General features: G+C 54.1%; 55 protein-coding genes and 6 tRNA genes (2 of these 61 running past the window's edge). 19 read left to right on the top strand and 42 right to left on the bottom strand.

Annotation, left to right across the window (positions count from 1 at the left end; genetic code table 11):
- Both gcvH and gcvT read right to left on the bottom strand, forming a co-directional pair.
- Window positions 1–261, bottom strand: the 5' portion of a protein-coding gene (gene gcvH / locus OB87_RS17665; RefSeq protein WP_033570710.1) for a glycine cleavage system protein GcvH. The gene continues 147 nt to the left of window position 1, outside the view; the window shows 261 of its 408 coding nt (coding positions 1–261); its start codon is at window positions 259–261; the stop codon falls past the left edge of the window.
- A 31-nt stretch (window positions 262–292) separates the two neighbouring features.
- Complete coding sequence (gene gcvT / locus OB87_RS17660; RefSeq protein WP_033570709.1) at window positions 293–1,393, bottom strand: glycine cleavage system aminomethyltransferase GcvT; 1,101 nt, start codon at window positions 1,391–1,393, stop codon at window positions 293–295.
- A gap of 662 nt (window positions 1,394–2,055) precedes the next feature.
- Here gcvT and fucO point away from each other — a divergent pair.
- Complete coding sequence (fucO, locus tag OB87_RS17655) at window positions 2,056–3,207, top strand: lactaldehyde reductase (protein WP_033570708.1); 1,152 nt, start codon at window positions 2,056–2,058, stop codon at window positions 3,205–3,207.
- Between the two features lie 304 nt (window positions 3,208–3,511).
- Here fucO and alsS read toward each other — a convergent pair whose 3' ends face one another.
- Window positions 3,512–5,191 carry an acetolactate synthase AlsS gene (alsS, locus tag OB87_RS17645; RefSeq protein ID WP_033570706.1) on the bottom strand — a complete coding sequence of 560 codons (1,680 nt, stop codon included), beginning with the start codon at window positions 5,189–5,191 and terminating at the stop codon, window positions 3,512–3,514.
- Between the two features lie 55 nt (window positions 5,192–5,246).
- Window positions 5,247–6,029 carry an acetolactate decarboxylase gene (gene budA / locus OB87_RS17640; protein WP_033570705.1) on the bottom strand — a complete coding sequence of 261 codons (783 nt, stop codon included), beginning with the start codon at window positions 6,027–6,029 and terminating at the stop codon, window positions 5,247–5,249.
- A 117-nt stretch (window positions 6,030–6,146) separates the two neighbouring features.
- Between budA and OB87_RS17635 the strand changes: the two genes are divergently transcribed.
- Both OB87_RS17635 and OB87_RS17630 read left to right on the top strand, forming a co-directional pair.
- Window positions 6,147–7,040 (top strand): LysR family transcriptional regulator, encoded by an 894-nt coding sequence (locus OB87_RS17635; protein WP_033570704.1) that lies wholly within the window; start codon window positions 6,147–6,149, stop codon window positions 7,038–7,040.
- A gap of 128 nt (window positions 7,041–7,168) precedes the next feature.
- Window positions 7,169–7,453: a DUF1435 domain-containing protein gene (locus tag OB87_RS17630; protein WP_033570703.1), complete on the top strand. Its 285-nt coding sequence runs from the start codon at window positions 7,169–7,171 to the stop codon at window positions 7,451–7,453.
- A gap of 115 nt (window positions 7,454–7,568) precedes the next feature.
- On the opposite strand, the gene OB87_RS17625 is transcribed toward OB87_RS17630, so the two are convergent.
- The 4 genes from OB87_RS17625 to OB87_RS17610 form a co-directional block, all read right to left on the bottom strand.
- Window positions 7,569–7,654: transfer RNA gene (locus OB87_RS17625), tRNA-Leu, on the bottom strand.
- Window positions 7,655–7,719: 65 nt separating this feature from the next.
- Window positions 7,720–7,805 (bottom strand) — tRNA-Leu (locus tag OB87_RS17620).
- 32 nt (window positions 7,806–7,837) lie between these two features.
- Window positions 7,838–7,923, bottom strand: a tRNA-Leu gene (locus OB87_RS17615).
- 116 nt (window positions 7,924–8,039) lie between these two features.
- The gene (locus OB87_RS17610) at window positions 8,040–8,942 is read right to left on the bottom strand and encodes a LysR family transcriptional regulator (RefSeq protein ID WP_033570702.1); all 903 of its coding nucleotides are present in this window, start codon (window positions 8,940–8,942) and stop codon (window positions 8,040–8,042) included.
- A gap of 112 nt (window positions 8,943–9,054) precedes the next feature.
- Between OB87_RS17610 and OB87_RS17605 the strand changes: the two genes are divergently transcribed.
- Window positions 9,055–10,050, top strand: a complete 996-nt coding sequence (locus OB87_RS17605) for an aldo/keto reductase (protein ID WP_033570701.1) — start codon at window positions 9,055–9,057, stop codon at window positions 10,048–10,050.
- A gap of 37 nt (window positions 10,051–10,087) precedes the next feature.
- Here the strand turns inward: OB87_RS17605 and rsmC are convergent, their stop codons facing one another.
- The gene (rsmC, locus tag OB87_RS17600) at window positions 10,088–11,116 is read right to left on the bottom strand and encodes a 16S rRNA (guanine(1207)-N(2))-methyltransferase RsmC (protein WP_033570700.1); all 1,029 of its coding nucleotides are present in this window, start codon (window positions 11,114–11,116) and stop codon (window positions 10,088–10,090) included.
- Window positions 11,117–11,290: 174 nt separating this feature from the next.
- Here rsmC and OB87_RS17595 point away from each other — a divergent pair, with 174 nt between their 5' ends.
- Window positions 11,291–11,710 carry a DNA polymerase III subunit psi gene (locus OB87_RS17595; protein WP_033570699.1) on the top strand — a complete coding sequence of 140 codons (420 nt, stop codon included), beginning with the start codon at window positions 11,291–11,293 and terminating at the stop codon, window positions 11,708–11,710.
- Entirely contained in the window at window positions 11,679–12,122 is a 444-nt protein-coding gene (gene rimI / locus OB87_RS17590; RefSeq protein ID WP_033570698.1) for a ribosomal protein S18-alanine N-acetyltransferase, read from the top strand. The genes OB87_RS17595 and rimI overlap by 32 nt, the downstream gene beginning before the upstream one ends.
- 81 nt (window positions 12,123–12,203) lie before the next feature.
- Here the strand turns inward: rimI and deoD are convergent, their stop codons facing one another.
- From deoD to deoC, 4 genes are all read right to left on the bottom strand, one after another.
- On the bottom strand, window positions 12,204–12,929 hold the full coding sequence (deoD, locus tag OB87_RS17585) for a purine-nucleoside phosphorylase (protein WP_033570697.1): 726 nt from the start codon (window positions 12,927–12,929) through the stop codon (window positions 12,204–12,206).
- A 118-nt stretch (window positions 12,930–13,047) separates the two neighbouring features.
- A complete protein-coding gene (deoB, locus tag OB87_RS17580) occupies window positions 13,048–14,271 on the bottom strand; it encodes a phosphopentomutase (protein WP_033570696.1) in 1,224 nt (407 codons plus the stop codon).
- 82 nt (window positions 14,272–14,353) lie between these two features.
- The gene (gene deoA, locus OB87_RS17575; RefSeq protein WP_033570747.1) at window positions 14,354–15,685 is read right to left on the bottom strand and encodes a thymidine phosphorylase; all 1,332 of its coding nucleotides are present in this window, start codon (window positions 15,683–15,685) and stop codon (window positions 14,354–14,356) included.
- Window positions 15,686–15,747: 62 nt separating this feature from the next.
- On the bottom strand, window positions 15,748–16,527 hold the full coding sequence (deoC, locus tag OB87_RS17570) for a deoxyribose-phosphate aldolase (protein WP_033570695.1): 780 nt from the start codon (window positions 16,525–16,527) through the stop codon (window positions 15,748–15,750).
- A gap of 228 nt (window positions 16,528–16,755) precedes the next feature.
- Between deoC and OB87_RS17565 the strand changes: the two genes are divergently transcribed.
- The gene (locus tag OB87_RS17565; RefSeq protein WP_033570694.1) at window positions 16,756–17,058 is read left to right on the top strand and encodes a GIY-YIG nuclease family protein; all 303 of its coding nucleotides are present in this window, start codon (window positions 16,756–16,758) and stop codon (window positions 17,056–17,058) included.
- On the opposite strand, the gene OB87_RS17560 is transcribed toward OB87_RS17565, so the two are convergent.
- Together OB87_RS17560 and ubiT are read right to left on the bottom strand one after the other, a co-directional pair.
- Window positions 17,045–17,548, bottom strand: a complete 504-nt coding sequence (locus OB87_RS17560; protein WP_033570693.1) for a GNAT family N-acetyltransferase — start codon at window positions 17,546–17,548, stop codon at window positions 17,045–17,047. The two genes, OB87_RS17565 and OB87_RS17560, sit on opposite strands and share 14 nt — an antisense overlap.
- Entirely contained in the window at window positions 17,542–18,066 is a 525-nt protein-coding gene (gene ubiT, locus OB87_RS17555; RefSeq protein WP_033570692.1) for a ubiquinone anaerobic biosynthesis accessory factor UbiT, read from the bottom strand. The genes OB87_RS17560 and ubiT overlap by 7 nt, the downstream gene beginning before the upstream one ends.
- 318 nt (window positions 18,067–18,384) lie before the next feature.
- Here ubiT and ubiU point away from each other — a divergent pair, with 318 nt between their 5' ends.
- The 3 genes from ubiU to OB87_RS17540 all read left to right on the top strand — a co-directional run bounded on the left by ubiU (window position 18,385) and on the right by OB87_RS17540 (window position 21,415).
- Entirely contained in the window at window positions 18,385–19,383 is a 999-nt protein-coding gene (gene ubiU, locus OB87_RS17550) for a ubiquinone anaerobic biosynthesis protein UbiU (protein ID WP_033570691.1), read from the top strand.
- An 18-nt stretch (window positions 19,384–19,401) separates the two neighbouring features.
- Complete coding sequence (locus OB87_RS17545) at window positions 19,402–20,280, top strand: U32 family peptidase (RefSeq protein ID WP_033570690.1); 879 nt, start codon at window positions 19,402–19,404, stop codon at window positions 20,278–20,280.
- 115 nt (window positions 20,281–20,395) lie between these two features.
- Window positions 20,396–21,415 carry a luciferase-like monooxygenase gene (locus OB87_RS17540; RefSeq protein ID WP_033570689.1) on the top strand — a complete coding sequence of 340 codons (1,020 nt, stop codon included), beginning with the start codon at window positions 20,396–20,398 and terminating at the stop codon, window positions 21,413–21,415.
- Window positions 21,416–21,507: 92 nt separating this feature from the next.
- Here the strand turns inward: OB87_RS17540 and OB87_RS17535 are convergent, their stop codons facing one another.
- From OB87_RS17535 to rlmE, 17 genes are all read right to left on the bottom strand, one after another.
- The gene (locus OB87_RS17535; protein ID WP_033570688.1) at window positions 21,508–23,382 is read right to left on the bottom strand and encodes a DEAD/DEAH family ATP-dependent RNA helicase; all 1,875 of its coding nucleotides are present in this window, start codon (window positions 23,380–23,382) and stop codon (window positions 21,508–21,510) included.
- 12 nt (window positions 23,383–23,394) lie between these two features.
- Window positions 23,395–23,454 carry a protein YrbN gene (gene yrbN / locus OB87_RS21195; protein WP_107760761.1) on the bottom strand — a complete coding sequence of 20 codons (60 nt, stop codon included), beginning with the start codon at window positions 23,452–23,454 and terminating at the stop codon, window positions 23,395–23,397.
- Between the two features lie 108 nt (window positions 23,455–23,562).
- A complete protein-coding gene (gene nlpI / locus OB87_RS17530; RefSeq protein ID WP_033570687.1) occupies window positions 23,563–24,447 on the bottom strand; it encodes a lipoprotein NlpI in 885 nt (294 codons plus the stop codon).
- A gap of 127 nt (window positions 24,448–24,574) precedes the next feature.
- Complete coding sequence (gene pnp, locus OB87_RS17525; RefSeq protein ID WP_033570746.1) at window positions 24,575–26,695, bottom strand: polyribonucleotide nucleotidyltransferase; 2,121 nt, start codon at window positions 26,693–26,695, stop codon at window positions 24,575–24,577.
- Between the two features lie 250 nt (window positions 26,696–26,945).
- The gene (gene rpsO / locus OB87_RS17520) at window positions 26,946–27,215 is read right to left on the bottom strand and encodes a 30S ribosomal protein S15 (RefSeq protein WP_012771120.1); all 270 of its coding nucleotides are present in this window, start codon (window positions 27,213–27,215) and stop codon (window positions 26,946–26,948) included.
- A 107-nt stretch (window positions 27,216–27,322) separates the two neighbouring features.
- Window positions 27,323–28,279 carry a tRNA pseudouridine(55) synthase TruB gene (truB, locus tag OB87_RS17515; protein WP_033570686.1) on the bottom strand — a complete coding sequence of 319 codons (957 nt, stop codon included), beginning with the start codon at window positions 28,277–28,279 and terminating at the stop codon, window positions 27,323–27,325.
- A complete protein-coding gene (gene rbfA, locus OB87_RS17510) occupies window positions 28,279–28,680 on the bottom strand; it encodes a 30S ribosome-binding factor RbfA (RefSeq protein WP_033570685.1) in 402 nt (133 codons plus the stop codon). Before rbfA ends, truB begins: the two co-directional genes overlap by 1 nt.
- Window positions 28,681–28,754: 74 nt before the next feature.
- Entirely contained in the window at window positions 28,755–31,469 is a 2,715-nt protein-coding gene (gene infB, locus OB87_RS17505) for a translation initiation factor IF-2 (protein WP_033570684.1), read from the bottom strand.
- Between the two features lie 25 nt (window positions 31,470–31,494).
- Complete coding sequence (gene nusA / locus OB87_RS17500; protein ID WP_033570683.1) at window positions 31,495–32,985, bottom strand: transcription termination factor NusA; 1,491 nt, start codon at window positions 32,983–32,985, stop codon at window positions 31,495–31,497.
- A gap of 21 nt (window positions 32,986–33,006) precedes the next feature.
- The gene (gene rimP / locus OB87_RS17495; RefSeq protein WP_033570745.1) at window positions 33,007–33,459 is read right to left on the bottom strand and encodes a ribosome maturation factor RimP; all 453 of its coding nucleotides are present in this window, start codon (window positions 33,457–33,459) and stop codon (window positions 33,007–33,009) included.
- A gap of 218 nt (window positions 33,460–33,677) precedes the next feature.
- Window positions 33,678–33,754 (bottom strand) — tRNA-Met (locus OB87_RS17490).
- Between the two features lie 59 nt (window positions 33,755–33,813).
- Window positions 33,814–33,900 (bottom strand) — tRNA-Leu (locus tag OB87_RS17485).
- Between the two features lie 56 nt (window positions 33,901–33,956).
- Window positions 33,957–34,292 carry a preprotein translocase subunit SecG gene (gene secG / locus OB87_RS17480; RefSeq protein ID WP_033570682.1) on the bottom strand — a complete coding sequence of 112 codons (336 nt, stop codon included), beginning with the start codon at window positions 34,290–34,292 and terminating at the stop codon, window positions 33,957–33,959.
- Between the two features lie 296 nt (window positions 34,293–34,588).
- Entirely contained in the window at window positions 34,589–35,926 is a 1,338-nt protein-coding gene (gene glmM / locus OB87_RS17475; protein WP_033570681.1) for a phosphoglucosamine mutase, read from the bottom strand.
- Between the two features lie 8 nt (window positions 35,927–35,934).
- Window positions 35,935–36,768, bottom strand: a complete 834-nt coding sequence (gene folP, locus OB87_RS17470; RefSeq protein ID WP_033570680.1) for a dihydropteroate synthase — start codon at window positions 36,766–36,768, stop codon at window positions 35,935–35,937.
- Window positions 36,769–36,873: 105 nt separating this feature from the next.
- On the bottom strand, window positions 36,874–38,826 hold the full coding sequence (ftsH, locus tag OB87_RS17465) for an ATP-dependent zinc metalloprotease FtsH (protein WP_072025502.1): 1,953 nt from the start codon (window positions 38,824–38,826) through the stop codon (window positions 36,874–36,876).
- 47 nt (window positions 38,827–38,873) lie between these two features.
- Window positions 38,874–39,503 (bottom strand): 23S rRNA (uridine(2552)-2'-O)-methyltransferase RlmE, encoded by a 630-nt coding sequence (rlmE, locus tag OB87_RS17460; protein ID WP_033570678.1) that lies wholly within the window; start codon window positions 39,501–39,503, stop codon window positions 38,874–38,876.
- Between the two features lie 158 nt (window positions 39,504–39,661).
- Here rlmE and yhbY point away from each other — a divergent pair, with 158 nt between their 5' ends.
- Window positions 39,662–39,955 (top strand): ribosome assembly RNA-binding protein YhbY, encoded by a 294-nt coding sequence (gene yhbY, locus OB87_RS17455; protein WP_033570677.1) that lies wholly within the window; start codon window positions 39,662–39,664, stop codon window positions 39,953–39,955.
- A 125-nt stretch (window positions 39,956–40,080) separates the two neighbouring features.
- On the opposite strand, the gene greA is transcribed toward yhbY, so the two are convergent.
- Window positions 40,081–40,557 (bottom strand): transcription elongation factor GreA, encoded by a 477-nt coding sequence (gene greA, locus OB87_RS17450; protein WP_019843796.1) that lies wholly within the window; start codon window positions 40,555–40,557, stop codon window positions 40,081–40,083.
- Between the two features lie 216 nt (window positions 40,558–40,773).
- On the opposite strand from greA, the gene dacB reads away from it, so the two are divergent.
- Window positions 40,774–42,207 carry a serine-type D-Ala-D-Ala carboxypeptidase gene (gene dacB, locus OB87_RS17445; protein WP_033570676.1) on the top strand — a complete coding sequence of 478 codons (1,434 nt, stop codon included), beginning with the start codon at window positions 40,774–40,776 and terminating at the stop codon, window positions 42,205–42,207.
- A 104-nt stretch (window positions 42,208–42,311) separates the two neighbouring features.
- Here the strand turns inward: dacB and cgtA are convergent, their stop codons facing one another.
- From cgtA to rplU, 4 genes are all read right to left on the bottom strand, one after another.
- Entirely contained in the window at window positions 42,312–43,487 is a 1,176-nt protein-coding gene (gene cgtA, locus OB87_RS17440) for an Obg family GTPase CgtA (protein WP_033570675.1), read from the bottom strand.
- Between the two features lie 255 nt (window positions 43,488–43,742).
- On the bottom strand, window positions 43,743–44,687 hold the full coding sequence (locus OB87_RS17435; protein ID WP_033570674.1) for a DMT family transporter: 945 nt from the start codon (window positions 44,685–44,687) through the stop codon (window positions 43,743–43,745).
- 123 nt (window positions 44,688–44,810) lie between these two features.
- Window positions 44,811–45,068, bottom strand: coding sequence for a 50S ribosomal protein L27 (rpmA, locus tag OB87_RS17430; RefSeq protein ID WP_012771136.1), 258 nt, complete (start codon window positions 45,066–45,068; stop codon window positions 44,811–44,813).
- 19 nt (window positions 45,069–45,087) lie between these two features.
- Window positions 45,088–45,399 carry a 50S ribosomal protein L21 gene (rplU, locus tag OB87_RS17425; protein WP_016943772.1) on the bottom strand — a complete coding sequence of 104 codons (312 nt, stop codon included), beginning with the start codon at window positions 45,397–45,399 and terminating at the stop codon, window positions 45,088–45,090.
- A gap of 260 nt (window positions 45,400–45,659) precedes the next feature.
- On the opposite strand from rplU, the gene ispB reads away from it, so the two are divergent.
- Window positions 45,660–46,631, top strand: coding sequence for an octaprenyl diphosphate synthase (gene ispB, locus OB87_RS17420; protein ID WP_033570673.1), 972 nt, complete (start codon window positions 45,660–45,662; stop codon window positions 46,629–46,631).
- A gap of 1 nt (window position 46,632) precedes the next feature.
- Here the strand turns inward: ispB and OB87_RS17415 are convergent, their stop codons facing one another.
- Entirely contained in the window at window positions 46,633–47,013 is a 381-nt protein-coding gene (locus tag OB87_RS17415) for a DNA-binding protein (RefSeq protein WP_033570744.1), read from the bottom strand.
- Window positions 47,014–47,239: 226 nt separating this feature from the next.
- Window positions 47,240–47,626, bottom strand: coding sequence for a DNA-binding protein (locus OB87_RS17410; protein ID WP_033570672.1), 387 nt, complete (start codon window positions 47,624–47,626; stop codon window positions 47,240–47,242).
- Window positions 47,627–47,814: 188 nt separating this feature from the next.
- Here OB87_RS17410 and OB87_RS20085 point away from each other — a divergent pair, with 188 nt between their 5' ends.
- A complete protein-coding gene (locus OB87_RS20085) occupies window positions 47,815–48,096 on the top strand; it encodes a helix-turn-helix domain-containing protein (protein WP_022632112.1) in 282 nt (93 codons plus the stop codon).
- A 70-nt stretch (window positions 48,097–48,166) separates the two neighbouring features.
- Here the strand turns inward: OB87_RS20085 and mdh are convergent, their stop codons facing one another.
- Complete coding sequence (mdh, locus tag OB87_RS17405) at window positions 48,167–49,108, bottom strand: malate dehydrogenase (RefSeq protein ID WP_033570671.1); 942 nt, start codon at window positions 49,106–49,108, stop codon at window positions 48,167–48,169.
- A 490-nt stretch (window positions 49,109–49,598) separates the two neighbouring features.
- On the opposite strand from mdh, the gene argR reads away from it, so the two are divergent.
- Window positions 49,599–50,069: a transcriptional regulator ArgR gene (gene argR, locus OB87_RS17400; RefSeq protein ID WP_033570670.1), complete on the top strand. Its 471-nt coding sequence runs from the start codon at window positions 49,599–49,601 to the stop codon at window positions 50,067–50,069.
- A gap of 45 nt (window positions 50,070–50,114) precedes the next feature.
- Here the strand turns inward: argR and tsaD are convergent, their stop codons facing one another.
- Window positions 50,115–51,128 carry a tRNA (adenosine(37)-N6)-threonylcarbamoyltransferase complex transferase subunit TsaD gene (gene tsaD, locus OB87_RS17395; RefSeq protein WP_033570669.1) on the bottom strand — a complete coding sequence of 338 codons (1,014 nt, stop codon included), beginning with the start codon at window positions 51,126–51,128 and terminating at the stop codon, window positions 50,115–50,117.
- A gap of 228 nt (window positions 51,129–51,356) precedes the next feature.
- Between tsaD and rpsU the strand changes: the two genes are divergently transcribed.
- The 4 genes from rpsU (at window position 51,357) to OB87_RS17375 (ending at window position 55,783) form a co-directional block, all read left to right on the top strand.
- Window positions 51,357–51,572, top strand: coding sequence for a 30S ribosomal protein S21 (gene rpsU, locus OB87_RS17390; RefSeq protein WP_001144069.1), 216 nt, complete (start codon window positions 51,357–51,359; stop codon window positions 51,570–51,572).
- Window positions 51,573–51,699: 127 nt separating this feature from the next.
- Window positions 51,700–53,454, top strand: coding sequence for a DNA primase (gene dnaG / locus OB87_RS17385; protein ID WP_033570668.1), 1,755 nt, complete (start codon window positions 51,700–51,702; stop codon window positions 53,452–53,454).
- A 157-nt stretch (window positions 53,455–53,611) separates the two neighbouring features.
- A complete protein-coding gene (rpoD, locus tag OB87_RS17380; protein WP_033570667.1) occupies window positions 53,612–55,447 on the top strand; it encodes an RNA polymerase sigma factor RpoD in 1,836 nt (611 codons plus the stop codon).
- A 260-nt stretch (window positions 55,448–55,707) separates the two neighbouring features.
- Window positions 55,708–55,783 (top strand) — tRNA-Ile (locus OB87_RS17375).
- Window positions 55,784–55,930: 147 nt separating this feature from the next.
- On the opposite strand, the gene OB87_RS17370 is transcribed toward OB87_RS17375, so the two are convergent.
- Window positions 55,931–56,721 carry the 3' portion of an NADP-dependent oxidoreductase gene (locus OB87_RS17370; RefSeq protein ID WP_033570666.1) on the bottom strand. Its footprint extends 211 nt past the window's final position, so 791 of the gene's 1,002 nt are visible here — the last part of the coding sequence; its start codon lies off the right edge, out of view — the gene reads right to left on this strand; the stop codon is at window positions 55,931–55,933.

Raw genomic sequence — 56,721 nt, 5'->3', positions numbered from 1 at the left:
GTCTTCCAGTTCTTCGTTGATTGCCACCACTTCACCGCTGATCGGCGCATAGATGTCGGATGCGGCCTTGACGGATTCCGCCACGGCGCAATCATCACCGGCGTTAACCGTGCTGCCGACTTCCGGCAGATCGACAAACACCATATCGCCCAGCAATTCCTGCGCGTGCTCGGTGATGCCCACACTGTAAACGCCGTTGCCTTCCGCCATCACCCATTCATGGGACGAGGTATATTTCAATTCTGCCGGAACATTGCTCATTGCCACCTTCTCCTTCCATTAACGCCAAAAATTAAAACTGAACCAGCGCCTTACCGGCGCGGACGAAATTGGGTTTGGTCACATGCACCGGCATCTCGCGCTGACGAATCTGCACGATAGCCTGTTCGCCGATACCGGCGGGAACACGCGCCAGAGCGATGCTGACGCCCAGCGTGGGTGAAAACGACCCGCTGGTAATCACACCTTCCTGCATCACGCCATGATTATCGGTAAAGCGGACCGGCTGACCGTGACGCAATACGCCTTTTTCGGTCATCACCAGGCCAACCAGTTGTTCGGTGCCTTCCGCCTGCTGACGCTCCAGCGCTTCACGGCCGATGAACTGACGGTCTTCCGGCTGCCAGACGATGGTCCAGCCCATGTTGGCCGCCAGTGGAGAGATGGATTCGTCCATGTCCTGACCGTACAGGTTCATGCCCGCTTCCAGACGCAGCGTGTCACGCGCGCCCAGTCCACACGGTTTAACACCAACCGCCAGCAATTGTTGCCAGAAGCCAACCGCCTGTTCCTGCGGCAGCGCGATTTCATAGCCTGCTTCGCCAGTATAGCCAGTGGTGGCAATAAACAGGTCGCCCGCCTGCACACCAAAAAAGGGTTTCATACCGGTCACTTGCTCACGCTGGGCATCGTTCAACAGGCTGCGTACTTTCTCTTGCGCCTGCGGCCCTTGCACCGCGATCAGCGACAGGTCCTCACGTTCGGTAATCTCCACCATGAACGGTTTGGCATGTTCGGTGATCCAGGCCAGATCCTTCTCACGGGTAGCGGAGTTCACCACCAATCGGAAATAGTCTTCGGTCTGGAAATAGACGATCAGATCGTCGATCACACCGGCGGAGGGCGTCAGCATTGCGGTGTAAAGTGCTTTACCGGGCTGGGTGAGTTTGGCGACATCATTCGCCAGCAGATAACGCAAAAATTCACGCACGCGGGCACCGCGCAGATCCACGATGGTCATGTGCGACACATCGAACATACCCGCGCTGTTACGAACGATGTGATGTTCATCCAACTGAGAGCCGTAGTGCAGCGGCATCATCCAGCCATGAAAGTCCACCATTTTGGCACCATCGGCCAGATGCTGTTGATACAACGGAGTGTGGTTTGCCATTCTTTTCTCTCTACGCCTTTCTACGTTAGCCGCGCGTTGTGACGCCAGGCCTCACGACGCAAACGTTTATCCTGCTCCTGAACTTACCACCGAAGCGCGCGTTCCACCACTCCCACAACCATAAGTTTATCTATATAAAAAGCCAAATCAGCATTGAATTACCCGATATCCAACTAAAGATATAAAACCAAAAAATAAAAAATAATTAAAATTTAATTCCAAATTAAAAAATAAAACCAACATAAAAAATCAAAAACAATTGAATCATTGGTTTGTCATCAGAACAAAAACCCATAAGTTAAATTAGATTAAGTAATGCGAAAAAACCCTAAAATTAGATTATTTCAGGTAACGCCACGCCTGCGTTTCATTGTCTTCACTCTCCGATTCTGTGATCACCGTCGTGGACATCTTCCTGCTAGCGACAGTACGTCACGGCAGATGGCAGCCGTAAGAAGGCAGTGAGTCCCAACCGGTTTCACACTGGGTACATCAATGGGAGATCCATCCGACAAAGGTTTGACTTTCATCAACCGCAAGCGAGCTTTTGTCTCACCCTGCGCGGTGCACGACTAGATTAACTATTAACCACACCGACTACTGGCGCAAATGGATAACCGACAAGCTTCGATGATTAAAAATCAATAAGTTAAGGAGAAATCATGGCACAAAGAATGATCTTGAATGAAACGTCCTATTTTGGCAGTGGTGCTATCACCCACCTGACCGAAGAAGTGCAGCGACGCGGCTTTCGCAAAGCGCTGGTGGTGACGGACCTGGAACTGATGAAGTACGGCGTGGCGGGTAAAGTCACCGCGTTGCTCGACAACGCGGGCCTGCCCTATGACATCTACGATGGCGTGATTCCCAACCCAACCATCGCCGTCGTCCAGCAGGGCGTCGAGCGTTTTCAAACCTCGGGTGCCGACTACCTGATAGCGATAGGCGGCGGTTCACCGCAGGACACCTGTAAAGCCATCGGCATTATCATCAACAACCCGGAATTCGCCGATGTGCGCAGCCTGGAAGGGGTCGCTGCCACCCGCAAACCTAGCGTACCGATCTTCGCCATACCGACCACCTCAGGCACCGCCGCGGAAGTTACCATCAACTACGTCATCACTGATGAAGAGAAACGGCGTAAGTTCGTCTGCGTCGACCCGCACGATATCCCCATCGTGTCGTTTATCGACGCGAACATGATGAGCAGTATGCCCGCCTCACTCAAAGCCGCCACCGGCATCGACGCGCTGACCCACGCCATTGAAGGGTTCACGACGCAGGGAGCCTGGGAATTGACCGACATGCTGCACCTCAAAGCCATCGAAATCATCAGCCGTTCGCTGCGCGACTCGGTGGCAGGGAAAGCACAGGGTGTGGAAGCGATGGCGCTGGGGCAATACATCGCCGGTATGGGTTTTTCCAACGTCGGCCTGGGGCTGGTGCACGGTATGGCGCATCCGCTGGGCGCGTTTTATAACACCCCGCACGGCGTCGCCAACGCGATTCTTCTACCCCATATCATGGCCTGGAACGCGGAATACACCGGCGAAAAATTCCGCGCCATCGCCGTGGCTATGGGGGTAAAAGGCGCAGAGGCTATGCCGCTGATGCAGGCGCGGAGTGCAGCAATTCAGGCGGTGCGGCAGCTGGCTCAGGATGTGGATATTCCGGCGCAATTGCGTCAGGTCGGCGTTAAAGAGCAGGATATTCCGGCGCTGGCGCAAGCGGCGTTCGAGGATGTCTGTACCGGCGGCAATCCGCGCCCGGCTAGCGTGAAGGAGATAGAAGCGTTGTACCAGTCGATCTACTGAACATCAAATCAGGTGTTCAACTGTACGATGAAAAAACGACGAAACGTGACGTGAGGGGGTAAAAAACGCGCGTCCTGCCAAACATGAACCGGAACCTGCCGCGTCAAACACAACGGCAGACCAATCAAGCCCGTATTACTATCGGGGCTTCAGGACGCGTGGAGCAACCAGCGCCGGTGACGAACATTCAGCATTCGCAATACAGCATTTACGCTGGAATATTCGTCACCGGCGAACACGGCTCAAAAGGCTGCAAAGCCTTGCAGCAGGTAGGACTGTAGCACCTGAACCGAGCGAATCAGGCTCAGATCAGTTGGCTGATATTCACGTTCTCCATCAGGTAATGGTTGTCGGAGTAATCCACCGGAATGGCGATCACCGCCGGGCCGTCCACATCCATCGCCTGCCAGAGTTTCGGCACCAGTTCGGCGGCGGACTCTACGGCAAAACCTTTCGCACCAAAGGCTTCGGCATAGGCTTTGAAGTCAATCGGCCCAAATTTAACACCGGAAGCGCGGTGATATTTTTTCTCTTCCTGAATTTCCACCATGTTGTAGGCGTTATCCACCCAGATGATGTGCAAAATGTTGGATTTCAGCCGCACCGCAGTTTCCAGTTCCATACTGGACTGCATGAAGCCGCCATCCCCAGACACCGACACCACTTTCTGTTGCGGATTCACCAGCGCAGCGGCGATCGCCCACGGCAACGCGACCCCCATGGTCTGCTGGCCGTTGGTCATCAGCACCTGACGGGCGCGGAAGCTGTAGAGATAACGCGCCAGCCAGATATGGAAGCTGCCCATGTCCACGCACAGGGTAACGTCTTTATTGACCAGATCCTGCATCACCCGCACCAGCCTTAGCGGATGGATAGCGAAGCCGTCCATATTGATGGCGCGGGTCGCCAGCTCATGGCGCAATTGACGACGCTCTTCCAGAATCGCCACCGACTGGGACGACAGCACGATCGGCGAACTCAGTTGCTCATTGAGCGTATCAATGGTAATGCTGATGTCGCCAACCAGTTCCACATCCGGGCGGTAGGCACTTTCTACTTCAGCGGGCAACACATCGATATGCACCAGCGTGGCCTTGCCAGCATTCCACAGTGCCGGTGCATACTCTACCGGGCTGTAACCAACCGTGACGATCAGGTCCGCCTGCTGTAACAGCTTGTCACCGGCCTGATTGTTGAACAACCCAACCCGTCCGGCAAAATGGTCAAAATGCTGTTGATCAATCACCCCAGCGGCCTGATAGGTGCTGGTCACCGGCAGCTGGCTATGGTGCAGCAAACGACGCAGTGCCTCGGCGTTTTTCGGCTGGCTGGCCATCAGCCCCAGCAACAGTATCGGATGTTTGGCTTTCTTAATCAGCCCAGCCACCCGTTCAACATCCGCACGTGGCGCACTATTAAGGGTTGGCAGCGAGGTGCGGGCCAGAACCGGGCTGTCTACCGGTTCATTGACAATATCTTCCGGCAGGCTGATGAACGACGCCCCCGGCCGGCCGAGTTCAGCCGCGCGAAAGGCGTTAGCCATCACTTCTGAAATAGCAGACGACACGGTAATTTCAGCGCTGTATTTGGTCACCGGCTGAAACAGGCTGACGGTATCCAGGCTCTGATGGGTCAGTTTCAAGCGGTCGGCGCGTTTGACCGCGCCACCCAATGCGACTATCGGGTCACCCTCGGCCGTCGCGGTCGCCAGCCCGGTCACCAGATTCGAACAACCTGGCCCCGACGTTACCAGCGTCACACCGGCTTTACCGGTCAGACGGCCGACGGCTGCCGCCATAAAGGCACCATTAGCCTCATGACGCACGGGAATGGTTTGAATCGGCGAATCCACCAGCGAATCAAACACGCGGTCTACCTTTGCACCAGGAATGCCGAAGACATAGTTGACGCCTTGTTGCTCAAGATGTTTTACGATCAGCTCCGCACCGCTAGACCAATGCTGTTGACCATCCCTATTTTCCATAATGTTTATCCTCTGCATAACAGTGTGCTTTTGCTTTCAGTACCTGCTCGATGTCTCAGCTCTCTACGGAGTGAATGACGCTATCGAGATTTTCAGGGGATAAATTGGCTTTCAGGAAATCCCTGTCGCGGGGAAGGTCAATGACCAGTTTGGCGATAGAGCCAAAGGTCAGCACACCTTCTTCCAGTCGATAATCAAGGATATGCCCGCCGCCTTTGCGGTCATCAGTGATGAAATGCTCGTGATAACCAGCAACATTAATCCCCTGAACATAGGCAGGACTACGGAAACCGATAACGCTGCCCTGACACTGTTCGAAACGGAACGTGGGTTGTTGGGCAATCGCTTCTAGCATCGGTTTATAAGGGCGTTCCTGGCGAGGCACCGTACGGGTTTCCACATGGCTAAAGCGGCCATCTATCCGCAGGGCACAAAACAGATTATCTGTTGCAATCAAGTCATTAATGCGCTGATGAATTGCTTCACGGCTGGAGCCCTGCCCGAAATGGATTTGTTCCGTCGGGCGGAAGAAGGTCATGACCGCGAAAGGCGTTTTTTGATACGGTAGTGCCGAACGGGCGCTACCGTCCTCACGTAGCTGGAAAATGCGGCTGTTAAGCGCTACCAGTTCACCGTCGAGATCATTAAACGTCCCTAATCCAAAATCGCCATGTTTCAGAAGTTCTTCCATCGTGGTGTCACCTTCATAAACACCATTAATAAGTCCACTCATTAATGACGTCTGATAAATAACGCACTCTGGATGCTGTTTCTGATGATGAAGTGCAAAGCTGGCCAGTTCCCTGACACAGGAGTCGACGCAGTTAACATCTTTCATATCCGTTCCCTTCTGACGATGATCAACTTAAATTTATTTAATGTTTCACTTGAATATTGACCGCCGTCACACCAAAGTTCCAATACAGAGATGTGGCCATTTGGAGATCGAAAATATATGGAATTACGTTACCTGCGCTATTTTGTCGCAGTGGCCTCAACCCGGCATTTCACCCGTGCGGCGGAAATTCTCGGCATATCACAGCCGCCATTAAGCCAGCAAATTCAAAAACTTGAACGGGAAATCGGGACACCGTTGTTCAAGCGACTGACCCGAGGCGTGGAGATGACGGAAGCGGGGGAAGCGTTGTATCAGGATGCCAGCCATATTCTGGAGCTGACCGACTCAGCGATTGAGAGGGTACGCAGCATCGCCCGCGGGGAGAGCGGCGCGATCAATATTGGTTTTTCCTGTGCGGTGACCTTTCACCCGGTGGTACTGGCGCTGTTGCGCCGTTACCGGCAGCACTATCCCAGCGTGCAGCTACAACCGCGGGAAGAACACATTCATGAAATACTGGAGAGCCTGCGCAACCGCACCACCGATATTGCGTTTGTGCGCCTGCCATGTGATATCGGCGAGGAGTTTGAAGGCGAATTACTGGCGGAAGAAGCGATGCGGCTGGTGCTGCCAGAAAATCACCCGTTTAGCGATCAAACACAAGTCAGCCTGGGGCAACTACAGCAGGAGCCGTTGATCATCTTTCCGCGTGAACTCTGCCCCAGCCTGCACGACCTGATTGTTCGCGCCTGTTACCTGTCGGGTTACCAGCCCAAAATCAACGCACTGGCTCCGCATATCACCGCCACCATCAGTATGGTGGCATCCGGTTTTGGCGTGACCTTTGTCCCCGAGTCACTGACCAGTATCCAGACCGGGAATGTGACCTATCACGACACCAATACACCGCATCTCACCACACAGATTGCGGTTATCTGGCGTAAACATGACCGCTCCGCCACGCTGCTGAAGATGCTGCAACTGGTGCGGGACTATCTGCACAACACCTGATCGTTCCCAGGTTTCCAAAAACCTGCCGTCGTTAAACGGCAGGTCATATGAAAATCACGCGACACCGGTTGTATAGCGGCAAATCTCATATATGATATTAGTTATCATTATCAACAATGGAAGTCGCCATGCTAACCGCGATGATCGCCGCCTGTGGGCTATGGGGAATAAGCTGGTATTTTGGCAAGCGTCTGTCCAGCGCCTGGGGCGTTCTGCTACCGGCGGCGCTGATGCCGCTACTGGCCTTGCCGGAACTAAACCTGACCCATCTGAAATACATCTGTGCACTGGCGATGCTGATTACGTTAAGTATGCTGTTTCATCGCCGTATGCGTCACTACCTGCTGCTACCGTCCTGTATTGCACTGGCAGGCGGCCTGGCGGCGCTGTCGCTTACGCTAAAAGGATGGTAACACCGAGCCTGAACGGGCATAACGCACAAGATAAAGGAAGAAAACGCCGGTTGATGCTATGGGCGGGGAACATTGCTGTGCTGGAAAAAGATAAGAAAAATAAGGATGAGGAGAGTGGTGCGAAGAGAGGGACTTGAACCCTCACGTCCTAAGGACACTAACACCTGAAGCTAGCGCGTCTACCAATTCCGCCACCTTCGCACTGTTTACTACGATACTGTTTACTACACGTACTGCTGACTACGACATCTTGATTTGTATCCCAGTGGTGCGAAGAGAGGGACTTGAACCCTCACGTCCTAAGGACACTAACACCTGAAGCTAGCGCGTCTACCAATTCCGCCACCTTCGCAGGTACTGTGAAATACAAATTTGTGGTGATTTTGGTGCGAAGAGAGGGACTTGAACCCTCACGTCCTAAGGACACTAACACCTGAAGCTAGCGCGTCTACCAATTCCGCCACCTTCGCAAACCAAGCAACATTACGTCACACAATGTCACCACGGAGGCGAATTCTAGAGATTTTCGCACCAACGTCAATCATTATTTCCATGTCGTTACGGCGTTTGCTGTAAAAAACAGCATTCAGACAAACGGGGCCTGCTGGAAGCATTGCACCAGCCACTCAATCACCACCCGGATGCGCGGAGCCAGAAAGCGCCCGGAGGGATACATCACATACAGCGGCATATCGGGCGGCGGTAACTGCGGCAGGATTTCCACCAGTTCCCCACGGTCCAGCAACGACGCAATACCATAGCGAGGAGCCTGAATAATCCCCATTCCGGCCTGGCAGGCAGCAATATAAGCATCGGCACCATTGATTTCCACCAGGCTGGGCAGAGAGCGGGTGATCACTTGCCCCTGCTGCATAAATTCCAGCGGGTAACGCTGCGAGGTACGCAGCGAAAAATAGCTCACCATCCGGTGAGAGGTCAGCGCTTCCAGCGTGTCCGGTATGCCGAATTCGGCGCAATACGCTGCGGAAGCGCAGGTTACCTGCGGCAACGACGGCAGCGAACGCGCCACCAGTGAATCATCGTCCACCTGCCAGGCGCGCAGCACGCAGTCCACCCCTTCGCGCACCACATTAATCGCGGCATCGTTGGCGCTCAGCACCAGCGAAATCTGCGGATAGCGGCGGTAAAACGCGGGTAACGACGGGATCACCACCTGACGGGCTAATGAATGCGGCATGTCGATTCGCACCCTCCCGCTAGGCTGCTGACGCTGATGGGAGAACAGTGCGTCCGTTTCCTCAATTTCCGCCAGCAACTGCACACAGCGCTGGTAGTACAGCAAACCTTCGTCCGTCACCTGTACCTGACGGGTGGTGCGTTGCAACAGGCGTACACCCAGCCGCAGTTCCAACCGTTTCAGCGTCTGGCTGACGGTCGCCCGCGGCAGTCCCAGCTTTTCCGCCGCCCGGCTAAAGCTTTCTGCTTCCACAATGCGCACGAACACCCGCATCGCCTGCACCTGATCCATCACCGGCTCCATTGTTTGCATTTTACAAACAGTGTTGCATAAAACTGCGAATTTATCTTTTCCCTCCAAACAACCACACTGAAAAGCGTGGTTAATCATACGGAGCAACAACATGCAACAGCGAAAACTGGGCCCACAGGGGCCAACGGTATCTGCACTGGGCCTCGGCTGCATGGGCATGAGCGATTTCTACTCCACCGGGCAGGATGAAAAAGAGGCTCTCTCCACCCTGCATCGTGCGCTGGAACTGGGCGTCACCCTGCTGGATACCGCCGACATGTACGGCCCTTACACCAATGAAACGCTGGTGGGCAACGCCATCAAAGGCAAACGGGATCAGGTATTTCTGGCGACCAAGTTCGGCATTCTGCGCGACCCGGCCAACCCGAACCTGCGTGGCGTCTGCGGTCGGCCAGAGTATATCCGTCAGGCGGTCGAAGGCAGCCTGAAACGTCTGGGCGTCGAAGTCATCGACCTTTATTATCAGCACCGCGTCGATCCGGCAGTGCCGATTGAGGAGAGTGTTGGCGCCCTGGCCGATCTGGTTAAAGCAGGCAAGATCCGTTACATCGGCCTGAGCGAAGCCTCCGCCGCCACCCTGGAGCGCGCGCACCGCGTTCACCCTATCACCGCGCTGCAAAGCGAATACTCATTGTGGACGCGCGATGTGGAAACAGAGATTCTGCCCACCTGCCGTCGTCTCGGCATCGGTTTTGTGCCTTATAGTCCGCTGGGGCGTGGTTTTCTGACCGGTGCCATCAAACAGCAGGATGACCTGGCCGCGGACGATTTCCGACGCGCCAACCCGCGCTTCAGCGACGAAAACTTTGCTAAAAACCTGCAACTGGTGGACAAAATCACGCAGCTGGCGCAGGAAAAAGCGGTCACGCCATCACAGCTGGCGCTGGCCTGGGTGCTGGCACAAGGCGAGCACATCGTTCCGATTCCCGGCACCAAACGCCGTCGCTACCTGGAAGAAAATGTCGGCGCACTGTCGGTGTTGTTGACGGCACGCGAGTTGGATGACATTAACGCCATCTTCCCGCCGGAGATCGCCGCAGGCGCACGCTACGGACAAGAAGGCATGGCGACGCTTGATAACGCCTAAGCGCCGCATTGCGCCCGGCGAAAACCGGGCAGCGCAGTTAACGTTTTTTATTGCGACGCAGCACCGCACGATAAACGCGGAAACGACCGGTCTGGGCGATCACTTCATGACTGCCGAATGTCTCGTCCAGCAGCGCTGGGTACGGCAGGAAGGCGTTGGCGACAATACGCAACTCACCTTCCATGTTCAGGTGCGCGGCGGCACCACGGATCATCACTTCCGCCGCGTGCAGGCTGGTCTGCAGACCGTCATGGAACGGCGGGTTGGAGATGATCAGGTCAAAACGCCCCTGAATATCCGAGTACGCGTTGCTGGCGATCACCTGCCCTTCCAGGCCGTTAGCGGCCAACGTCGCCTGGCTCGCTTCCAGCGCCGCCGCGCTCACATCACTCAGCGTCAGGCGGATTTTCGGTGACAGGCGGGCAAACGATGCCGCCAGCACCCCAGCGCCGCAGGCAAGATCCAACACCTTACCCTTGCGGTGCGGCTCCAGCGTCGAGAGCAGCAATTGGCTGCCCGTATCCAGCCCTTCACGGCTGAATACGCCCGGCAGTGTATGTACTGGCACGCCATCCACGTCATACTCCAGCCACCAATCCTCCAGCGCAAAAGCAGACGGTGCTTCCAGACGACCGTGATACAGCCCACAACGTCGGGCGCTGTCGATCTTGTTGATGGCGGCGATCGGCTCCAGAATGCCTTCGGCGCTGCGTACCCCGCTGCGGTTCTCGCCGACGACGAAAATATCGCAGCCTACCGGCAGCAGCGACAGCAGGTTGGACAGCTGGAACTGCGCTTCCTGTTTGCTTTTCGGCCAGTAGTAGATCAGGGTGTCGCACCCGGCTACGGTTTCCGCTTGTGCCAGCAGCGAAAAATGCACGTTGTCGCCCAATACGGGCTGCAACTGCTGCCAGTGATGATACTGCGTGGTGTGCACGGTGACGGCGGCTGCGTCAAAATGAGCGGGCAGCGTATCTTGCAAATCACCGGCAAACAGCACCCGGCGGGAAACAAATTCATCACTGTGGCGCAGTATCACTTCACTGGCGGGGGTTAATGCTGACATCAGGCGTGGCTCCTTAATAAACTGAGCGAGGATTATAGTGGTTTGTTGGCGCATGTTCAGCGATTTGTTAGCATAGCGCCGCACAATCGTGCACCGCCATCGCCGGATACGACGATTTGCGACATCGGGCGCGGTTACCACGGGCACTAACATCGCACGCAGAGTGAGTAAGGCATGACATCAAGACGGGACTGGCTGTTACAGCAACTGGGGATCACCCAGTGGACCTTGCGTCGTCCGTCGGTGCTGAAAGGCGAAATCGCCGTCAGCCTGCCGCCTGATGTCCGGCTGATTATCATCGCCGATCCACTGCCCGCCAGCGATGACCCGCTGTTACAGGATGTCTTGCGCAGCCTGAATCTCTCTTCGCAGCAGATGATAAGCCTGACGCCACGTCAGGCGCAGATGCTACCGGAACATACCCGCTGCCACAGTTGGTGGCTGGGTCAGCCAGTCACCGATGCGCTGGCATTGGATGGCGTGCAACTGACCAGCCCGGCTCTGGCCGAGCTCTCTCACAACGCTGGGGCGAAACGCGCCCTGTGGCAACAGATTTGTCACCATGAACATGATTTCCACCCTGACCACGGCTGACCTGCCGCAGGCGTTTGACATTGAATGCTTAAGCCACGCTTTTCCGTGGAGCGAAAAAACCTTCATCAGCAATCAGGGCGAGCGTTACCTCAACCTGAAACTGTGTCATGACCAGCAACTGGTGGCCTACGCCATCACCCAGGTGGTGCTGGATGAAGCCACGCTGTTCAACATCGCCGTCGACCCGGCGCATCAACGCCACGGCTACGGACGTCAGTTGCTGGAACACCTGATCGCCGAGCTGGAGCGCAGCGATGTGGTGACGCTGTGGCTGGAAGTACGAGCCTCCAACGCGCGCGCCATCGCGCTGTATCAGAGCATGGGATTCAACGAAGTGTCGGTGCGGCGGGATTATTACCCGACCGTCGGTGGCCGGGAAGACGCCATCATTATGGCGCTACCGCTGGGGTGACACTGCGCCCAGTTAAAGCAGCATAAAAAAACACTGCCAAATGGCAGTGTTTTCTTTTTGCATCCAGGTACTACTGCACCATCACGCCTCAGCAGCGTCACCCAACAATACCGACTCCAGCGCGATTTCGATCATCTCGTTGAAGGTGGTCTGGCGCTCGGCGGCGGTGGTCTGCTCGTGGGTACGGATATGGTCCGACACGGTGCAGATAGCCAGCGCTTTAGCGCCGAATTCCGCCGCCACGCCGTAGATACCGGCCGCTTCCATTTCTACGCCCAGAATGCCGTATTTTTCCATCACGTCGAACATTTGCGGGTCCGGCGTGTAGAACAAATCGGCGGAGAACAGGTTGCCAACGCGAGCGTCGATGCCACGCGCTTTGGCGGCATCCACCGCGTGACGCAACAGGTCAAAATCGGCAATCGCTGAGAAGTCGTGATCTTTAAAGCGCATCCGGTTCACTTTGGAATCGGTGCAGGCACCCATGCCGATCACCACGTCACGCAGCTTCACATCAGCACGCACTGCGCCGCAGGAGCCGACACGGATAATTTTCTTCACGCCGTATTCGGTGATCAGCTCTTTGGTGTAAATAGAGCAGGACGGAATGCCCATACCGTGGCCCATCACGGAAATGCGACGGCCTTTGTAGGTGCCGGTGAAGCCCAACATGCCGCGCACATTGTTCACTTCCACCGCATTTTCCAGAAAGGTTTCCGCGATGTATTTGGCACGCAGCGGGTCACCCGGCATCAGCACCACGTCCGCGAAGTCACCCATTTCTGCATTGATATGTGGCGTAGCCATGCTTTTTCTTCCTTTTCAAATTCAGTGTGAAATCATGATGATAAATTATAGTGCCTATCACCGGTCCGTGTCACAGCATTGACCTGTTACAGAATGGACCGGTCACAGAATAGTCCTGTCACAGAATAGACTGGCCGTAATCCATCGGCGACAGCCCGAAATAACCGGTAACCGTCTGGCCGATGTCAGCAAAGGTGGTGCGATGGCCGCGGTCACCCGGCGTCACTTTCGGCCCGTAAATCAGCACCGGCACGTGTTCACGGGTGTGGTCGGTGCCCGGCCAGCTCGGGTCGCAGCCGTGGTCGGCGGTCAGGATCAGGATGTCATCGCCGGTCACGCGAGAGAGCATCTCCGGCAGGCGACGGTCGAACAGCTCCAGCGCCGCCGCATACCCGGCGATATCACGACGATGGCCGTAGGACGAGTCAAAATCGACAAAGTTGGTGAACACGATGGTGTCGTCGCCCGCCTGTTCCATCTCTTTCAACGTGGCGTCAAACAGCGCATCGATACCGGTGGCTTTCACCTTTTTGGTGATGCCGACGTTGGCGTAGATATCAGCGATTTTGCCCACTGACACCACGGTGCCATTTTTCTCGTCTACCAGCTTTTTCAGCATGGTCGGTGCCGGTGGTTCCACCGCCAAATCGTGACGGTTGCCGGTGCGCTGGAACTGCCCCACTTTGTCACCGAGGAACGGACGGGCGATCACCCGGCCGATGTTGTAACCGCCTTCGGTCAGCTCTTCACGGGCGATTTCACACAGTTCGTACAGTTTCTCCAGCCCGAAGGTTTCTTCGTGGCAGGCAATCTGAAATACCGAGTCCGCCGAGGTGTAGAAAATGGGTTTGCCGGTTTTCATGTGTTCCTCGCCGAGCTGGTCGAGGATCACGGTGCCAGAGGAATGGCAGTTGCCCAGATAACCCGGCAGCCCGGCACGCGCGACCAACCGGTCCAACAGCGCCTGCGGGAAACTGTTGTGCTCATCATGGAAGTAGCCCCAGTCAAACAGCACCGGCACCCCAGCAATTTCCCAATGGCCGGATGGCGTATCTTTACCCGAAGAGATTTCGCTGGCGTAAGCGTAGGCACCGATAATCTCAGCCTGCTCATCCAGCCCTTGCGGAAACTGCCCGGTAGACCCTTGCGCCGCCTTACCCAAGCCCAGACGGCTCAGGTTCGGCAGCCGCAGCGGCCCTTGTCGGCCGACATCGGCCTTGCCTTGTGCGCAGGCTTGTGCGATATGGCCCAGCGTATCTGAACCTGCGTCGCCAAACCGTTCGGCATCAGCGGCGCTGCCAATCCCGAACGAGTCGAGAACCATAATAAATGCACGTTTCATGTTGTTATCTCCTGCGTAAGGCACAGCTTATATGTAAAACATAAAGCATCGATGTACGTAAGGCCGGGCGGCGACAGTGCGGTTAGATGTCCGCGGCGTCCAGGCGACGATAAATCAGCGGACAAGGCGCAGGCGGTTGATCATCAAGGCGAATCGCCTCGCGCAGCGCCTGCGCGGCCAGTTGCCAGTCCGACTCGGTTCTGGCGTGAACTACCGCCAGCGGACGCTGTGCATCCACCCGGTCACCCAGACTGACCATGTCGCTCAGCCCAACACTGCTGTCAATGATATCACTGGCCTGACGTCGACCACCACCCAGCGCGACTACCACCATACCCAATGCGCGCGCATCCATCGCGCTGACAAAACCCTCGCGCTCGGCAAATACCGGCTTACTGAGCGTGGCGGGCGACAGATAACGATCGTAATGTTCGACAAAATCCGTCGGGCCATGCTGCGCGGCGACCATACGCCCGAAGACTTCCGCAGCCCGGCCGTTGTCCAGCACTGCTTGTAGTTTTGCCCGCGCCTCGGCGGCATCACGCGCCAGGTGCCCCGCCAGCAACATGGACTCGCACAGCGCCATCGTCACCTCAAACAGGCGCGGGTTACGCTGCTCACCGGTCAGAAAACGCACCGCTTCTCGCACTTCCAGCGCGTTACCGGCGCTGGAAGCCAGCACCTGACTCATGTCGGTCAACAGCGCGCTGGTACGGCAACCGGCATTATTCGCTACGCCAACAATCGCCTGCGCCAGTTGCTCCGACTGTTCATAGGTCGGCATAAACGCGCCGGAACCGACTTTGACATCCATCACCAGTGCATCCAGCCCTTCCGCCAGCTTTTTCGCCAGAATCGAGGCGGTGATCAGCGGGATGGAATCAACCGTGGCGGTAATATCGCGGGTAGCGTAAAAACGCTTGTCCGCCGGTGCCAGCGAGTTGGTCTGTCCGATAATCGCCACCCCAACCTGACGGATGATCTGCCGGAAAGCCTCATCCTCGGGAAAGATGTCCAGCCCTGGAATCGACTCCAGTTTGTCCAGCGTGCCGCCGGTGTGGCCTAAACCGCGACCGGAAATCATCGGCACATAGCCGCCGCAGGCCGCCACCATCGGCCCCAACATCAGCGACGTCACATCGCCGACGCCGCCGGTCGAATGCTTGTCTACCAGTGGACCGTTCAGATTCAACCCGGACCAATCCAGCACTGTACCGGAATCGCGCATCGCCAGCGTCAGCGCCACCCGTTCATCCATGTTCATGTCGTGGAAGAAGATGGTCATCGCCAGCGCGGCGATCTGCCCTTCCGACACGGTGTTGTCGCGCACACCGTTGATGAAAAAGCGAATCTCTTCCGCACTGAGCGGATGCCCGTCGCGTTTTTTGCGGATAATTTCCTGAGTCAGAAACAAGGTGCGTTCTCCTGCATAATCCATGAGTACCGATGTATCGCGCCCGTCAGGCGCGAACCGCATCAGTAGCCGCTGCGGGCCTGCTCGGTGGTGTGGCCCAGCGTAGTCAACAGGCTACCGAGCAAACCGGACGCGCCAAATCGGAAATGACGGGCATCCGCCCACCCTTCGCCCATAATAGTGTCGGCAAGTTGCAGATACTGCGCGGCATCTTCCGCCGTGCGCACACCACCAGCCGGTTTAAACCCAACGCGCTCACCCACGCCTTTATCGCGGATCACACTCAGCATCACGTCGGCAGAATGCAGCGTGGCATTCACCGCCACTTTACCGGTAGAGGTTTTGATGAAATCCGCCCCGGCGTCAATAGCAATCTCGCTGGCGTCACGAATCAGCTCATCGGTTTTCAACTCACCGGTTTCGATGATCACTTTCAGCAGCACACCCGCTGCCGCACACGCCGCTTTACAGGCTTTCACCAGCTCAAAACCGACCTGACGGTTACCCGCCATCAGTTCACGATAGGGGAACACCACGTCCACCTCGTCGGCACCGTAAGCGATAGCCGCTTTGGTTTCCGCCAGTGCAATGTCAATGTCGTCGTTACCGTGCGGGAAATTGGTCACGGTGGCGATGCGCACATCCGGCGTGCCTTGCTCACGCAGCACCTTGCGCGCCAGCGGCACAAAACGTGGGTAGATACAAATAGCAGCGGTATTGCCCACCGGGCTTTTCGCCTGGCGACACAGGGCGATCACCTTCTCGTCGGTATCGTCATCATTCAGGGTCGTTAAATCCATCAGTCCCAGCGCGCGTTGCGCCGCCGCAGTTAAATCACTCATACAACACTCCGCTCTCAGCACACTATCGCGTTTCCGGGCATGTCACCCAGATAACGCACTCTGCAATGTGATTTTATTCACATAAAAAGGAAATTAAATGAACATTAATCACGTTTATTGTGAATATTGTAACACCAAAGAAGGTAAGCACTGTATCGAATTATATGAAACCTGATAATGCAGGTTTATCCCCGTAAGATAAGCGCGGACCCACGAGAAGGAAATGCCGTGAATAACAGTGAGACAACCTGGTTTCTGTACCTGCTGCGCACCAGCAGCGGATGGCTTTACACCGGCATCACCACCGATGTGGCGCGGCGGCTGGCACAACATCAGAGCGGAAAAGGGGCGCGGGCGTTGCGCGGCAAAGGACCACTGACGCTGGTGTATCACTGCGTGGCGGGCGATCGCTCCACCGCGCTGAAGTGGGAATATCGCGTCAAGCAACTGAGTAAAATGCAAAAAGAAAGGCTGGTGCAACACCAGCCTTCGACGCTGACCGATTTTATGCCCCTCGTCAGAAACGATTGAACGGCTCGGCGTATTCCACCAGACCGCTGGCTCCCTGAAAGTGGTTGTCCGCCAGCGGGTAAACCAGAAAGTCCGACTCGCAGCCCAGCCAGCGGCAATAAAGCTGCTGTTCCACCGCCGGAACAAAACCGAAACGCGTGTAGTAATGTCGATTGCCCAACACCACCACGGCGGTGTAACCAAATTCATTCAGCGCATCCAGCCCTTCATACACCAGTCGCTCGCCGATGCCCTGACGGCGCAGGTTTTCATCCACCGCTAACGGTGCCAGCGCAACCCACTGTCGATCTTCACCGCCCAGCGTCACCGGGCTGAACGCGGCATACCCCACCACGCCGCCTTCGTCGTCAGTCGCGACGATACCCAGCGTCAACTGGCCGTCTTCACGCAACTGATGCACTAACTCCGCCTCGGCGCTGGTAGGAAACGCGCGCCGCAGCAGGGTATCGATCCCCGGTGCATCAACCGGAATTTCAACTCGAATCAACATGATACTGGCGCGTGCGGGCTAACCTGCTCCGCGCCCTCCTGTAAACCAGCGGCCACGAACCCGGCCAGTTGCAGCAGCGCAACACGCAGCGGTGCGGGCATACTTTCCAGCTCGATGGCGTCCATCAGGTTCTTGACGTACAGCCCCAGCTCGGTGTCCCCTTCAATGCGCAGGCGACGCTGGAAAAACAACGTATCCGGATCTTCACGACGGGCAGCGATCAGGATCAGATCGTTAGCATCGGCACTGAAGCTGACATCCGCCAGTTCGTTATGACTGATTTCAAGCCGGTTATCCCGCAACGTGACAAACCACTGCAAACCAATATCGCGGACTTCGATTCGCAACCAACGTCCATCAAGAAAATCCAGCTCGCCTTCTTCCAGCGCCTGACGGAACTGCCATCCCAGCAGTTGTTCCAGCACCCGGCGTTGCAGGACGAAAGGCGTTAGCGTTAACGGTTTACTCAGTAAACGTGGCCCTTGACGCACAATCTGCGCACGTAGTTTTTCCAACACTGGCGTACTCCTCATAAAGCGATACGGCTTAACCGATATGGTCATTATTCTGCCACAGAACGGGAAACCGGCAGCAGGGGTCTACATCAATAAAAACGCCGGACGCGTTTTTTAACATCATGTAGAGATAGCCGCGGGCAAGTCGCTGGAATGTGACACATTAAATTTAGCCTGTTCTGCGCCAAATCACGACCAGTAAGCGCCAGCAATTCCCCGATATGCTGGTTTAAATCAAAGTTGCTGACAGCCGGGTTCACTAAGATTCCTGTTCATTGCAAACCGGCCCGCTGCGTCAGGCCGTGATGAAAGGACGTTAGAATGGAACTGCTTTGCCCCGCTGGTAATTTACCGGCACTAAAAGCCGCCATCGACCATGGTGCCGACGCGGTGTACATCGGGCTGAAAGACGATACCAACGCCCGCCACTTCGCTGGCCTCAATTTCAACGACAAAAAACTGCAGGACGCCAGCGACTACGTGCACCGCCACCGCCGCAAACTGCATATCGCCATCAACACCTTTGCCCACCCGGACGGCTATCAGCGCTGGCAGCTCGCGGTGGATACCGCGGTACAGACCGCCGGTGCCGATGCGTTGATTCTGGCGGACCTGGCGATGCTGGAGTATGCCGCCGAGCGCTATCCAGCGGTAGAGCGACACGTGTCGGTGCAGGCTTCCGCCACCAACGAGGAAGCGATTCGTTTTTATCAGCGCCACTTCGATGTCGCCCGCATCGTGCTGCCGCGCGTGCTCTCCATTCATCAGGTCAAACAGCTTTCGCGCACCAGCCCGGTGCCGCTGGAAGTATTCGCCTTCGGCAGCCTGTGCATCATGGCTGAAGGGCGTTGCTATCTGTCTTCCTACCTGACCGGCGAGTCGCCCAATACGGTCGGTGCCTGCTCACCAGCACGCTTCGTGCGCTGGCAGCAGACGGAAAACGGCATGGAATCGCGGTTAAACGATGTGTTGATCGACCGCTATCAGGACCATGAAAACGCCGGCTACCCAACCTTGTGCAAAGGCCGCTATCTGGTGGACGGCCAGCGTTATCACGCGCTGGAGGAACCCACCAGCCTGAATACGCTGGAGCTGCTGCCGGAACTGATGGCGGCCAATATTGCCTCGGTGAAAATCGAAGGTCGCCAACGCAGCCCGGCTTATGTCAGCCAGGTAACCCAGGTATGGCGGCAGGCGATCGACCGCTGCAAGGCCGACCCGACACACTTCACCCCGACCGCTGAATGGATGGACGCGCTGGGTGCCGTTGCTGAAGGTACGCAGACGACGCTGGGTGCCTATCATCGCCAGTGGCAGTAGCCAGGAGACATCAACAACATGAAATATTCACTGGGCGCTCTGCTCTACTATTGGCCCAAAGCCGACATTGAAACGTTTTATCAGGCTGCGGCCGCCAGCAGTGCCGATATCATCTATCTGGGTGAAACCGTGTGCAGCAAGCGCCGGGGCATGAAAGTCAGCGACTGGCTTGACCTGGCGCGTGCGATCGCCGCCAGCGGCAAACAGGTGGTGATCTCCACACTGTCGCTGCTACAAGCGCCTTCCGAACTGACCGAGCTGAAACGGTATGTGGAAAACGGCGAGTTTTTACTGGAGGCCAACGATCTGGGCGCGGTCAACATGGCGGCGGAGCGCGGCCTGCCGTTTGTCGCGGGGCACGCGCTCAACTGTTATAACGCCTACACCCTACGGTTGCTGCACAAACAGGGCATGATGCGCTGGTGTATGCCGGTGGAACTGTCGCGGGACTGGTTACAACATCTGCTCAACCAATGCGATGAACTCGGTTTTCGCCATCAGTTTGAGGTGGAAGTGCTGAGCTACGGTCATCTGCCGCTGGCGTATTCCGCCCGCTGCTTTACCGCCCGTTCGGAAAACCGCCCCAAGGACGAGTGCGAAACCTGCTGCATCAATTACCCGCAAGGACGCCAGGTACTGTCGCAGGAAAACCAGCAGGTGTTTGTGCTTAACGGCATCCAGACCCAGAGCGGTTACTGCTATAACCTCGGCAACGATCTGACGTCAATGGGCGGGCTGGTGGATATCGTGCGCCTGTCGCCGCAAGGGCTGGATACGCTGGCAATGCTCGACCGCTTCCGCGCCAACCAGCACGGCGGGCAGCCGCTGACACTGGCAAACCAGCAGGATTGCAACGGCTACTGGCGACGGGTGGCCGGACTGGAGCTGGTCGGTTAAATCAGTCGGGGCAATGTGCACGCATCGTCCGTTGCACATTGTTAAGATCACGTAACATCTCATGAGTGTTTATTCGGGCTGACACGTCAGCCCCTCAACCCGATGAGTCACGCTTATGACCGCTACCGTTCCTTTCTCGCTGCTCGATCTGGCCCCTATCCCGCAAGGCAACACCGCCCGCGATGCGTTCCACCATTCTCTGAGTCTGGCGCAGCACGCGGAAAACTGGGGATATCAACGCTACTGGCTGGCAGAACATCACAACATGACGGGGATCGCCAGCGCGGCTACGTCGGTGCTGATCGGGTATATCGCCAGTGGTACACAACGTATCAAGCTGGGTTCCGGCGGCGTCATGCTGCCAAACCACGCCCCGCTGGTGATTGCCGAACAGTTTGGCACGCTCGAATCGCTCTATCCTGGCCGGATTGAACTGGGTCTGGGGCGAGCGCCAGGCACCGACCAACGTACCATGCAGGCGTTGCGCCGCCATCTGAATGCCGATATTGACGATTTTCCCCGTGATGTGCAGGAACTTCAGCGCTATTTCGCCCCTGTTCAGTCGGGGCAGGCCGTGCAAGCGGTGCCGGGGCAAGGGCTGAACGTCCCGATCTGGTTGCTTGGATCCAGCCTGTACAGCGCCCAGTTAGCGGCATCGATGGGGTTACCGTTTGCCTTCGCCGCCCATTTCGCGCCGGACATGCTTCTGCAAGCATTGCAGCTTTATCGTGACAACTTCCGGCCATCCGCCCAGCTTGAGAAGCCGTATGCCATGGTGTGCGTCAACGTGGTTGCCGCCGACAGCGATCGGGACGCCCGTTTTCTGTTCACGTCGTTGCAGCAGCAGTTTATCAACCTGCGACGCGGTACGCCGGGGCCGCTGCCTGCGCCGGTAACATCGATGGAAGCATACTGGTCCGCTGCGGAACAGTATGCGGTAGAGCAGACGTTACGGCTGGCGGTGGTGGGCGATCCAGCTAAAGTACGCCACGGCCTGCAAACCCTGCTGCGGGAAACCCAGGCGGACGAGCTGATGATTAACGGCCAGATATTCGACCATCAGGCGCGGCTGCGTTCATTTGAACTGGTGGCGCAACTGCAAGCGGAAATCGTGCGAGAACCGCGCATTCAATGAGATAAAAACATCACATAAAAGCCGTGACATAAAAATAGAGACGTAAAAAAACCAGCCCGAGAGCTGGTTTTTCATATCAACGTCACACGTTATCAGGCATTGCTGAAACGGCGCGGTGCGCGTTGACCGTCACGGCTACCGCCACGACGCTCACCACCTTCGCGACGTTCGCCATTGAACGGACGACCACGGCCATTGCCGGTACGTTCGCCAAAGCTACGGCTACCACGATCGCCACGCTCACCGCCTTCACGACGCTCACGGCGTTCATGCGGCTGTGCATCGCCCATCAGTTGCATATTCATCGGTTTGTTCAGAATACGCGTGCGGGTGAAATGCGACAGCAGATCGCCCGGCATACCTTTCGGCAGCTCAATGGTGGAATGCGAGGCAAACAGTTTGATGTTGCCGATGTAACGGCTGCTGATGTCGCCTTCGTTAGCAATCGCGCCCACGATATGACGCACTTCAACGCCGTCGTCACGACCCACTTCAATGCGATACAGATCCATTTCGCCAACGTCACGACGTTCACGACGAGCCGGACGATCTTCACCACGCGGGGCACGATCGTTACGGTCACCACGACGCTCAAAGCGTTCGTCGCGCTCGCGGAATTCACGACGCGGACGACGCTCAACCACCGGATCCGGCGGCAGAATCAGCGGACGTTCGCCCTGAGCCATCTTCAACAGCGCGGCAGCCAGCGTTTCGATGTCCAGCTCTTCCTGCGGTTGCAGCTTGCTGAGCAGCGCGCGGTACATCTCCAGATCGCTGCTTTCCAGTTGCTGCTGTACTTTAGCAGCAAACTGCGCCAGACGACGCTGACCCAGCAGTTCGGCGTTCGGCAGATCCACTTCCGGAATCGTCAACTTCATGATGCGCTCAATGTTGCGCAGCAGGCGGCGTTCGCGGTTTTCCACGAACAGCAGTGCACGACCCGCACGACCCGCACGACCGGTACGGCCGATACGGTGTACGTAGGATTCAGAATCCATCGGGATGTCGTAGTTCACGACCAGGCTGATGCGATCAACATCCAGACCACGCGCAGCAACGTCGGTTGCGATCAGGATATCCAGACGACCGTCTTTCAGGCGCTCCAGCGTTTGTTCACGCAGTGCCTGATTCATGTCACCGTTCAGCGCAGCGCTGTTGTAACCGCTGCGCTCCAGCGCTTCGGCCACTTCCAGTGTCGCGTTCTTGGTGCGCACGAAAATGATCGCGGCATCAAAGTCTTCCGCTTCCAGGAAACGGATCAGCGCTTCATTTTTACGCATCCCGTATACCGTCCAGTAGCTCTGGCTGATATCCGGACGCGTGGTCACGCTGGACTGAATGCGGACTTCCTGCGGATCGTTCATGAAACGACGCGTAATACGACGAATCGCTTCCGGCATCGTAGCGGAGAACAGTGCCGTCTGATGTTCAGCCGGGATCTGCGCCATGATGTTTTCTACATCTTCGATGAAGCCCATACGCAGCATTTCATCAGCTTCATCCAGCACCAGACCGCTCAGGTTGGACAGGTCCAACGTACCGCGTTTCAGGTGGTCCAGCAGACGTCCCGGCGTACCGACTACGATTTGCGGCCCCTGACGCAGCGCGCGCAACTGCACGTCATAACGCTGGCCGCCATACAGCGCCACCACGTTGACGCCCTGCATATGTTTGGAGAATTCGTTACAGGCTTCCGCAACCTGCACCGCCAGCTCACGGGTCGGTGCCAGCACCAGCAACTGCGGCGCTTTCAGGTCAGCCTTGATATTGTTCAGCAGCGGCAGAGAAAATGCCGCGGTTTTACCGCTCCCGGTCTGCGCCATACCCAGTACGTCGCGCCCGTTGAGCAGATGAGGAATACATTCCGCCTGAATCGGAGACGGCTTTTCGTACCCCATCTCAGACAGTGCATTCAGAATAGGAGCGGACAGCCCCAGACTAGCAAAAGAGGTTTCAAACTCTGCCATGTAAACTTTGCCTCACTTCAAAATGGCGGCCAGTCTACATAACTTGTCGAGAAAATACTCAATCATTTTCATTGAAAAGTGTGAACCGGCTCAAATTGGATTAAAAAGCGAACAAAAAAGCCTCGCCCGTTAAGGCGATGAAGAAATCATCATGATTTCAGGCTGAAAGGTGTTCGTCAGCTATTGCTGGTCCGATCCTGATAGGTCGTCTTGCTCTTGGCCTAACTGCGCCAATTCCAACAATGCATAGCGGTGCTCAACAAAATTGTGAACATTGTTAGCAACCGTCAGCTTGAACAACGCCTCGGCGGTGTTCTTGTCCCCCAGACTTAGGTAGTGCTTACCTAAATAGAAGTCAGTTTCACTGAGATGCTCGGCGAGCGAAGTGTTATCCTTAGCTTCTTCCTGCACACGCTGCATCAACACTTTTTCGTTGATGTTGCCCAGGTAGAATTCGACAATCGTCCATCCCCACACACCTTTCTTTGCCCCTTCATAGCGTTCTTTCAACGCTGATTTGGCCTTCTCGGGATTGATTTCTCTCTCCACCAGGTAAAGCCACAGGGAACGGAAAGGATCATTAGGATCGTCGCGATAAAACGCTAGCAGATCATCCTGCGCCAACAGGTAGCGACCGCCGTAGTACAAAGCGATGCCCCGATTCAAACGCGCATAATTGTAAGTTGGATCAAGCTCTAATACAGAATCAAACGCTTCATAGGCAGCATCAAAATTGCCTGCCTGCGTCAAGTAAATGCCGAGATAGTTAAACACTTCCGGCATATCGGGACGGATGGAAAGCGCTTGTGAAAAATCATTTCGCGCCAACGCCCGTAACCCGAGGCTATCATACAGCACTCCGCGCTCATATAACAGCTGTGCTCGTTCATCGGGAGTAATTGCCCGGCTTGCAAGGATCTGCTCCATGCGCGCCAGGATGACTTCCTGCTGCAGCGTTGGCTGCAATGGTACAGCCAGCAATGCATCTTTGCGCCAATCCGTGTTGCTGCATCCTGCCAGCATAATTGCTGTCGCAACATAACACCAGCGCAAGAAAGGCTTCATTTCCCACTCCCGAAGACAAACATTGGATGAACATCCTGTCCCCGACTGCTCAGCATAAGGATATCCGTTCCTTATAATACACGCAGCTCCTTCACATCGTAAGGAGCTGCCAATCGATTATCCGCTATTATTCTTCCTCGGAAACCTGAACAGTTTCCTGAGATTGAGCATTTGCTTCTTTTATGCTCAAACGGATACGACCCTGACGGTCCACTTCCAGTACCTTGACTGGTACTTCCTGGCCCATCTGCAGATAGTCGGTCACTTTCTCAACACGCTTGTCAGCGATCTGAGAAATATGTACCAGACCTTCTTTACCGCCGCCGATAGCAACAAAGGCACCAAAGTCAACGATACGGGTCACTTTGCCCTGATAGATACGGCCCACTTCAATTTCAGCGGTGATCTCTTCGATACGACGAATAGCATGTTTCGCTTTTTCGCCGTCAGTCGATGCGATTTTCACCGTACCGTCATCTTCGATCTCGATAGTCGTACCGGTTTCTTCGGTCAACGCGCGGATCACCGAACCACCTTTACCGATCACATCTTTGATCTTGTCAGTGCTGATCTTGATGGTATGAATACGCGGTGCGAATTCAGAGATATCGCCACGCGGTGAGCTGATAGCCTGCTCCATCACGCCCAGAATGTGCAGACGTGCACCTTTGGCTTGATTCAGGGCAACCTGCATGATTTCGCGGGTAATACCTTCGATTTTGATATCCATCTGCAGCGCGGTAACGCCTTCACGGCTACCAGCTACTTTGAAGTCCATGTCGCCCAGGTGGTCTTCGTCACCCAGAATGTCAGACAGAACCACGAAGTTGTCGCCTTCTTTCACCAGACCCATCGCGATACCGGCAACGGCAGCCTTGATCGGCACACCAGCATCCATCAGCGCCAATGACGCACCACACACGGACGCCATAGAAGAGGAACCGTTGGACTCGGTGATTTCGGATACCACACGCACGGTGTACGGGAAGGCTTCCGGTTTCGGCATCACCGCCAGCACACCACGTTTAGCCAGACGACCATGACCGATTTCGCGGCGTTTCGGCGAGCCGACCATACCGGTTTCGCCCACGGAGTACGGCGGGAAGTTGTAGTGCAGCAGGAAACGATCGGTACGTTCGCCGGTCAGCTCATCAATGATCTGTGCGTCACGCTCAGTACCCAGCGTCGCGGTCACCAGCGCCTGAGTTTCACCACGGGTGAACAGTGCGGAACCGTGGGTACGCGGCAGCACACCAGTGCGCACGTCCAGACCGCGGATCATGTCTTTTTCACGGCCGTCGATACGCGGCTCGCCACGCAGAACGCGGCTACGCACCACATTCTTCTCGATGCTGCCGAGAATATCGCGCAGTTCATTTTCGTCCAGCGTGTCGTCTTCTGCCAGCAGAGCGGCAACCACGTCAGACTTGATGACATCAACCTGTGCGTAACGCTCTTGTTTTTCGGTGATGCGATAGGCATCGCCCAGACGGGCTTCAGACAGCGCCTGCACACGGTTGTGCAGTTCAACATTAACTTCCGGTGCCTGCCAGTTCCACTTCGGCTTGCCAGCTTCCGCCGTCAGCGACTTGATGTTCTCGATAACCACCTGCTGTTGATCGTGACCGAACACGACCGCACCCAGCATCTGATCTTCGCTCAGCAGATCCGCTTCAGATTCAACCATCAATACCGCGCCTTCAGTACCGGCAACCACCAGATCCAGACGGCTGGTTTTCAGTTCTTCGGTAGTCGGGTTCAGCACATACTGGTCGTTGATGTAACCCACGCGAGCCGCACCAATCGGGCCGTTGAACGGAATACCGGACAGACTCAGCGCAGCGGAAGCACCGATCATGGCGACGATATCCGGGTTAACCTGCGGGTTAACGGAAACGACAGTGGCGATAACCTGTACTTCATTAACAAAACCATCTGGGAACAACGGGCGAATCGGACGGTCGATCAGACGGGAAATCAGCGTTTCGCCTTCGCTTGGACGGCCTTCACGACGGAAGAAACCACCGGGAATACGGCCAGCAGCGTAGGTACGCTCTTGATAGTTAACGGTCAGCGGGAAAAAGTCCTGACCCGGTTTGGCCTGCTTGGCACCAACCACGGTTACAAATACCGCGGTGTCATCCATGCTAACCATCACAGCGGCAGTGGCTTGACGCGCCATCATGCCGGTTTCCAGTGTCACGGTATGCTGGCCGTACTGGAATTTACGAACGATCGGATTAAGCAAAATACTGTCCTTTACCAGAGGCGTGCGCCATATCCCTGATACGGCACACCAGTTAGTATCCGACCCGCGCATTACATCCTCGCGACTAATGACAACCTTCATCTGACACCACAGATAAAGCCTCTCATTAGCCGCGCGAATCGCTGTAATAACGGATCATATTCACAACAGCAATACATTACTCTGTTTTGCTGGCACTTCCTAGAAGAAAGGGGCCCAAAGAGGCCCCTTTCTCCTGAAACTCGTCGAATTAGCGACGCAGACCCAGACGTTCAATCAGGGTGGTGTAGCGTGCCAGATCTTTACGCTTCAGGTAGTCCAGCAGCTTACGACGCTGAGAAACCATACGCAGCAGACCGCGGCGGCTGTGGTGATCTTTTTTGTGCTCAGCAAAGTGACCCTGCAGATGGTTAATCTGAGCAGTCAGCAGAGCAACCTGAACTTCGGTAGAACCGCTGTCATTCGTACCACGACCAAATTCCGCAACAATTTTCGCTTTTGCTTCAACGCTTAGAGACATGATTTACTCCAAAATATTATAGATAGAACAGGCGCCGATCTCTAATTCAGCCGCCCAGTATTTAAGCCGCGCTATTTTACTCTCAGCGCCATCTAATCGCAAGGCGCTCAGACATCCGTCGGCACAGGGTTTTCTACTACCAGACGACGCGGCGCGACCCGCCCCTCGTCATCGATTTCCCCCATGCCAATAAAGCGGTGTTCGTCACCCTCGGTGATGCGCACCATACCGTTAGCTGGTGTAGTTGCGGCTCGTACCGCCTGCCCCAGTTTGAGATACCCCGCCACCACCGGCGTCAGATTAACCTCCGGAAATGCCTGCACGGCGGTATCCATCGGCAACAGCAGCACATCCAGCAATTCACCGATCGGCTGCGCCTGCGCTTCCGCCTGTTCACGCAACGCCTGCAACTGCTCCAGAGTCACCATCCGCTCGATCGGGTAAGTTGCCACCTGCAAACGGCGCAGGTAAATAACATGGGCACCACACCCCAGTTTCTCGCCCAGATCATCAATGATGGTGCGGATGTAAGTTCCCTTGGAGCAATGAATTTCCAGCTCCAGTTCATCCCCTTCCCAGCGGATAAACAGCAACTCATATACGGTGATATCACGAGCTTCACGCGGCACCACCAGCCCCTGACGCGCATACTCATACAGCGGGCGGCCCTGATGTTTCAATGCGGAATACATTGACGGCACCTGTTGGGTATCTCCGCGGAAACTGTCCAGCGCCTGCATCAGCAGGTCATGGGTAAAGGTTACCGGACGTTCCTGGATAACATTGCCATCGGCATCCGAAGTATCTGTGCGCTGCCCCAGACGGGCAATCACCCGATAACGCTTATCGGCATCCAGCAGGTACTGGGAAAACTTGGTCGCTTCACCCAGGCATATCGGCAACATGCCGGTTGCCAGCGGGTCCAGCGCGCCGGTATGCCCGGCTTTATTGGCATTAAAGAGGCGTTTTACCTTCTGCAGCACATCGTTAGACGATGCTCCTTGCGGTTTATCCAGCAGCAAAACACCGTGGATATCCCGGCCGCGGCGACGAGGACGCGACATTACCCCTCCTGCTCATCATCTGCGGCAGGGGTACGACGTTCCGCATCACGTCTGACCACGTTGGTCACCAGATTAGACATCCGCATCCCTTCTACCAGAGAGTTGTCATAGGCGAAGGTCAGTTCCGGCACAACACGCAGACGCATGGCCTTGCCTAACAACATACGGATAAAACCAGACGCATCCTGCAACGCCTTCACTCCGGCTTTGACCTGCTCCGGTTCGTTGTCATTCAGAAAGGTCACAAACACTTTGGCGTAAGCCAAATCGCGTGACACTTCCACGCCGGATACCGTCGCCATGCCCACACGCGGATCTTTCACTTCACGCTGAATGATAATGGCGATTTCTTTTTGCATTTCCTGAGCCACACGCTGCGTGCGGCTGAATTCTTTTGCCATGATGAATCCTTAGAGAAAAATCGGGGGGCACTCGGCCCCCCAGCATGAAAACATCAAGTACGTTACTGCACGTATCAATCGATGGTGCGTTTGATCTCAATAGTTTCAAACACTTCGATCACATCACCCGTGCGAACGTCATTGTAGTTCTTCACACCGATACCACATTCCATACCATTACGGACTTCGTTAACGTCGTCTTTGAAGCGGCGCAGGGATTCCAGCTCGCCTTCAAAGATAACTACGTTGTCACGCAGCACGCGGATTGGGTTGTGACGTTTCACCACACCTTCGGTCACCATACAACCGGCAATTGCGCCAAACTTCGGTGACTTGAACACATCGCGCACTTCCGCCAGGCCGATAATTTCCTGCTTGTATTCCGGTGCCAGCATACCGCTCATGGCCTGCTTCACTTCGTCGATCAGGTCATAGATGACGGAGTAGTAACGCAGATCCAGACCTTCTGCCTCAACGATGCGACGGGCAGAGGCATCCGCACGCACGTTAAAGCCAAGGATGATCGCGTTGGATGCCGCAGCCAGAGTGGCATCGGTTTCGGTGATCCCACCCACGCCGGAACCCACAATCTTGACTTTGACTTCGTCGGTGGAGAGTTTCTGCAACGAATCGGAAATCGCTTCCACAGAGCCTTGAACATCGGCTTTCATCACAATGTTCAGCTCGGAAATTTCGCCTTCGGTCATGTTGGCGAACATGTTTTCCAGCTTGGATTTCTGCTGACGCGCCAGCTTCACTTCACGGAACTTACCTTGACGGTAAAGTGCTACTTCACGAGCTTTCTTCTCGTCACGCACTACAGTCGCTTCGTCACCCGCCGCCGGTACACCGGACAGACCCAGGATTTCCACCGGAATAGACGGACCAGCTTCGGTAATTTCACGACCCAGTTCGTCACGCATAGCACGCACGCGGCCATATTCGAAGCCACACAGAACGATGTCGCCCTTGTTCAATGTACCTTCGCGTACCAGCACGCTGGCAACCGGACCACGGCCTTTGTCCAGGAAGGACTCGATCACCACGCCGCTGGCCATGCCGCTGCGAATGGCTTTCAGTTCCAGAACTTCGGCTTGCAGCAAAATGGCTTCCAGCAGTTCATCGATGCCTTCACCGCTTTTGGCGGATACATGCACAAACTGCGATTCACCACCCCACTCTTCCGGCATGATGCCGTATTGAGACAGTTCGTTTTTAACGCGATCTGGATCGGCTTCCGGTTTGTCGATTTTGTTCACAGCAACCACCACCGGTACTTTGGCAGCCTTGGCATGTTGAACAGCTTCGATGGTCTGCGGCATCACGCCGTCATCAGCAGCTACTACCAGCACCACGATATCGGTCGCCTGTGCACCGCGCGCACGCATGGCGGTAAACGCGGCGTGCCCCGGCGTATCCAGGAAGGTAATCATGCCGTTGTCAGTTTCGACATGATAAGCACCGATATGCTGGGTAATACCACCGGCTTCGCCAGCCGCTACCTTGGTGGAGCGGATGTAGTCCAGCAACGAGGTTTTACCGTGGTCAACGTGACCCATAATGGTCACTACCGGCGCACGCGATTCGGCTGAGGACAAACCGGTATCACGATCGCTCATTACCGCTTCTTCCAGCTCGTTTTCACGGCGCAGGATCACCTTATGACCCATTTCTTCCGCTACCAGCTGCGCGGTTTCCTGATCGATAACCTGGTTGATGGTAGCCATCGCGCCCAGCTTCATCATCGCCTTGATGACCTGAGAACCTTTGACGGCCATCTTGTTCGCCAGCTCAGCTACAGTAATCGTTTCGCCGATGACCACATCGCGGTTAACCGCCTGTACCGGCTTATTAAAGCCTTGTTGCAGCGTACTCGGCTTACGTTTGCCTTTGCCGCCGCGAGTCACCGCACGGGCTTCTTCACGATCAGCTTTCGACTCAGACAGGCGATTGCCTTTCTTCTGTTTGGCTACTTTGCTGCCGCGACCGCGACCGCGACCACCTTCGACCTGACGATCATTCTCATCTTCCGCTTCACGAGCGTGATGAGAGGTGGTTACGTGATAATCGGCGTCTTCGGTTACTTCACTGCCTTCTTTTTCCCAGCGTCCGGCATTTTCTTCTGCCATACGGCGAGCCTCTTCTGCGATACGACGAGCTTCTTCCTCGACCTTACGACGAGCCGATTCTTCCGCCTTACGCTTGAGCTCAGCCGCTTCCGCTTCGCGACGCGCTTTCTCAGCCTGAGCTGGTTTAGTCATACTATCGTTTTGTTGGTTGCTCACTTTCTCTTTTTCCGCTACGTCACGCTTAGCTTTTTCAGCGGCCTCACGTTTGGCTTGCTCTTCAGCAACAGCGCGCTTTGCCTTATCTTCTTCCTCACGTTTGGCCTTTTCTTCGGCCTCACGTTTGGCTTGCTCTTCGGCTGCGCGCTGCGCCTGTTCTTCCGCTTCACGCCGTGCCTGCTCTTCCTCTGCCGCCGCCTGCTGCTCGTCGAGAGGATCGCGTTTTACATAGGTACGCTTCTTGCGGACTTCAATCTGCACCGATTTACTCTTACCACCGGTGCTGGGGATATTTAAAGTGCTACGTGTTTTACGCTGCAGTGTCAATTTTCCCGGCGCACCGCCGCGATCACGGTTCAGGTGTGCCAGCAGTGTTTCTTTCTCATTCTGAGTCACAGAGTCCGACGCAGACTTGGTGATTCCCGCATCAGCAAACTGCTGTATCAGGCGGTCAACCGGCGTCTGGATCTCTGCGGCCAGTGATTTTAGGGTTACATCTGTCATGCTGTTCCTTTCCTGCTACAGTTCGTTATTCGTTACTGCCACCAAACCAACAGATATTACGTGCAGCCATAATCAGCTCGCCGGCTTGCGTTTCATCAAGCCCTTCAATATCTGCCAGATCGTCGACGCCCTGCTCAGCAAGATCTTCCAGCGTGCAAACACCGCGCGCGGCCAGTTTAAACGCCAGCTCACGGGACAGACCAGATAAATTGAGCAAATCTTCCGCAGGCTGACCACTGCCGCGGTTTTCTTCATTCGCCAGAGCCAGCGTGGTCAACGCCGCTTTCGCCCGCTCACGCAGCGCTTCGATGGTTTCTTCATCCAGACCATCGATCTCCTGCAACTCATGCATAGGGACATAAGCCAGTTCTTCCAGCGAGGAGAAACCTTCTTCAACCAGCGCCGTTGCGAACTCTTCATCAATATCCAGGTGCTTGGTGAAAATATCGATGGCGGCATGTGCTTCTGCCTGGTGTTTCGCCTGCAGGTCTTCAATTGTCATCACGTTCAGTTCCCAGCCACTCAGCTGAGAAGCCAGGCGAACGTTCTGACCGTTGCGGCCGATAGCCTGCGCCAGATTGCCTGCTTCAACTGCGATGTCCATAGTGTGCTTGTCTTCATCGACCACGATGGACGCCACATCGGCAGGTGCCATAGCATTAATGACAAATTGTGCCGGATTATCATCCCACAGCACGATATCGATACGCTCACCACCTAGCTCGCTGGATACCGCCTGAACACGCGCACCGCGCATCCCCACACAGGCACCGACCGGATCAATACGCTTATCATTGGTTTTGACCGCGATCTTGGCGCGAGAACCCGGATCACGGGCTGCGGCTTTGATCTCAATAACTTCTTCGCCGATTTCCGGCACTTCGATACGGAACAATTCGATCAGCATTTCAGGGCGGGAACGACTCACGAACAGCTGTGCTCCGCGCGCCTCCGGACGAACGGCATACAATACGCCACGAATACGGTCGCCCGGTCGGAAGTTCTCACGCGGCAGCATGTCTTCACGACCAATCACGGCTTCAGCATTGCTACCCAGATCCAGCGAGATGTTATCGCGGTTAACTTTTTTCACCACACCGGTGACAATTTCGCCTTCCTGTTCACGGAACTGATCAACCACCATGGCACGCTCAGCTTCACGCACTTTCTGTACGATAACCTGCTTGGCAGTCTGAGTAGTGATGCGGTCAAAAGTGACAGACTCGATCTGATCTTCAATGTAGCCGCCCAGCTCGATACCCGGCTCTTCGAATTGCGCCGCTTCCAGCGTGATTTCACGTGTCGGCTGGGTGACTTCGTTGACAGCCTGCCAACGACGGAAAGTATCGAAATCGCCGGTTTTGCGATCGATACAGACACGAACATCAATCTCCTGCTCGTATTTTTTCTTGGTCGCTGTCGCCAGTGCAGTCTCCAGCGCTTCAAAAATCTTTTCGCGCGGCACGGCTTTCTCATTAGAAACCGCTTCAACAACAGCCAGAATCTCTTTATTCATCCTAGTTGCCTCATCCAAACTTTAAAAGTGGGGTACCAGGTTCGCCTTCTGGATATTGCTCAGCGCGAACACTTCATCTTTGCCTTCCACTGTTACAGTGATCATTTCGCCCTCAACGGACTTGATGATGCCCTGCCACTTACGGCGATTCTGCACCGCCATGCGCAGCACCAGGCTAACTTCTTCACCGATAAAACGCTCGTAATGCGCTGCGGTAAAGAGCGGCCGTTCCAGGCCCGGCGACGACACTTCCAGGTTATAGGCAACGGATATGGGATCCTCAACATCCAGTACCGCACTGACCTGGTGGCTAACATCAGCACAATCATCAACAGTGATGCCATCTTCACTATCAATATAGATTCGCAGTGTCGACTGGCGTCCCCGAATGAACTCAATGCCCACCAGCTCATAGCCCAGGGCTTCAACAGGTGCCGAAATCATCTCTGTTAACTTTTGTTCTAATGTGGACAAGCCCACCCCCAAGACATAAAAAAAGGGCTTAATAGCCCAGTAATTCTGCTGTCAGATAACAAAAAACCCCGATATATCGGGGCTTTGTGCAACTGGACCCTATTTACCGCAAACTGCTGCGGCATAACTACCATCAAGTATTCTTTCAGAATTCACCGTAGATAACGCGCTTGATGCAATACAGTTTATTTGAAAAAAAACTTTTCAGAGAAGTTAAGTGGTTGCGGGGGCCGGATTTGAACCGACGACCTTCGGGTTATGAGCCCGACGAGCTACCAAGCTGCTCCACCCCGCGTCCGAAAACGTGGCAAATACTACGCTGACAACTTCGAAAATGCAAGTTATCTATAGGATTGGTACCGAGGACGGGACTTGAACCCGTAAGCCCAATCGGGCACTACCACCTCAAGGTAGCGTGTCTACCAATTCCACCACCTCGGCATCACAATTGCTTTTTTATCATCAGCGGCGTTTACCTGCTGATGAAACGCCCGCGATTATTTAGGAATATCGCTCGACGGTGCAGCCGGTGCTTTCGACTGCTCTGCTTTCTCGGTCGCAGCTGGCTGGTTCAGGTTTTCCCACTCGCTGCCTTTCTTGCTGTGGTCGGAACTCATATTCCCCAGAATCAGGCTGAGTACGAAAAACAGCGTGGCAAACAGCGCCGTCATTCGGGTCATGAAATTGCCGGATCCGCTCGAACCAAACAAGGTAGCGGAAGCCCCTGCTCCGAACGACGCTCCCATATCTGCACCTTTACCCTGCTGCAGCATGATCAGACCAACCAGGCCAATCGCTACAATCAGGAAAATTATCAGAAGAGCTTCGTACATAGTCGTACCTGTTATTTGTCCCCACCAACTGGTAAGGCATCACTAATTCTTGCGGCTTACCCGCGACTACCCGCCAGGAGAGGTAACTCCCCTACAAAGCGGGTCTGAATACTAACTAAAGCATTGGACGTGCGCAAGGGTAATTTGGTGCCAAGCCGCTGATTGAGGAAAAAATCAGCGACAGGAAAGAAAAGATTAGAAAATACTGGCTAGCCGACTGATTACACAAGCATTCATACCTGTCACGCCGAGTGACGGCATCGCCTCCGTCACTCGGCCAGCACATGATTCTGCCCTTAACCAGCCGCTTTTACCGCATCAGCAATGCGGTTTGCCATCTGCGTAACGGTCACTTCGTCTTCCCCTTCCACCATTACCCGGATCAAGGGTTCAGTACCTGATTTACGCAGTAGTACCCGGCCACGACCGGCCAATTGCTCTTCCACAGCTTGCGTGGCCTGTTTCACCAACTCGCTTTCCAGTGGGTCGCCTTCTCCAGAGAAGTGCACATTGACCAGTATTTGCGGAAAGAGCTTCATGCCGCTGCACAGGTCATGCAGGCTCATATGATTGCGGACCATCGCTGTCAGTACCTGCAAGCCTGCGATAACGCCATCACCAGTGGTGGTTTTATCCAACAGGATAACGTGACCGGAGTTTTCCGCCCCCAGACGCCAGCCTTTTGTCTGCATCAACTCCAACACGTAGCGATCTCCGACCTTGGCACGAGCAAATGGGACGCCTAACTGTTTTAACGCCAGCTCCAGCCCCATGTTACTCATCAATGTGCCAACTGCCCCACCACGCAGTTGTCCCTGCCGTAACGCTTCGCGTGCAATAATGTACAGGATCTGATCGCCATCGACTTTATTGCCCTGGTGATCAACCATAATCAGACGATCACCATCACCATCAAATGCCAGACCGACATCCGCTTTTTCAGACAGTACACGCGCCTGTAACTGCGTGACGTCAGTCGCTCCGCACTGTTCATTGATATTCATGCCATCAGGCTCACAACCAATGGCAATCACCCTGGCGCCTAATTCACGCAATACGCTAGGTGCGATATGGTAGGTCGCGCCATTAGCGCAATCCACCACGATTTTAAGTCCGCTGAGGCTCAGCTCACTGGGAAACGTGCCTTTACAAAATTCGATATAGCGCCCGGCGGCATCAACGATACGGTTCGCCTTACCTAATTCGGCGGACTCGACACAGGTCAATGGCTTTTCCATTTCTGCTTCGATCGCCTCTTCTACTTCATCCGGCAACTTGGTGCCGTCAATCGAGAAGAACTTGATACCGTTATCGTAGTAGGGGTTATGTGACGCCGAAATCACGATCCCGGCTTCAGCACGAAAAGTGCGGGTCAGATAAGCCACTGCGGGGGTTGGCATAGGCCCGGTAAACGATGCAGACAAGCCAGCCGCTGCCAGTCCGGCCTCAAGCGCAGACTCCAGCATATAGCCGGAAATACGAGTATCTTTGCCAATAATAATTTTTTTGGAACCATGACGTGCCAGAACTTTTCCAGCGGCCCATCCTAGTTTCAATACAAAATCAGGCGTAATCGGCAGATCACCTACCTTGCCCCGAATACCGTCAGTGCCAAAATATTTGCGGCTACTCATAATTGTTGTTATTCCTTCGCTGATAGAGTTGCTTCAACTACACGTATTGCATCCACCGTCGCTTTTACATCATGGACACGGATAATATGAGCGCCTTTCATAGCAGCAATAACCGCACATGCCACGCTGCCATAAACCCGTTCAAGCGGCGGAACACCCAGCAATTGTCCAATCATGGTTTTTCTGGACATACCAACCAGTAACGGCAAACCGAAACGGTGTAATTCTTCCAGGTGTCCAAGCAACCGATAATTATGTTGCAGATTTTTGCCGAAGCCGAATCCCGGATCCAGCAATAACTGGTCACGTGGAATCCCAACTGCGACACAACGGGCAATATGATGCTCAAAAAATGCCGAAACCTCACCTACTACATCGTCATAATGCGGCGTATGTTGCATGGTTCTGGGCAGGCCTTGCATGTGCATCAGGCACACGGGAAGACCAGTGGCCGCGGCCGCCTCCAGTGCTCCCGGTTCTCTGAGCGCACGAATATCGTTGATCAGATGTGCACCGACCTCGGCACAGGCGGTAATCACTTCAGGTTTGGACGTATCCACCGAAATCCAGGTTTCAAAGCGTTGTGCCAATGCTTCCACCACCGGAACAACCCGATCCAACTCTTCATTGGTGCTAACTTCATCTGCACCTGGCCGGGTAGACTCGCCGCCCACATCAATAAAAGTGGCTCCGGCAGAAATCATCTGCTCAGCATGGATCAAAGCCGCATTCAGTGTGTTGTGTTTACCACCGTCAGAAAAAGAATCCGGGGTTACATTCAAAATCCCCATAACCTGGGGGCAGGAGAGATCCAGCGTTGATCCACGAGCATTCAATTTCATGTTTTGCTTCCCACATTCGTCTAACCCGCATTCCCTACCGGAGTAAAAAACCCCGGCAAGCCGGGGTTGGAGGGAAGCGTTGGCCCACTAAAGGCCGCCATACCATTACTTGTCGTTCAAAGGCCCGGACATGGTATTACCCGGTGTCGGCGCATGAGGTTCATCCACCGGCGTCGGTGCCTTGGGAGCCCCACCATTGTCAGACGACGAAGAGTTATTACCGGAAGTTGGCTCTTCCCAACCCGCTGGCGGGCGAACATCTTTACGCGACATCAAGTCATCAATTTGCGGCGCATCGATCGTTTCATATTTCATCAGCGCGTCCTTCATCGAATGCAGAATGTCCATATTAGCCATCAGCAATTCGCGGGCACGCTGGTAGTTACGTTCAATCAACGCCTTCACTTCCTGATCGATGATTCGCGCCGTTTCATCCGACATATGCTTAGCTTTGGCTACAGAACGGCCGAGGAACACTTCACCTTCTTCTTCCGCATACAGCAATGGCCCCAGCTTTTCTGAGAAGCCCCATTGCGTCACCATGTTGCGGGCGATGGACGTTGCCACTTTGATGTCGTTGGAAGCACCAGTAGAAACATGCTCGGATCCGTAGATGATTTCTTCAGCCAGACGGCCACCGTACAGTGTAGAGATCTGGCTTTCCAGTTTCTGACGGCTGGCGCTGATCGCATCGCCTTCAGGCAGGAAGAACGTCACACCCAGAGCACGGCCACGCGGAATGATCGTCACCTTATGCACCGGATCGTGCTCTGGCACCAGACGACCAATAATCGCATGGCCCGCTTCGTGATAAGCGGTCGATTCTTTCTGTGCTTCGGTCATCACCATAGAGCGGCGTTCCGCCCCCATCATGATTTTGTCCTTGGCTTTCTCGAACTCCACCATCGAAACCACACGACGGTTACCGCGAGCTGCAAATAACGCCGCTTCGTTCACCAGGTTAGCCAAATCTGCACCGGAAAAGCCCGGCGTGCCGCGTGCGATAACAGAAGCGTCAATATCCGGCGACAGCGGTACGCGACGCATGTGGACTTTCAGAATCTGCTCACGGCCACGGACATCCGGCAAACCGACCACCACCTGGCGGTCAAAACGACCGGGACGCAGCAGCGCTGGGTCCAGCACGTCAGGACGGTTAGTCGCGGCGATAACGATAATGCCTTCGTTGCCTTCAAACCCATCCATCTCAACCAACATCTGGTTCAGCGTCTGCTCACGTTCGTCATGACCACCGCCCAAGCCCGCGCCACGTTGGCGGCCCACGGCGTCGATTTCATCGATAAAGATGATGCAGGGTGCCGCTTTCTTGGCTTGCTCGAACATGTCACGCACACGAGAAGCACCGACGCCCACAAACATTTCTACGAAGTCAGAACCGGAAATGGTGAAAAACGGCACTTTCGCTTCACCGGCAATAGCTTTCGCCAGCAAGGTTTTACCGGTCCCTGGCGGGCCAACCATCAGCACGCCTTTCGGAATTTTACCGCCCAGTTTCTGAAAGCGGCTCGGCTCGCGTAGGTACTCAACCAGCTCGGCAACTTCTTCTTTGGCTTCATCACAGCCCGCCACATCGGCGAACGTGGTTTTAATCTGATCTTCCGTCAGCATCCGTGCCTTGCTTTTACCAAAAGACATGGCACCCTTGCCGCCTCCGCCCTGCATCTGGCGCATGAAGAAAATCCAGACACCAATCAGCAACAGCATTGGGAACCAGGAAATGAAGATCGAAGCCAGCAGGCTCGGTTCTTCCGGCGGCTCGCCAACCACTTTCACATTTTTGGTCAGAAGGTTATCCAGCAGTTTAGGATCGTTGACAGGGATGTACGTGGTGTAGCGGCTGCTGTCTTTTTTGACAACATTGATCTCGCGCCCGTTGATACGCGCTTCACGGACCTGATCCTGATTCACTTCAGTCAAAAAGGTTGAATAATCCACCCTACGGCCATTCGACTCGCTGGGCCCAAAGCTCTGGAATACGGACATCAGCACGACCGCGATGACCAACCAGAGAATCAGGTTTTTCGCCATGTCACTCAAGGGATTAACCTCATATTACAACTGTGTTAAAAAATAGCGTCAGGGTACTACAGTTTACGACCTGTCGCTACAATGTACACCTCACGGGACCGGGCTCGCGAGGCATCTGGCTTACGAATCTTCACCGTCGTAAACAGGGAGCGAATCTCTCGCAGATACTCATCGAAGCCCACGCCCTGAAATACTTTCACTACGAAACTGCCACCGGGCGCTAATATATCCCGACACATGTCCAGCGCAAGTTCCACCAGATACATGGCGCGGGGAATATCCACCGCCGGTGTACCGCTCATGTTCGGGGCCATGTCGGACATCACCACCTGAACCTTCTCGTCTCCAACCCGTTCCAGCAGGGTTTTGAGCACTAATTCATCACGGAAATCCCCTTGAAGGAAATCGACTCCAACAATAGGATCCATCGGTAAAAGATCGCACGCGATAATGCGCCCTTTTCCACCAATCTGACTCACAACATACTGGGACCATCCGCCTGGCGCTGCGCCAAGATCCACCACGGTCATGCCGGGTTTGAACAACCGGTCAGTCTGCTGTATTTCATCAAGTTTAAACCAAGCACGCGAGCGAAGCCCTTTTTTCTGCGCCTGCTGTACATATTTATCGCTAAAGTGTTCCTGCAACCAGCGACTGGAACTTGCAGAACGCTTTTTGTTAGCCATCGATTTTCCAACTATGATTTTTTCTAACTAGTGTTAATTAAGTGTCCGCGGCGGGCAAAACGTCCCAATGACAACCAATCTGCATAGCCGGATTGGTGATAATCATGAGATGGCGGTAGAATGACCCGTTTTCAATCCCAACCTAAGCAAAAAAGACAATGAATCTGAGTAACAAACAAAAACAGCACCTGAAAGGCCTGGCTCATCCGTTAAAGCCAGTCGTCATGCTGGGCAATAACGGCCTCACTGAAGGCGTTTTGGCTGAAATCGAGCAATCTCTGGAACATCACGAACTGATCAAGGTGAAAATCGCCGCTGAGGATCGTGAAACCAAAGGCCTGATTGTCGAAGCCATTTTGCGCGAAACCGGTGCCAGCAATGTCCAGGTCATCGGCCACACTCTGGTACTCTATCGTGCGTCAAAAGAACGCAAGATTGTGTTGCCGCGTTAACATTTTTGATTCAGGTTACCCTGTTTCCCGGCAAGGTTCCATGACCTGCTGGTGAGAAAAAAGGCCGATATCGGCCTTTTTCCTTTCTTTACAATCGGGGCTGGCACCTTGCCAGTCAATAGGAATTAGAGATATTCCACTTTCAGGATCTCGTATTCTACGACCCCGCCTGGGGTGCTGATTGTTACCACATCATCCTCTTCCTTGCCTATCAGTCCCCGCGCAATCGGCGAGTTGACAGAGATGAGGTTCTGCTTAAAGTCGGCTTCGTCGTCACCTACGATGCGGTAGGTTTGTTCTTCTTCAGTATCCAGGTTCATCACGGTTACTGTAGCGCCAAAAATCACACGGCCGTTCGCCGCCATCTTGGTGACATCAATCACCTGAGCATTAGACAGTTTGGCTTCAATTTCCTGAATCCGACCTTCACAGAATCCTTGCTGTTCACGAGCGGCATGGTATTCCGCATTTTCCTTCAAATCACCGTGCTCACGTGCCTCGGCAATCGCTGCAATAATTTCGGGCCGACGCACCGACTTCAGGAAGTCCAGCTCCTCGCGTAACTTTTCAGCACCACGCAACGTCATCGGAAATTGTTTCATATCGTCACTACCTCTAAAAAATCCGTACGGCTCACGTTACCGTCATCCTGACAATTTAAACAAAAATAGCCTCGCCCGGAACATTCCTTCCAGGCCAGACGCGTTTTTGCATTTTGATACGCATTTTACCCCAGAGTTCCACCAGGGTCATCGTTTACTTTATCCCTTGATGCGCCGTAGTATGACCACCACGTTACCCTGTACTTAATTGAGATTATGCGTTTTTCATCGATTCTGACCGGTTTTGCCTGCGCGGTTGTCCTACAGGCCAATGCTGCCCCCATTGACGAGTACACCAAATACCTGCCCGATGGAGCCAATCTGGCACTGGTGGTGCAAAAAATCGGAGCATCTACCCCGACTGTCGATTATCACAGCCAGCAGATGGCGCTACCTGCCAGTACGCAGAAAGTGATCACTGCGCTGGCGGCGTTGTTGCAACTGGGGCCGGATTACCGTTTCGTCACCACGATGGAAAGCACCGGTACGATCGCCAACGGGGTGCTACGCGGTAATCTGGCGGTGCGTTTCAGCGGCGATCCATCGCTGAAACGACAGCAACTCCGTAACATGGTACAGGAACTCAAGAAACGGGGAATTCGGGAAATCAGCGGTGACGTCCTGATCGATACATCCGTATTCGCCAGCCACGACAAAGCGCCCGGCTGGCCCTGGAACGATATGACACAATGTTTCAGTGCACCGCCTGCTGCCGCGATTGTCGACAAAAACTGTTTTTCCATCTCACTCTACAGCGCCCCCAAAGCAGGCGATAACGCATTTATTCGCGTCGCCTCCTATTATCCGGTGCAGATGTTCAGCGAGGTTCGTACTCTGGCGAAAGGCTCACCGGACGCTCAGTATTGCGAGTTGGATGTCGTACCAGGTGAACTCAATCGCTTTACCGTTACTGGCTGCCTGACACAACGTGCCGAACCGTTACCACTGGCGTTCGCCATACAGGATGGTGCCAGTTACGCCGGTGCGATCGTGAAAGACGAATTACAGCAGGCAGACATCCGCGTCATCGGCAGTCTGCGTCGACAATCACTGCCTGGCGCTCCGGGCACCGTATTGGCGCAAACCGAATCGGAACCGTTGCATGAACTGCTAACCACCATGCTGAAAAAATCGGACAACATGATTGCCGATACGGTATTTCGCACCATCGGGCATGAACGTTTCAAGGTCCCAGGAACCTGGCGTGCTGGTGCTGACGCCGTTCGCCAGATCCTACGTCAGAAAGCAGGAATCGACCTGGGCAACACCATCATCGTCGACGGCTCGGGCTTATCCAGACATAACCTGATATCACCAGCAACCATGATGCAGGTGCTACAGTATATTGCTCAACACGATAATGAGTTGAATTACATTAAGATGCTGCCGCTGGCAGGCTATGACGGGACATTGCGCTATCGTGCAGGTCTGCATGAGGCTGGGCTTGATGGAAAAGTCTCGGCCAAAACGGGCGCGTTGCAAGGAGTGTACAACCTGGCAGGCTTTATCACTACCGCCAGCGGCCAGCGAATGGCCTTTGTACAGTATCTTTCCGGTTACGCGGTTCCACCAGAAGATCAAAAAGAACGTCGCATTCCGCTGGTTCGTTTCGAAAGCCGCGTTTACAAAGACATATACCAAAACAACTAGCTGAAAAATAAAAAATTCCCTTATCTGCTCAGCGGATAAGGGAAACATACACAACTAACAAGCAAATTTTTCTTTTGGCCACCACTCAGATGGCCTGATGGCGATTAACGCTGGTAAATGATTTCAACACCTTCGTCGTCATCTTCATCCCAGTCGTCATCCCACTCCTCTTCAGCTTCCGCCTCAGCGGCTTCCAACTGCTCACGGTGGTAATCATCCCACATGAAGTCGACTTTCTCAGGCGCTTTGTTCTCAACTTCCGCCAACGCTTTCGGCTGAGTATCGAGGAAATTCATCACATCCCAGCACAGGGCATTTACCCCTTCCCGATTGGCTGCAGAAATCAGGTAATACTGACCTTCCCAGCCAAGTGCGGCTGCGATCGCTTTCGCACGTTTTTCTGCTTCGCCTTTCTCCAGCAGATCAACCTTGTTGAATACCAGCCAGCGCGGTTTTTCCGCCAGAGACGCGCTGTATTGCTGCAATTCATTAACGATCACTTTGGCATTTTCGATCGGATCAGATTCATCGATCGGTGCCAGGTCGATCAGATGCAGCAGCACGCGGCAACGCTCCAGATGCTTCAGAAAACGAATGCCCAGCCCAGCCCCCTCAGACGCACCTTCGATAAGCCCAGGGATATCCGCCACCACGAAGCTCTTCTCGCTGTCCATCCGCACCACGCCCAGGCTCGGCACCAACGTGGTAAACGGATAATCCGCCACCTTCGGCTTAGCAGCCGACACCGCTCGAATAAACGTTGATTTCCCGGCATTCGGTAGGCCCAGCATACCGACATCCGCCAGCAGCAACAGCTCCAACATCAACTCACGCTCTTCGCCTGGCGTACCGCTGGTTTTCTGTCGCGGCGCACGGTTAACGGAGGATTTGAAACGGGTATTACCCAGGCCATGCCATCCCCCTTTAGCGACCATCAACTTCTGTTGATTGCGAGTCATGTCGCCCAGTACTTCACCCGTGCTTTTATCCAGCACACGCGTACCAACAGGAACCTTGATGGTGATATCTTTGCCGCGCTTGCCGGTGCAGTCACGGCTTTGACCATTCTGGCCACGTTCCGCACGGAAGCTTTTCTCAAAGCGGTAGTCAATCAAGGTATTAAGGTTTTCATCCGCCAGCAGGTAGACGTCACCGCCGTCACCGCCGTCACCGCCGTCAGGCCCGCCATTGGGAATATATTTTTCACGACGGAAGCTAACACAGCCGTTGCCACCGTCACCCGCCACCACCAGAATGGTGGCTTCATCTACAAACTTCATGAACTGTCTCCGCAAAAAACCAATAGAGAATGACCGACGCGTTTGAATAATTTATTGGTTCTCTTTGGCTCAACGAATTGGGTTGATGACAGATAACCGCAGTATGTCACCTGCCACTGAAAAACCGACGCATCAGAACCGTTCCGATAAAAGGGCGCTGATTGTACCTGCTTGGCGAAAGGATTTCACCTGTATTAAAAATAATCAGCCCTGATTCGCTTTGCCACTTCTTATTCAGCGTATCCGCCTGCCTCATCAAACCATCGGGCGCTTGTTGCGCTTTAATGTGATCAGCCGATGCCCAATCGCAGAAAACATGGCACCACTCACCACGACAAAAGCGCCAATGTACCCCAGCAGATTGAGGGCCGGTGCGGCAAATACCGAAGGCCAGGCCATTGACAATAAATCCGAAAAAAGCAGCGTAAACAATGGCGTCATTGTGATGATGGTACTCACCTGCGCAGCCTGCCAGCGCGCCATGGCCTCCGCCAGCGCCCCGTATCCCACCAGCGTATTCGCACCACAAAACAGCAAACAAGCCAGTTGCCAGCCAGTGAGTTGGAAAATCACACCCGGTTTTGCCAACGGGGTAATAAATAGAACACAGAGCATATACAGCAAAAAAAGCAGTTGTTGCGAAGTCAGACGACGCAGTAACACCTTTTGCGCCACACCATAGGCCACCCATACCGTGGACGCCGCCACACCCAGCAATATCCCGAAGGTGTAATCCGTCAGCCGGGTAAAAAGCTCCACCAGGCTATTGTTGAAAAACATCAGTAATCCGCAAATCAGTATCCCGGCACCGATGATTTGGGTCACCCGCATCTTCTCTTTGAGGATCACAACGCTGGCAACCATCAACCCCACCGTCGACAACTGTCCGATCACTTGCGACGCCGTCGGGCTCAGATATTGCAAAGATGAACTGAACAGCACGAAATTGCCCAGCAACCCACCGGTAGCGATCAACAGCAGGATCCACCACCGCTGATGATCAAATATCCGTAGTGTTGGCAATGCTTTTTTGCTGTACAGGAAAACCCACAGTCCAACAGATGCGATCAAAAAGCGATACCAGACGATGGTATAAGGCTCCATCGCAACCAGAACCTGTTTCATCGCGATTGGCAGCGCCCCCCAACATATGGCGGTAGTCAGCGCCAGACAAAATCCGATGACAGCATTCTGTTTCATCACATTACCTGTTCTTTTATCGATTTCTGTATTGTGCGCGTATCTCTATATTGTGCACCGCGCAAATGTAAAAAGCCCTGCAACAAGTTGCAGGGCTTTATTATTCAACCTGATACCGAGAAATTACTCAGCGACGATGCTGATATATTTACGGTTGTTCGGGCCTTTAACTTCGAATTTGACTTTACCGTCAGACAGAGCAAACAGGGTGTGGTCTTTACCGCAGCCTACGTTGCTGCCAGCGTGGAACTTGGTGCCACGTTGACGAACGATGATGCTGCCAGCCAGAACTGATTCACCGCCGAAGCGTTTTACGCCAAGACGTTTGCTTTCTGAGTCGCGGCCGTTACGAGTAGAACCGCCAGCTTTTTTGTGTGCCATTAATCCGCTCTCCTAGAACTTAAGCGCTGATGCCGGTGATTTTCACGTCAGTGAACCACTGACGGTGGCCAGCCTGCTTACGGTAGTGTTTACGGCGACGAAACTTAACGATTTTAACTTTCTCGCCACGGCCGTGAGCAACAACTTCAGCCTTGATTTTGCCACCATCGACGAAAGGAACGCCGATTTTGACATCTTCACCATTGGCAACCATCAGAACCTGGTCAAACTCAACAGCTTCACCGGTTGCGATGTCCAGCTTTTCCAAGCGAACGGTCTGGCCTTCGCTTACTCGGTGTTGTTTACCACCACTTTGGAAAACTGCGTACATATAAAACTCCGCTTTCCGCGTGCTTCTTTGAATGATGTGAAGCGCGCTATAAATATTCACAATAGGGCGCGAATTCTACGCAAAAAACCCACTGATGACAAGCCTAGAATCAATCAATGTGAAGAAAAAGGATACAACCCATGAACTGCCGTTTATCTGCGCCGTTTTTCAAGTACAATCAGCCCTAACGTTCCCCTTTTCAGTGCCGACACCATCAGCATTTTCACGGCAGAAACAGAAGCAATCAGCTGGCAGAAACAATGAACTTAGAGCAAATCACAGCGTTAAGCGCACAGGATATGGCCGCCGTCAACCAGACCATACTGGATCAGCTCAACTCCGACGTTGTCCTGATCAATCAGTTAGGAAATTACATCATCAGCGGTGGTGGCAAGCGTATCCGACCTATGATTGCGGTATTAACCGCCAGAGCGCTGAACTACCAGGGTGACAAACACATTTCCGTTGCCGCGCTGATTGAATTCATCCACACCGCAACGCTCCTTCATGACGATGTCGTAGACGAATCCGATATGCGTCGGGGAAAAGCCACGGCAAACGCCGCCTTCGGCAATGCCGCCAGTGTGCTGGTAGGCGACTTTATTTATACCCGTGCATTTCAGATGATGACCAGTCTGGCTTCGCTGCGTGTCATGTCGGTGATGTCCGACGCCGTTAACGTCATTGCGGAAGGTGAAGTACTCCAGCTCATGAACTGCAACGATCCGGACATTACCGAAGACAGCTACATGCGGGTGATTTACAGCAAGACAGCCCGGCTGTTCGAGGCAGCCGCGCAGTCATCCGCCATTTTGTCGGATGCCAGCAGCGAGCAGGAACAGGCGTTACAGGATTACGGTCGCTACCTCGGCACCGCCTTCCAATTGATTGATGACTTGCTCGACTACAGCGCCGACGGCAAAACGCTGGGAAAAAATACCGGCGACGATCTGAATGAAGGCAAACCCACACTGCCGTTGCTGCACGCCATGCATCACGGCAACGAAGAACAACGCGCCATGATTCGTCAGGCAATTGAGGAAGGTAATGGGCGCCATTTGCTGGAGCCCGTGTTGGCAGCCATGCAATCCTGCGGCTCCTTGACTTACACCCGACAAAGAGCCGAAGAAGAAGCAGACAAAGCCATTACCGCGCTTCAGTGTCTGCCTGCCAGTGATTTTCGCACGGCGCTTGAAGGTCTGGCTCATCTCGCGGTACAACGCGACTTCTGAGTCATTCCCCTTTATTTTTGTATTCCTGCGGCCCGCTTTCCAAGCGGGCCAGCATTCCCATCGCCCCTTCACGCAGAATATGTCCAATCAACCGGGTACGTTCTTCCACGGAAAGCTGGTGGTAAATCTGTATCCAGGTATGCTCCTGAACCGTCGCCGCTCTTCCGGCGTAGATGTAGTCGGGCGGGGTTTCCTGCATGAGGCTGGTTTTCACCTCCTCCGGCAAGCTCCAGATCGCGTATTCGACGCCTTTACCCTGAACGCCTTTGCGACGCCGTTTCTCCCAGCCATGTTCCTTCGCTCTTTTATTGAGCCCCTGGCGAGATTTTGGCAACCCTGCCACACCTAATAATTCATTCGTAGTAAACCATGCCTTTTCCATCATCACTCTCCCTTTCATCTCGTTCCTGATATGAATACGTAATCAGATGACCAAAACAGCAATTACGTTTCCATATAATAGACCAATTTTATTCAAACCACTAATGCAATAGTGTTAAAGGGAGTATTAATTACGATCAGAAAAACTCTTCGAAAAGAAATCAGATGGGGGAAATGAGAAGAGAAAGCCATTCCACAATACAGAAAATCGGGAATGGCTGAGTCACTTAATCAGAAAAATCTTTTATCAAAGTCGCGCTTGCTGTATTAGCAAGACCCAGCTGTTTCAGCGTGGCAGACACACCTTCACGCATGATATGCGCAATCAGTTTTTCCCGTTCCGGGACAGATAACTGATGGTAAATCTGGATCCAGACTGACAGCATGTCGGACGGCTTTGCCGAATATTCACCTGACGTTTCCTGCATCAGCAGTGTTTGCTGAACAGACTGAGGCAAGCTATGGATAGAATATTCTACCCCTCGTCCCTGTACACCTTTACGGCGACGCTTTTCCCAACCATCTTCTCGGGCTCGCTTATTCAATCCTTGCCGTGATTTAGGAAGTCCGCCAATACCAACCAATTCGCTGGTCGCAAACCACTCTTTTTTCATGTCCTTTTCATCCCGATAGTGATACTCGTTACCTATTCAGATCCATTAGGAAATTAATTTGGAAATATTAAGGAAATTGGTGCTATATTATTTCCAAATAATGGCTTTTGGTTAGCGAAACCATTCACCATGAGCCGTTAGTTATACCATTAATACGCTGTTGTCTTAATAGCAATAAGGGAAGGATTATGAATTCAAGGAAAAATGACTGGCATCCTGCCGATATTATTGCGGCACTGAGAAAGAAAGGGACAACGCTCGCAGCCGTATCACGAGCAGCCGGGTTAAGCTCTTCTACGCTGGCAAATGCTTTATCTCGCCCATGGCCGAAGGGAGAATGGTTAATAGCCGACGCCTTGGGTATTCACCCATCGGAAATATGGCCAAGCCGTTATTACGATCCAGAAACACAAGAACTGCTCGATCGTAAAAAATTGATCCGCCCGCAGTCTGATCCGCAATCCGAATAATACTGACGGAAAAAGAAAGGCCGGAGAAGAGACTCCGGCCTTATTAACCCGATGTATCACACAGAGGTGATTATTTCTTGTTAACGAACTCTTCGCCCAGAGCGATGTCCTGCTTCAGGGTATCCAACATGCTAACCAGAGCCTGTTGTTCAAATGCACTCAGCGTACCGATGTCTTTACGCTCGGCCACACCGTTTTTACCCAACAACAGCGGTTGAGCAAAGAAACGAGCGTACTTGCCATCGCCTTCCACGTAAGCGCACTCAACCACACCGCTTTCTCCCTGCATAGCACGAACCAGAGATAGGCCAAAACGCGCAGCAGCCTGACCCATCGACAGGGTAGCTGACCCGCCACCTGCTTTTGCTTCCACAACTTCGGTGCCTGCATTCTGGATACGTTTAGTCAGAGCAGCCACTTCCTGCTCAGTGAAGCTCACACCTGGGATCTGGGACAGCAGCGGCAGGATGGTAACACCGGAATGACCACCAATAACCGGCACGTCAATAGCCTGCGGCTGTTTGTCTTTCAGCTCGGCAACAAAGGTGCTGGAACGGATAATGTCCAGCGTCGTGACACCAAACAGTTTGTCTTTGTTATACACGCCAGCCTGTTTCAGCACTTCGGCGGCAATCGCCACCGTGGTATTGACCGGGTTAGTGATAACACCGATACAAGCGTTAGGGCAGGTACGGGCAATCTGTGAAACCAGGTTACGCACGATTCCTGCGTTCACGTTAAACAAATCGGAACGATCCATCCCCGGTTTACGAGCTACCCCAGCCGACATCAGCACAATGTCTGCGCCTTCCAGAGCCGGAGTAGCATCTTCACCGCTGAAACCTTTGATTTTCACATCGGTGGGGATGTGGCTCAGATCGACAGCCACACCCGGCGTAACGGGGGCGATATCATAAAGAGAGAGCTCTGAACCTGAAGGAAGCTGGGTTTTGAGGAGAAGGGCAAGGGCTTGACCAATACCACCTGCGGCTCCGAGAACTGCAACTTTCATCCTAAACTCCTTATTATGTTAAGTAAAATTACCGTGGATGCGTTTAGTTAAAAACGTTTATGCTCGCGAGAGAAGCCAGGCGTCAGACCTGTTTTCAGAGGGACACAACATAGGTCCGCAGCGATAAATAGGCACGCAGCGATAACGCACTATGTGATTAATAATAAACTAACAATCTGCCTGATATCTGAAAGGTAATTAAAGTAACAGGCAATTATAGTGCGCCCCGGCATAAGCCCACGACTGATTAACGGGTGTGTTACATTACACCGACCATCAGCCTCCAAACAACATCATTTTGATAACATTTATTTTACTTTTATGTGATGAAGAGCACACTTTTTGACACCCTGGTAAAGTATTGCCCCCCAGGTCATTGAATCTGCCGTTCCAAGCCAGCAATCCGCTTTTATACGCGCTCATATTGCATAAAAATTCATTCAAATGCATAATACCCGCATGTTCCACTTTTTCCCGGACACGGTGCAGAATGCGTAACTCCACTAAACAAGAAGATCTGGTTAAAGCGTTCAAAGCGCTGTTAAAAGAAGAGAAATTTAGTTCGCAAAGCGAAATTGTGCAGGCACTGCAGGACGATGGGTTTGAGAATATCAACCAGTCCAAGGTATCCCGTATGCTGACCAAGTTTGGCGCAGTACGTACCCGCAACGCGAAAATGGAGATGGTTTACTGTCTGCCAGTCGAACTGGGTGTTCCCACCACCACCAGTCCGCTAAAAAACCTGGTATTGGATGTAGATTACAACGACGCGGTGGTCGTGATTCACACCAGCCCTGGCGCAGCACAGTTAATCGCTCGTCTGCTCGACTCACTGGGTAAATCGGAAGGGATTCTCGGCACTATCGCTGGCGATGATACTATTTTCACTACCCCAGCCCGCGGCTTTAGCGTCAAGCAACTGTATGAAGCCATACTGGTATTGTTTGAACAGGAACTGTGATGCGCCACCGCCCCGCCATACGGTTGGGGCGGTATAGCCAGAAAATCACAGCGCGGGCAATTCAGCCAACGGCCAACGCGGCCGAACAGTAATACTCAGATCATCCGTCACGCCTTGGGTAAGACGAACTGCTCCTGCATAGGCAATCATGGCACCATTATCGGTACAGAATTCTGGGCGAGCATAAAACACCTCACCGCCCCGCTTTGCCATGATCTCAGCCAACCGCTGGCGTAATGTCCGGTTAGCACTCACACCACCCGCCATCACCAGCCGACTAAACCCTGTCTCATCAAGCGCTCGGCGGCATTTAATAGCCAGCGTATCTACCACCGCATCTTCAAACGCCCGCGCGATATCCGCCTGTGTCTGCGGATCGCTGCCGTTTTCACGGATAGTATTGGCAGCGAAAGTTTTCAGCCCTGAGAAACTAAAATCCAGGCCAGGTCGATCGGTCATCGGCCGGGGAAAAACAAAACGGTCAGAATGCCCGCTTTGCGCCATTTTCGACAGCAGCGGCCCGCCGGGATAATCCAGCCCCAGCAGCTTAGCGGTTTTATCGAACGCCTCGCCAGCCGCATCGTCAATGGATTCCCCCAGCAAACGGTATTCACCAATCCCAGTTACGCTTATCAACTGGGTATGCCCGCCAGACACCAGCAACGCGACAAACGGAAACGCCGGTGGGTTATCTTCCAGCATCGGTGCCAGCAAATGCCCTTCCATGTGATGCACCGGTATGGCTGGCACATTCCAGGCAAACGCCAGCGAACGCCCTACCGTCGCACCGACCAGCAACGCACCGACCAGCCCCGGACCAGCGGTGTAAGCGACACCATCGATATCACTGTGCTGTAACCCGGCGTCATGCAACGCTGCCTGAATCAGCGGCACGGTCTTGCGAACATGATCGCGAGAGGCCAGCTCAGGCACCACGCCGCCATAATCGGCGTGCAACTTCACCTGGCTGTAAAGCTGATTCGCCAGTAGCCCGGCCTGCGTGTCATAAATCGCGACCCCGGTTTCATCGCAGGATGTTTCAATACCCAATACGCGCATTGCTATTTTCACTCTCGGTTACATTTACGGCGGCCCGCCACGGCTGCTTGATTCAGGCGCGGCATAGTCTATCATAAGCCAGCCCACAGACGAGCGAACCGGCACCGCACGTTTTATGATCGCCGATGCACTTTACAAACGCGCCACAGTTGCAGTAGAATTCCGCACCATTTTGAAAAGGCTGGCACAAGGCCAGCAGCAAACCGAATTTACTGAGGTGAGAGGCACATGCCGGTAATTAAAGTACGTGAAAACGAGCCGTTCGACGTTGCTCTGCGTCGTTTCAAGCGTTCCTGCGAAAAAGCAGGTGTTTTGGCTGAAGTTCGTCGTCGTGAGTTCTATGAAAAACCGACTACCGAACGTAAGCGCGCTAAAGCTTCTGCCGTGAAACGTCACGCGAAGAAGCTGGCTCGAGAAAACGCACGCCGCACTCGTCTGTATTAATTTTCTGGAGGGTTATCCTCCACCGCGTGATTAATCCGCAGACTTAGCAGTTGCATACGAAGGCCGTGCTTTCCGAAAGGAATGCGCGGCTTATTGTCGTTTATAAACGTATATAGATAAGGGGCTTATGGCTGGACGTATTCCCCGCGTATTTATTAATGACCTGCTGGCCCGCACCGACATCGTTGACCTGATCGATGCGCGCGTCAAACTGAAAAAGCAGGGCAAGAATTATCACGCGTGTTGCCCGTTCCACCACGAGAAAACCCCTTCGTTCACCGTTAACGGTGACAAGCAGTTCTACCATTGCTTCGGCTGCGGTGCCCACGGCAACGCCATTGATTTCCTGATGAATTATGACCGTCTGGAATTTGTTGAAAGCATTGAAGAACTGGCTGCAATGCACGGTCTGGACGTTCCTTACGAGGCAGGCACCGGCCCGACCCAGCTCGAACGCCATCAACGGCAAAGTTTATACGAGCTGATGGAACAATTAAGCGCTTTTTACCAACATACTCTGAACCAACCTGCCGGTACGCCAGCCAGAGAGTATCTGGCCAGACGAGGCTTGAGCGATGATGTCATCCGGCATTTCGCCATCGGGTGTACACTGCCAGGGTGGGATAACGCGTTAAAACGTTTCGGGCGCAACAGTGACGATAAAACGACGCTGACTGACGCAGGTATGTTGGTGACCAACGAGAATGGTCGTACTTACGATCGTTTTCGCGATCGGGTGATGTTTCCTATCCGTGATAAACGCGGACGGGTCATTGCGTTCGGTGGCAGGGTTATGGGTGATGGCACCCCAAAGTACCTGAATTCGCCGGAAACCGAGATTTTTCATAAAGGTCGACAGCTGTACGGCCTGTACGAGGCACAACAGAAAAATCCGGAATTAAAGCGGCTATTGGTCGTCGAAGGTTATATGGATGTGGTCGCGCTGGCCCAGTTTGGCATCGATTACGCGGTGGCATCACTAGGGACATCAACCACAGCAGACCATATCCAGTTGCTGTTTCGTGCCACTGAACAGGTGGTGTGTTGTTACGATGGCGACCGCGCCGGGCGCGATGCCGCCTGGCGCGCGCTGGAAACCGCGCTACCCTATCTGAATGACGGTCGGCAGTTGCGCTTTATGTTCCTGCCCGACGGCGAAGACCCGGATACGCTGGTGCGTCAGGAAGGTAAGGCCGCATTCGAGCAACGTATTGAGCAAGCGATGCCGTTGTCGGCGTTTTTGTTCGACTCGCTACTGCGACAGGTTGACATGAGTACTCGGGACGGGCGCACCAAGCTCAGTACGCTGGCTCTACCACTCATTGGGCAAGTACCGGGCGAAACGTTGCGATTATACTTACGTCAGCAACTTGGCAATAAGTTGGGGCTGCTGGATGACAGCCAACTGGACCGTCTGCTGCCGAAAACAGCGGAGCAAACATCGTCTTACCAGCCTCCACGGCTAAAAGTCACAACTATGCGTATACTGATAGGACTTTTAGTACAAAATCCGAGGTTGTCCGCCGAGGTGCCGGAACTGGCGCTGGAAGGTGTGGAAGAGAACAAAGTTGCAGGACTGGAGCTGTTTTTGGATCTGGTAAAAGCCTGCAATGAAAGCCCAGGCATGAACATGGGATTGCTGCTGGAGAAATATCGCGAAAGTAAATATCGCAAGCAGCTTGAAACCCTGGCAGCCTGGGACCATATGATTGAAGAGGAAGAGCTCGAAGAAAAATTCAGGATCAGCCTGGCCGAGCTCTACGACCAGTTACTGCAGTTGCGAATGGATACGCTAATCGCCCGCGACAGAACGCACGGGCTAAGTACAAACGAGCGTAAGGAACTATGGTCACTGCAACTGGCGCTAACACGAAAAAACTGATTTCCCGCGGCTTAATTGCCGATAAATAGTAGGGTCGAGCCCTACAGCGTGCCGCTACAGGGGGCTGCGGCGATAAGAAAAATTCCCCTAATGTTATTGTTAGCGACTTACGCTGACCGACACCAACCCCAATATTCTGAAGTGTGGATACCGTCTTATGGAGCAAAACCCGCAGTCACAGCTCAAGCTACTTGTCACCCGTGGTAAGGAGCAAGGCTACCTGACCTATGCCGAGGTCAATGACCATCTGCCGGAAGATATCATCGACTCCGATCAGATCGAAGACATCATCCAGATGATTAACGACATGGGCATCCAGGTGATGGAAGAAGCGCCGGATGCCGATGATCTGATGCTGGCTGAGAATACCGCCGATGAAGACGCTGCCGAAGCAGCGGCGCAGGTATTGTCCAGCGTTGAATCTGAGATTGGCCGCACGACCGATCCGGTTCGTATGTACATGCGTGAGATGGGCACCGTCGAACTGTTGACCCGTGAAGGGGAAATCGATATCGCCAAGCGAATCGAAGACGGTATCAATCAGGTACAGTGCTCCGTTGCCGAGTATCCGGAAGCCATCACCTATCTGTTGGATCAATACGACCGCGTTGAAGCGGGAGAAAGCCGCCTGTCCGATTTGATCACCGGCTTTGTTGATCCGAACGCCGAAGAAGACCTGGCACCGAATACCACGCCTGAGAACGCCGAACTGGCCGACGACGGCATGGATGATGACGACGACGAAAACGAAGAAGACGAAGACGACAGCGACGATGACAACAGCATCGACCCGGAGCTGGCGCGTCAGAAATTCACTGAGTTGCGTGATCAGTACGAAGCGACCCGCGTAAGTATCAAGGCGCATGGCCGTAGCCACCCGACCGCTATTGATGAAATCAACAAGCTGTCTGAAGTGTTCAAGCAGTTCCGTCTGGTGCCGAAGCAGTTCGACCTGCTGGTAAACAACATGCGCACCATGATGGACCGCGTGCGCACGCAGGAACGCCAGATCATGAAACTGTGCGTTGAGCTGTGCAAAATGCCGAAGAAAAACTTCGTCACGCTGTTCACCGGCAATGAAACCAACAGCAAGTGGTTCGACGCCGCGCTTTCCATGGGTAAACCCTGGTGCGAAAAACTGCGTGAAGTAGAAGACGACGTGCATCGCAGCCTGCAGAAACTGCAACAGATTGAAGAAGAAACCGGCCTGACCATCGAGCAAGTCAAAGACATCAACCGTCGCATGTCGATTGGTGAAGCCAAAGCCCGTCGCGCCAAGAAAGAGATGGTGGAAGCGAACCTGCGTCTGGTTATTTCTATCGCCAAGAAATACACCAACCGTGGCTTGCAGTTCCTCGACCTGATTCAGGAAGGCAACATTGGCCTGATGAAAGCGGTAGACAAATTCGAATACCGCCGCGGTTACAAGTTCTCCACCTACGCCACCTGGTGGATCCGTCAGGCGATCACCCGCTCCATCGCGGATCAGGCGCGCACCATTCGTATCCCGGTGCACATGATTGAGACTATCAACAAACTCAATCGTATTTCCCGCCAGATGCTGCAGGAAATGGGCCGTGAGCCGACGCCGGAAGAACTGGCCGAGCGTATGCTGATGCCGGAAGACAAGATCCGCAAGGTATTGAAGATCGCCAAAGAGCCGATCTCCATGGAAACCCCGATCGGTGATGACGAAGATTCGCATCTGGGGGATTTCATCGAAGATACCACGCTGGAACTGCCGCTGGACTCCGCGACATCGGAAAGCCTGCGTTCCGCCACCCACGATGTGCTGGCTGGCTTGACCGCGCGCGAAGCTAAAGTACTGCGTATGCGTTTCGGTATCGACATGAATACCGACCACACGCTGGAAGAAGTCGGCAAACAGTTTGACGTAACCCGCGAGCGTATTCGTCAGATCGAAGCGAAAGCGCTGCGTAAACTGCGTCATCCAAGCCGTTCCGAAGTGCTGCGCAGCTTCCTGGACGATTAATAAGATTGTTATTACGTCGTACTATCAACCCCCGGTCCCGACCGGGGGTTTTTCTTTATCGCGCCTGTAGCCACTCGCCCTATAACGCCCCATCAACACATTCCGTTTTTCTTGCTTTTACGCACAATGCCCTCCATCCCTATCGCCAATATAATGAATTTTTAATAATAACAATCGGCTAAGTGCTGGATACAAAACAACCATATGGCCGCCAGACTATAGACCCCACTAGCTGGATTACCTATAATCAACACCCTCCTGGCCCCTTAGCTCAGTGGTTAGAGCAGGCGACTCATAATCGCTTGGTCGTTGGTTCAAACCCAACAGGGGCCACCAAATTTTAGATTTAAAATCATATAATTAAGCCACCTTTAATCGGTGGCTTTTTTATTCATCTATCCCGGTGTGGCGATTCAATGCCAACGTAGCACGCAGAGCCATCAGGCTGCTAAGCCGTCGCCGCGCTTCACCTGTCGATAACCACTATCTCAACCTGACGACCACCTTACCTTTCGCCCGCCCCGTCTCAACGTAAGACAGCGCATCAGCCGTTGCATCAAATGGCAAAACGCTGTCTACCACCGGTCTGATGATGTCTGATTCAATAAGCGTGCGAATAGCATCAAGCTGCGTTCCACTGGCCCGCATAAAGACAAACGCGTAACTGACCCCCTTCTGCCTGGCTTGCTTACGGATACGATAGCTAAGGAGACGCATCGCTTGTTTTAGCCCCCATGACAACCCCTGCTCTGTCGCAAATTCCGGTACGGGCGGGCCGGATATAGAGATGAGCTGCCCGCCGGTTTTCAACACCTGTAACGATTTTTCCAGCACGTCATTGCCCAAACTGTTTAGCACCACATCGTAGCCCTGCAGTACGGTTTCAAAGTCCTGCTTCCTGTAATCGATGACCACATCCGCACCCAGCGCCCTCACCCATTCGACATTACTCGTGCTCGTTGTGGTGGCGACGAAAGCGCCGAGATGTTTGGCAAGCTGGATAGCGATAGTCCCCACACCGCCAGAGCCAGCATGAATCAGCACCTTCTGCCCTTTCTTCAACTTTGCGGTTTCAACCAGCACCTGCCAGGCCGTCAGGCTAACCAGCGGAATAGACGCCGCTTCTTCCATGCTAAGGTTGCTGGGTTTCAGCGCCAGCGAATCCTCGTTGACCGCAATCAATTCAGCAAAAGTACCGATGCGCGCCTGCTCAGGCCGGGCGTAGACCTCATCGCCCGGTCTGAATCGTGTGACCTTCGGCCCGATGCGAACGA

It is taken from the genome of Dickeya undicola, assembly GCF_000784735.1.
GTDB lineage: Bacteria > Pseudomonadota > Gammaproteobacteria > Enterobacterales > Enterobacteriaceae > Dickeya > Dickeya undicola.
Note: the sequence above shows the minus strand (reverse complement) of the source record. Positions and strands in the feature narration are given on the sequence as shown.

What these genes read in the sequence shown, in the direction of transcription:
- rpoD (WP_033570667.1), top strand. Translation starts at nt 53,612, where the DNA reads ATGGAGCAAAACCCGCAGTCACAGCTCAAGCTACTTGTCACCCGTGGT.
- OB87_RS17610 (WP_033570702.1), bottom strand. Translation starts at nt 8,942, where the DNA reads ATGGATCAGGTGCAGGCGATGCGGGTGTTCGTGCGCATTGTGGAAGCA.
- greA (WP_019843796.1), bottom strand. Translation starts at nt 40,557, where the DNA reads ATGAAACAATTTCCGATGACGTTGCGTGGTGCTGAAAAGTTACGCGAG.
- infB (WP_033570684.1), bottom strand. Translation starts at nt 31,469, where the DNA reads ATGACAGATGTAACCCTAAAATCACTGGCCGCAGAGATCCAGACGCCG.
- fucO (WP_033570708.1), top strand. Translation starts at nt 2,056, where the DNA reads ATGGCACAAAGAATGATCTTGAATGAAACGTCCTATTTTGGCAGTGGT.
- dacB (WP_033570676.1), top strand. Translation starts at nt 40,774, where the DNA reads ATGCGTTTTTCATCGATTCTGACCGGTTTTGCCTGCGCGGTTGTCCTA.
- OB87_RS17410 (WP_033570672.1), bottom strand. Translation starts at nt 47,626, where the DNA reads ATGAAAAAAGAGTGGTTTGCGACCAGCGAATTGGTTGGTATTGGCGGA.
- rsmC (WP_033570700.1), bottom strand. Translation starts at nt 11,116, where the DNA reads ATGTCAGCATTAACCCCCGCCAGTGAAGTGATACTGCGCCACAGTGAT.
- OB87_RS17595 (WP_033570699.1), top strand. Translation starts at nt 11,291, where the DNA reads ATGACATCAAGACGGGACTGGCTGTTACAGCAACTGGGGATCACCCAG.
- argR (WP_033570670.1), top strand. Translation starts at nt 49,599, where the DNA reads ATGCGTAACTCCACTAAACAAGAAGATCTGGTTAAAGCGTTCAAAGCG.
- cgtA (WP_033570675.1), bottom strand. Translation starts at nt 43,487, where the DNA reads ATGAAGTTTGTAGATGAAGCCACCATTCTGGTGGTGGCGGGTGACGGT.
- rbfA (WP_033570685.1), bottom strand. Translation starts at nt 28,680, where the DNA reads ATGGCAAAAGAATTCAGCCGCACGCAGCGTGTGGCTCAGGAAATGCAA.
- OB87_RS17415 (WP_033570744.1), bottom strand. Translation starts at nt 47,013, where the DNA reads ATGGAAAAGGCATGGTTTACTACGAATGAATTATTAGGTGTGGCAGGG.
- OB87_RS17605 (WP_033570701.1), top strand. Translation starts at nt 9,055, where the DNA reads ATGCAACAGCGAAAACTGGGCCCACAGGGGCCAACGGTATCTGCACTG.
- OB87_RS17535 (WP_033570688.1), bottom strand. Translation starts at nt 23,382, where the DNA reads ATGGCAGAGTTTGAAACCTCTTTTGCTAGTCTGGGGCTGTCCGCTCCT.
- truB (WP_033570686.1), bottom strand. Translation starts at nt 28,279, where the DNA reads ATGTCGCGTCCTCGTCGCCGCGGCCGGGATATCCACGGTGTTTTGCTG.
- secG (WP_033570682.1), bottom strand. Translation starts at nt 34,292, where the DNA reads ATGTACGAAGCTCTTCTGATAATTTTCCTGATTGTAGCGATTGGCCTG.
- OB87_RS17635 (WP_033570704.1), top strand. Translation starts at nt 6,147, where the DNA reads ATGGAATTACGTTACCTGCGCTATTTTGTCGCAGTGGCCTCAACCCGG.
- OB87_RS17545 (WP_033570690.1), top strand. Translation starts at nt 19,402, where the DNA reads ATGAAATATTCACTGGGCGCTCTGCTCTACTATTGGCCCAAAGCCGAC.
- OB87_RS17540 (WP_033570689.1), top strand. Translation starts at nt 20,396, where the DNA reads ATGACCGCTACCGTTCCTTTCTCGCTGCTCGATCTGGCCCCTATCCCG.
- deoD (WP_033570697.1), bottom strand. Translation starts at nt 12,929, where the DNA reads ATGGCTACGCCACATATCAATGCAGAAATGGGTGACTTCGCGGACGTG.
- OB87_RS17630 (WP_033570703.1), top strand. Translation starts at nt 7,169, where the DNA reads ATGCTAACCGCGATGATCGCCGCCTGTGGGCTATGGGGAATAAGCTGG.
- deoC (WP_033570695.1), bottom strand. Translation starts at nt 16,527, where the DNA reads ATGAGTGATTTAACTGCGGCGGCGCAACGCGCGCTGGGACTGATGGAT.
- OB87_RS17560 (WP_033570693.1), bottom strand. Translation starts at nt 17,548, where the DNA reads ATGTTGATTCGAGTTGAAATTCCGGTTGATGCACCGGGGATCGATACC.
- dnaG (WP_033570668.1), top strand. Translation starts at nt 51,700, where the DNA reads ATGGCTGGACGTATTCCCCGCGTATTTATTAATGACCTGCTGGCCCGC.
- rplU (WP_016943772.1), bottom strand. Translation starts at nt 45,399, where the DNA reads ATGTACGCAGTTTTCCAAAGTGGTGGTAAACAACACCGAGTAAGCGAA.
- rimI (WP_033570698.1), top strand. Translation starts at nt 11,679, where the DNA reads ATGAACATGATTTCCACCCTGACCACGGCTGACCTGCCGCAGGCGTTT.
- deoB (WP_033570696.1), bottom strand. Translation starts at nt 14,271, where the DNA reads ATGAAACGTGCATTTATTATGGTTCTCGACTCGTTCGGGATTGGCAGC.
- OB87_RS17435 (WP_033570674.1), bottom strand. Translation starts at nt 44,687, where the DNA reads ATGAAACAGAATGCTGTCATCGGATTTTGTCTGGCGCTGACTACCGCC.
- rpsU (WP_001144069.1), top strand. Translation starts at nt 51,357, where the DNA reads ATGCCGGTAATTAAAGTACGTGAAAACGAGCCGTTCGACGTTGCTCTG.
- glmM (WP_033570681.1), bottom strand. Translation starts at nt 35,926, where the DNA reads ATGAGTAGCCGCAAATATTTTGGCACTGACGGTATTCGGGGCAAGGTA.
- alsS (WP_033570706.1), bottom strand. Translation starts at nt 5,191, where the DNA reads ATGGAAAATAGGGATGGTCAACAGCATTGGTCTAGCGGTGCGGAGCTG.
- folP (WP_033570680.1), bottom strand. Translation starts at nt 36,768, where the DNA reads ATGAAATTGAATGCTCGTGGATCAACGCTGGATCTCTCCTGCCCCCAG.
- rlmE (WP_033570678.1), bottom strand. Translation starts at nt 39,503, where the DNA reads ATGGCTAACAAAAAGCGTTCTGCAAGTTCCAGTCGCTGGTTGCAGGAA.
- nusA (WP_033570683.1), bottom strand. Translation starts at nt 32,985, where the DNA reads ATGAATAAAGAGATTCTGGCTGTTGTTGAAGCGGTTTCTAATGAGAAA.
- yhbY (WP_033570677.1), top strand. Translation starts at nt 39,662, where the DNA reads ATGAATCTGAGTAACAAACAAAAACAGCACCTGAAAGGCCTGGCTCAT.
- OB87_RS20085 (WP_022632112.1), top strand. Translation starts at nt 47,815, where the DNA reads ATGAATTCAAGGAAAAATGACTGGCATCCTGCCGATATTATTGCGGCA.
- ispB (WP_033570673.1), top strand. Translation starts at nt 45,660, where the DNA reads ATGAACTTAGAGCAAATCACAGCGTTAAGCGCACAGGATATGGCCGCC.
- rpsO (WP_012771120.1), bottom strand. Translation starts at nt 27,215, where the DNA reads ATGTCTCTAAGCGTTGAAGCAAAAGCGAAAATTGTTGCGGAATTTGGT.
- nlpI (WP_033570687.1), bottom strand. Translation starts at nt 24,447, where the DNA reads ATGAAGCCTTTCTTGCGCTGGTGTTATGTTGCGACAGCAATTATGCTG.
- tsaD (WP_033570669.1), bottom strand. Translation starts at nt 51,128, where the DNA reads ATGCGCGTATTGGGTATTGAAACATCCTGCGATGAAACCGGGGTCGCG.
- gcvT (WP_033570709.1), bottom strand. Translation starts at nt 1,393, where the DNA reads ATGGCAAACCACACTCCGTTGTATCAACAGCATCTGGCCGATGGTGCC.
- budA (WP_033570705.1), bottom strand. Translation starts at nt 6,029, where the DNA reads ATGAAAGATGTTAACTGCGTCGACTCCTGTGTCAGGGAACTGGCCAGC.
- ubiU (WP_033570691.1), top strand. Translation starts at nt 18,385, where the DNA reads ATGGAACTGCTTTGCCCCGCTGGTAATTTACCGGCACTAAAAGCCGCC.
- mdh (WP_033570671.1), bottom strand. Translation starts at nt 49,108, where the DNA reads ATGAAAGTTGCAGTTCTCGGAGCCGCAGGTGGTATTGGTCAAGCCCTT.
- rpmA (WP_012771136.1), bottom strand. Translation starts at nt 45,068, where the DNA reads ATGGCACACAAAAAAGCTGGCGGTTCTACTCGTAACGGCCGCGACTCA.